Annotated in this window: 65 protein-coding genes and 4 pseudogenes (1 of these 69 cut by a window edge); 35 read left to right on the forward strand and 34 right to left on the reverse strand. The window is 40.0% G+C overall.

Translation table 11 applies throughout. From position 1 onward, the window contains the following. Positions 1 to 424 precede the first annotated feature (424 nt). Positions 425 to 994: a Uma2 family endonuclease gene (locus V7K32_RS06805; protein WP_334991502.1), complete on the forward strand. Its 570-nt coding sequence runs from the start codon at positions 425 to 427 to the stop codon at positions 992 to 994. 52 nt (positions 995 to 1046) lie between these two features. Here the strand turns inward: V7K32_RS06805 and V7K32_RS06810 are convergent, their stop codons facing one another. From V7K32_RS06810 to V7K32_RS06840, 8 genes and pseudogenes are all read right to left on the reverse strand, one after another. Then, positions 1047 to 1463, reverse strand: a complete 417-nt coding sequence (locus V7K32_RS06810; RefSeq protein WP_334991504.1) for a retroviral-like aspartic protease — start codon at positions 1461 to 1463, stop codon at positions 1047 to 1049. Between the two features lie 7 nt (positions 1464 to 1470). Further along, positions 1471 to 1671 (reverse strand): hypothetical protein, encoded by a 201-nt coding sequence (locus V7K32_RS06815; protein WP_094327414.1) that lies wholly within the window; start codon positions 1669 to 1671, stop codon positions 1471 to 1473. 162 nt (positions 1672 to 1833) lie between these two features. Then, positions 1834 to 2490 (reverse strand): hypothetical protein, encoded by a 657-nt coding sequence (locus tag V7K32_RS06820; protein ID WP_334991506.1) that lies wholly within the window; start codon positions 2488 to 2490, stop codon positions 1834 to 1836. A gap of 155 nt (positions 2491 to 2645) precedes the next feature. Further along, positions 2646 to 2735: pseudogene (locus V7K32_RS28670) on the reverse strand (type II toxin-antitoxin system VapC family toxin); the annotation flags it as partial. 102 nt (positions 2736 to 2837) lie between these two features. Beyond that, entirely contained in the window at positions 2838 to 3026 is a 189-nt protein-coding gene (locus V7K32_RS06825) for a hypothetical protein (RefSeq protein WP_334991508.1), read from the reverse strand. A 27-nt stretch (positions 3027 to 3053) separates the two neighbouring features. Continuing rightward, positions 3054 to 3302: a type II toxin-antitoxin system VapC family toxin gene (locus V7K32_RS06830; protein ID WP_334991510.1), complete on the reverse strand. Its 249-nt coding sequence runs from the start codon at positions 3300 to 3302 to the stop codon at positions 3054 to 3056. Next, entirely contained in the window at positions 3303 to 3566 is a 264-nt protein-coding gene (locus V7K32_RS06835; protein WP_334991512.1) for a hypothetical protein, read from the reverse strand. An 83-nt stretch (positions 3567 to 3649) separates the two neighbouring features. Next, positions 3650 to 4982: pseudogene (locus V7K32_RS06840) on the reverse strand (site-specific integrase); the annotation flags it as partial. Positions 4983 to 5041: 59 nt separating this feature from the next. On the opposite strand from V7K32_RS06840, the gene V7K32_RS06845 reads away from it, so the two are divergent. The 14 genes and pseudogenes from V7K32_RS06845 to V7K32_RS06905 all read left to right on the forward strand — a co-directional run bounded on the left by V7K32_RS06845 (position 5042) and on the right by V7K32_RS06905 (position 14794). Further along, positions 5042 to 5317: a hypothetical protein gene (locus tag V7K32_RS06845; protein ID WP_334991514.1), complete on the forward strand. Its 276-nt coding sequence runs from the start codon at positions 5042 to 5044 to the stop codon at positions 5315 to 5317. Positions 5318 to 5448: 131 nt separating this feature from the next. After that, positions 5449 to 5616 (forward strand): annotated as a pseudogene (locus tag V7K32_RS28675) (nitrogenase molybdenum-iron protein alpha chain); the annotation flags it as partial. A 197-nt stretch (positions 5617 to 5813) separates the two neighbouring features. Further along, on the forward strand, positions 5814 to 7349 hold the full coding sequence (gene nifK, locus V7K32_RS06850; protein ID WP_334991516.1) for a nitrogenase molybdenum-iron protein subunit beta: 1536 nt from the start codon (positions 5814 to 5816) through the stop codon (positions 7347 to 7349). Between the two features lie 193 nt (positions 7350 to 7542). Continuing rightward, a complete protein-coding gene (locus V7K32_RS06855) occupies positions 7543 to 7890 on the forward strand; it encodes a Mo-dependent nitrogenase C-terminal domain-containing protein (protein ID WP_334991518.1) in 348 nt (115 codons plus the stop codon). 92 nt (positions 7891 to 7982) lie between these two features. Beyond that, complete coding sequence (nifE, locus tag V7K32_RS06860) at positions 7983 to 9365, forward strand: nitrogenase iron-molybdenum cofactor biosynthesis protein NifE (protein ID WP_334991520.1); 1383 nt, start codon at positions 7983 to 7985, stop codon at positions 9363 to 9365. Between the two features lie 148 nt (positions 9366 to 9513). Continuing rightward, positions 9514 to 10851, forward strand: a complete 1338-nt coding sequence (nifN, locus tag V7K32_RS06865; RefSeq protein WP_334991522.1) for a nitrogenase iron-molybdenum cofactor biosynthesis protein NifN — start codon at positions 9514 to 9516, stop codon at positions 10849 to 10851. 201 nt (positions 10852 to 11052) lie between these two features. Continuing rightward, the gene (gene nifX, locus V7K32_RS06870; RefSeq protein ID WP_334991524.1) at positions 11053 to 11466 is read left to right on the forward strand and encodes a nitrogen fixation protein NifX; all 414 of its coding nucleotides are present in this window, start codon (positions 11053 to 11055) and stop codon (positions 11464 to 11466) included. After that, positions 11463 to 11939, forward strand: a complete 477-nt coding sequence (locus tag V7K32_RS06875; RefSeq protein WP_334991527.1) for a NifX-associated nitrogen fixation protein — start codon at positions 11463 to 11465, stop codon at positions 11937 to 11939. The genes nifX and V7K32_RS06875 overlap by 4 nt, the downstream gene beginning before the upstream one ends. A 146-nt stretch (positions 11940 to 12085) precedes the next feature. After that, a complete protein-coding gene (locus tag V7K32_RS06880) occupies positions 12086 to 12286 on the forward strand; it encodes a CCE_0567 family metalloprotein (protein WP_185580868.1) in 201 nt (66 codons plus the stop codon). Continuing rightward, positions 12283 to 12600, forward strand: coding sequence for a nitrogenase-stabilizing/protective protein NifW (gene nifW / locus V7K32_RS06885; protein WP_334991528.1), 318 nt, complete (start codon positions 12283 to 12285; stop codon positions 12598 to 12600). The genes V7K32_RS06880 and nifW overlap by 4 nt, the downstream gene beginning before the upstream one ends. Positions 12601 to 12610: 10 nt before the next feature. Beyond that, the gene (locus V7K32_RS06890; RefSeq protein ID WP_334991530.1) at positions 12611 to 13414 is read left to right on the forward strand and encodes a HesA/MoeB/ThiF family protein; all 804 of its coding nucleotides are present in this window, start codon (positions 12611 to 12613) and stop codon (positions 13412 to 13414) included. Positions 13415 to 13535: 121 nt separating this feature from the next. Continuing rightward, on the forward strand, positions 13536 to 13907 hold the full coding sequence (locus tag V7K32_RS06895; RefSeq protein ID WP_190890070.1) for a HesB/IscA family protein: 372 nt from the start codon (positions 13536 to 13538) through the stop codon (positions 13905 to 13907). A 231-nt stretch (positions 13908 to 14138) separates the two neighbouring features. Beyond that, positions 14139 to 14438: a 2Fe-2S iron-sulfur cluster-binding protein gene (locus V7K32_RS06900; protein WP_069069799.1), complete on the forward strand. Its 300-nt coding sequence runs from the start codon at positions 14139 to 14141 to the stop codon at positions 14436 to 14438. A gap of 104 nt (positions 14439 to 14542) precedes the next feature. Next, entirely contained in the window at positions 14543 to 14794 is a 252-nt protein-coding gene (locus tag V7K32_RS06905; RefSeq protein ID WP_334991534.1) for a ferrous iron transport protein A, read from the forward strand. Between the two features lie 352 nt (positions 14795 to 15146). Here V7K32_RS06905 and V7K32_RS06910 read toward each other — a convergent pair whose 3' ends face one another. Further along, complete coding sequence (locus V7K32_RS06910) at positions 15147 to 15356, reverse strand: TOBE domain-containing protein (protein ID WP_334991536.1); 210 nt, start codon at positions 15354 to 15356, stop codon at positions 15147 to 15149. Between the two features lie 199 nt (positions 15357 to 15555). Here V7K32_RS06910 and V7K32_RS06915 point away from each other — a divergent pair. The 3 genes and pseudogenes from V7K32_RS06915 to V7K32_RS06925 form a co-directional block, all read left to right on the forward strand. Beyond that, positions 15556 to 15886 (forward strand): annotated as a pseudogene (locus V7K32_RS06915) (ankyrin repeat domain-containing protein); the annotation flags it as partial. Continuing rightward, positions 15873 to 17159 carry a nitroreductase family protein gene (locus V7K32_RS06920; RefSeq protein WP_334991538.1) on the forward strand — a complete coding sequence of 429 codons (1287 nt, stop codon included), beginning with the start codon at positions 15873 to 15875 and terminating at the stop codon, positions 17157 to 17159. The pseudogene V7K32_RS06915 and the gene V7K32_RS06920, both read left to right, overlap by 14 nt. 18 nt (positions 17160 to 17177) lie before the next feature. Next, on the forward strand, positions 17178 to 17552 hold the full coding sequence (locus V7K32_RS06925; protein WP_334991540.1) for a hypothetical protein: 375 nt from the start codon (positions 17178 to 17180) through the stop codon (positions 17550 to 17552). A gap of 39 nt (positions 17553 to 17591) precedes the next feature. Here the strand turns inward: V7K32_RS06925 and V7K32_RS06930 are convergent, their stop codons facing one another. The 4 genes from V7K32_RS06930 to V7K32_RS06945 all read right to left on the reverse strand — a co-directional run bounded on the left by V7K32_RS06930 (position 17592) and on the right by V7K32_RS06945 (position 19902). Then, the gene (locus V7K32_RS06930; RefSeq protein WP_334991652.1) at positions 17592 to 18062 is read right to left on the reverse strand and encodes a hydrogenase maturation protease; all 471 of its coding nucleotides are present in this window, start codon (positions 18060 to 18062) and stop codon (positions 17592 to 17594) included. A gap of 584 nt (positions 18063 to 18646) precedes the next feature. Continuing rightward, positions 18647 to 19069, reverse strand: a complete 423-nt coding sequence (locus V7K32_RS06935; RefSeq protein WP_334991542.1) for a hypothetical protein — start codon at positions 19067 to 19069, stop codon at positions 18647 to 18649. 175 nt (positions 19070 to 19244) lie between these two features. Continuing rightward, positions 19245 to 19559, reverse strand: a complete 315-nt coding sequence (locus tag V7K32_RS06940) for a helix-turn-helix domain-containing protein (RefSeq protein WP_334991544.1) — start codon at positions 19557 to 19559, stop codon at positions 19245 to 19247. Between the two features lies 1 nt (position 19560). Then, positions 19561 to 19902 (reverse strand): type II toxin-antitoxin system RelE/ParE family toxin, encoded by a 342-nt coding sequence (locus V7K32_RS06945; protein WP_334991546.1) that lies wholly within the window; start codon positions 19900 to 19902, stop codon positions 19561 to 19563. A 220-nt stretch (positions 19903 to 20122) separates the two neighbouring features. Here V7K32_RS06945 and V7K32_RS06950 point away from each other — a divergent pair, with 220 nt between their 5' ends. After that, complete coding sequence (locus tag V7K32_RS06950; protein WP_334991548.1) at positions 20123 to 20392, forward strand: SMEK domain-containing protein; 270 nt, start codon at positions 20123 to 20125, stop codon at positions 20390 to 20392. Then, on the forward strand, positions 20349 to 21314 hold the full coding sequence (locus V7K32_RS06955) for a hypothetical protein (RefSeq protein WP_334991550.1): 966 nt from the start codon (positions 20349 to 20351) through the stop codon (positions 21312 to 21314). The genes V7K32_RS06950 and V7K32_RS06955 overlap by 44 nt, the downstream gene beginning before the upstream one ends. 109 nt (positions 21315 to 21423) lie before the next feature. Here V7K32_RS06955 and V7K32_RS06960 read toward each other — a convergent pair whose 3' ends face one another. The 4 genes from V7K32_RS06960 to V7K32_RS06975 form a co-directional block, all read right to left on the reverse strand. After that, positions 21424 to 23019, reverse strand: a complete 1596-nt coding sequence (locus V7K32_RS06960) for a nickel-dependent hydrogenase large subunit (protein ID WP_334991552.1) — start codon at positions 23017 to 23019, stop codon at positions 21424 to 21426. A gap of 203 nt (positions 23020 to 23222) precedes the next feature. Beyond that, positions 23223 to 24185, reverse strand: a complete 963-nt coding sequence (locus V7K32_RS06965; protein ID WP_334991554.1) for a hydrogenase small subunit — start codon at positions 24183 to 24185, stop codon at positions 23223 to 23225. A 414-nt stretch (positions 24186 to 24599) separates the two neighbouring features. Beyond that, on the reverse strand, positions 24600 to 24797 hold the full coding sequence (locus tag V7K32_RS06970; RefSeq protein WP_334991556.1) for a hypothetical protein: 198 nt from the start codon (positions 24795 to 24797) through the stop codon (positions 24600 to 24602). Between the two features lie 20 nt (positions 24798 to 24817). Next, positions 24818 to 25645: an Rpn family recombination-promoting nuclease/putative transposase gene (locus V7K32_RS06975; protein WP_334991654.1), complete on the reverse strand. Its 828-nt coding sequence runs from the start codon at positions 25643 to 25645 to the stop codon at positions 24818 to 24820. A 423-nt stretch (positions 25646 to 26068) separates the two neighbouring features. On the opposite strand from V7K32_RS06975, the gene V7K32_RS06980 reads away from it, so the two are divergent. The 11 genes from V7K32_RS06980 to hypB all read left to right on the forward strand — a co-directional run bounded on the left by V7K32_RS06980 (position 26069) and on the right by hypB (position 36812). After that, a complete protein-coding gene (locus V7K32_RS06980) occupies positions 26069 to 27043 on the forward strand; it encodes a hypothetical protein (RefSeq protein WP_334991656.1) in 975 nt (324 codons plus the stop codon). Positions 27044 to 27107: 64 nt separating this feature from the next. After that, positions 27108 to 27374 carry a hypothetical protein gene (locus V7K32_RS06985; RefSeq protein WP_334991558.1) on the forward strand — a complete coding sequence of 89 codons (267 nt, stop codon included), beginning with the start codon at positions 27108 to 27110 and terminating at the stop codon, positions 27372 to 27374. An 8-nt stretch (positions 27375 to 27382) separates the two neighbouring features. Continuing rightward, positions 27383 to 27607: a hypothetical protein gene (locus tag V7K32_RS06990; RefSeq protein WP_334991560.1), complete on the forward strand. Its 225-nt coding sequence runs from the start codon at positions 27383 to 27385 to the stop codon at positions 27605 to 27607. Between the two features lie 56 nt (positions 27608 to 27663). Then, positions 27664 to 28509, forward strand: coding sequence for a NifU family protein (locus V7K32_RS06995; protein WP_334991562.1), 846 nt, complete (start codon positions 27664 to 27666; stop codon positions 28507 to 28509). 562 nt (positions 28510 to 29071) lie between these two features. Next, the gene (locus tag V7K32_RS07000; protein WP_334991564.1) at positions 29072 to 30286 is read left to right on the forward strand and encodes a hypothetical protein; all 1215 of its coding nucleotides are present in this window, start codon (positions 29072 to 29074) and stop codon (positions 30284 to 30286) included. 152 nt (positions 30287 to 30438) lie between these two features. Beyond that, on the forward strand, positions 30439 to 32784 hold the full coding sequence (hypF, locus tag V7K32_RS07005) for a carbamoyltransferase HypF (RefSeq protein ID WP_334991566.1): 2346 nt from the start codon (positions 30439 to 30441) through the stop codon (positions 32782 to 32784). A gap of 82 nt (positions 32785 to 32866) precedes the next feature. After that, a complete protein-coding gene (locus V7K32_RS07010; RefSeq protein ID WP_190940095.1) occupies positions 32867 to 33127 on the forward strand; it encodes a HypC/HybG/HupF family hydrogenase formation chaperone in 261 nt (86 codons plus the stop codon). A 171-nt stretch (positions 33128 to 33298) separates the two neighbouring features. Continuing rightward, positions 33299 to 34477, forward strand: coding sequence for a hydrogenase formation protein HypD (hypD, locus tag V7K32_RS07015; protein ID WP_334991568.1), 1179 nt, complete (start codon positions 33299 to 33301; stop codon positions 34475 to 34477). Between the two features lie 70 nt (positions 34478 to 34547). After that, positions 34548 to 35651: a hydrogenase expression/formation protein HypE gene (gene hypE, locus V7K32_RS07020; protein WP_334991570.1), complete on the forward strand. Its 1104-nt coding sequence runs from the start codon at positions 34548 to 34550 to the stop codon at positions 35649 to 35651. 13 nt (positions 35652 to 35664) lie between these two features. Then, positions 35665 to 36006, forward strand: coding sequence for a hydrogenase maturation nickel metallochaperone HypA (hypA, locus tag V7K32_RS07025; RefSeq protein ID WP_334991571.1), 342 nt, complete (start codon positions 35665 to 35667; stop codon positions 36004 to 36006). After that, on the forward strand, positions 35997 to 36812 hold the full coding sequence (gene hypB / locus V7K32_RS07030) for a hydrogenase nickel incorporation protein HypB (protein ID WP_334991572.1): 816 nt from the start codon (positions 35997 to 35999) through the stop codon (positions 36810 to 36812). Before hypA ends, hypB begins: the two co-directional genes overlap by 10 nt. 223 nt (positions 36813 to 37035) lie before the next feature. Here the strand turns inward: hypB and V7K32_RS07035 are convergent, their stop codons facing one another. The 6 genes from V7K32_RS07035 to V7K32_RS07060 form a co-directional block, all read right to left on the reverse strand. Then, on the reverse strand, positions 37036 to 37410 hold the full coding sequence (locus V7K32_RS07035) for a hypothetical protein (RefSeq protein ID WP_334991574.1): 375 nt from the start codon (positions 37408 to 37410) through the stop codon (positions 37036 to 37038). Beyond that, positions 37400 to 38407, reverse strand: a complete 1008-nt coding sequence (locus V7K32_RS07040) for an LLM class flavin-dependent oxidoreductase (protein WP_334991576.1) — start codon at positions 38405 to 38407, stop codon at positions 37400 to 37402. Before V7K32_RS07040 ends, V7K32_RS07035 begins: the two co-directional genes overlap by 11 nt. 135 nt (positions 38408 to 38542) lie before the next feature. After that, positions 38543 to 38905, reverse strand: a complete 363-nt coding sequence (locus V7K32_RS07045; protein ID WP_334991578.1) for a hypothetical protein — start codon at positions 38903 to 38905, stop codon at positions 38543 to 38545. Between the two features lie 614 nt (positions 38906 to 39519). Then, positions 39520 to 39831 (reverse strand): hypothetical protein, encoded by a 312-nt coding sequence (locus tag V7K32_RS07050; RefSeq protein ID WP_334991580.1) that lies wholly within the window; start codon positions 39829 to 39831, stop codon positions 39520 to 39522. 2 nt (positions 39832 to 39833) lie between these two features. Further along, a complete protein-coding gene (locus V7K32_RS07055; RefSeq protein ID WP_334991582.1) occupies positions 39834 to 40115 on the reverse strand; it encodes a hypothetical protein in 282 nt (93 codons plus the stop codon). A 35-nt stretch (positions 40116 to 40150) separates the two neighbouring features. Next, a complete protein-coding gene (locus V7K32_RS07060) occupies positions 40151 to 40573 on the reverse strand; it encodes a hypothetical protein (protein ID WP_334991584.1) in 423 nt (140 codons plus the stop codon). Between the two features lie 1014 nt (positions 40574 to 41587). Between V7K32_RS07060 and cysK the strand changes: the two genes are divergently transcribed. After that, entirely contained in the window at positions 41588 to 42547 is a 960-nt protein-coding gene (cysK, locus tag V7K32_RS07065) for a cysteine synthase A (protein WP_334991585.1), read from the forward strand. Positions 42548 to 42872: 325 nt separating this feature from the next. On the opposite strand, the gene V7K32_RS07070 is transcribed toward cysK, so the two are convergent. The 9 genes from V7K32_RS07070 to fdxB all read right to left on the reverse strand — a co-directional run bounded on the left by V7K32_RS07070 (position 42873) and on the right by fdxB (position 50036). Then, the gene (locus V7K32_RS07070; RefSeq protein ID WP_334991587.1) at positions 42873 to 43013 is read right to left on the reverse strand and encodes a hypothetical protein; all 141 of its coding nucleotides are present in this window, start codon (positions 43011 to 43013) and stop codon (positions 42873 to 42875) included. Between the two features lie 175 nt (positions 43014 to 43188). Continuing rightward, positions 43189 to 43527, reverse strand: a complete 339-nt coding sequence (locus V7K32_RS07075; RefSeq protein WP_334991589.1) for a hypothetical protein — start codon at positions 43525 to 43527, stop codon at positions 43189 to 43191. Positions 43528 to 43604: 77 nt separating this feature from the next. Further along, entirely contained in the window at positions 43605 to 44099 is a 495-nt protein-coding gene (locus V7K32_RS07080) for an ArsC/Spx/MgsR family protein (RefSeq protein WP_334991590.1), read from the reverse strand. A gap of 69 nt (positions 44100 to 44168) precedes the next feature. Continuing rightward, positions 44169 to 44780, reverse strand: a complete 612-nt coding sequence (locus tag V7K32_RS07085) for a cupin (RefSeq protein ID WP_334991592.1) — start codon at positions 44778 to 44780, stop codon at positions 44169 to 44171. Between the two features lie 209 nt (positions 44781 to 44989). After that, the gene (locus V7K32_RS07090; RefSeq protein WP_334991594.1) at positions 44990 to 45475 is read right to left on the reverse strand and encodes a hypothetical protein; all 486 of its coding nucleotides are present in this window, start codon (positions 45473 to 45475) and stop codon (positions 44990 to 44992) included. A 121-nt stretch (positions 45476 to 45596) separates the two neighbouring features. After that, positions 45597 to 46196, reverse strand: a complete 600-nt coding sequence (locus V7K32_RS07095) for a cytochrome c oxidase subunit 3 (protein WP_334991596.1) — start codon at positions 46194 to 46196, stop codon at positions 45597 to 45599. A 239-nt stretch (positions 46197 to 46435) separates the two neighbouring features. After that, on the reverse strand, positions 46436 to 48124 hold the full coding sequence (ctaD, locus tag V7K32_RS07100) for a cytochrome c oxidase subunit I (protein ID WP_334991598.1): 1689 nt from the start codon (positions 48122 to 48124) through the stop codon (positions 46436 to 46438). A 161-nt stretch (positions 48125 to 48285) separates the two neighbouring features. Continuing rightward, complete coding sequence (locus tag V7K32_RS07105; RefSeq protein ID WP_334991600.1) at positions 48286 to 49272, reverse strand: cytochrome c oxidase subunit II; 987 nt, start codon at positions 49270 to 49272, stop codon at positions 48286 to 48288. A gap of 470 nt (positions 49273 to 49742) precedes the next feature. After that, on the reverse strand, positions 49743 to 50036 hold the full coding sequence (gene fdxB, locus V7K32_RS07110) for a ferredoxin III, nif-specific (RefSeq protein ID WP_334991602.1): 294 nt from the start codon (positions 50034 to 50036) through the stop codon (positions 49743 to 49745). 1041 nt (positions 50037 to 51077) lie between these two features. Between fdxB and V7K32_RS07115 the strand changes: the two genes are divergently transcribed. After that, the gene (locus V7K32_RS07115; RefSeq protein WP_334991604.1) at positions 51078 to 52667 is read left to right on the forward strand and encodes a helix-turn-helix domain-containing protein; all 1590 of its coding nucleotides are present in this window, start codon (positions 51078 to 51080) and stop codon (positions 52665 to 52667) included. A gap of 159 nt (positions 52668 to 52826) precedes the next feature. Here V7K32_RS07115 and V7K32_RS07120 read toward each other — a convergent pair whose 3' ends face one another. Then, entirely contained in the window at positions 52827 to 53804 is a 978-nt protein-coding gene (locus V7K32_RS07120) for a sucrase ferredoxin (RefSeq protein ID WP_334991606.1), read from the reverse strand. A 1111-nt stretch (positions 53805 to 54915) separates the two neighbouring features. On the opposite strand from V7K32_RS07120, the gene V7K32_RS07125 reads away from it, so the two are divergent. Then, positions 54916 to 55686, forward strand: a complete 771-nt coding sequence (locus V7K32_RS07125) for a Mut7-C RNAse domain-containing protein (protein ID WP_334991658.1) — start codon at positions 54916 to 54918, stop codon at positions 55684 to 55686. A gap of 17 nt (positions 55687 to 55703) precedes the next feature. On the opposite strand, the gene V7K32_RS07130 is transcribed toward V7K32_RS07125, so the two are convergent. Continuing rightward, on the reverse strand, positions 55704 to 55925 hold the full coding sequence (locus V7K32_RS07130) for a hypothetical protein (protein ID WP_334879728.1): 222 nt from the start codon (positions 55923 to 55925) through the stop codon (positions 55704 to 55706). Positions 55926 to 56024: 99 nt separating this feature from the next. Here V7K32_RS07130 and V7K32_RS07135 point away from each other — a divergent pair, with 99 nt between their 5' ends. Next, a protein-coding gene (locus V7K32_RS07135) for an ROK family protein (RefSeq protein WP_334991608.1) crosses the window boundary here: on the forward strand, positions 56025 to 56386 show its beginning. The gene runs 616 nt beyond the window's last position; 362 of the gene's 978 nt are visible here — the first part of the coding sequence; the start codon lies at positions 56025 to 56027; its stop codon lies beyond the right edge, outside the window.

The following is a 56386-nucleotide window of genomic DNA, read 5'->3' on the forward strand; positions in this document are numbered from 1 at the left end:
AGCTAATGCGACTGCCAAGGTTAATCTTTGTTTTATTCGGTTGATGGTTAAGAGGCTTGCTGCACCTTCTTAGATGTCAAATGGGTTCTATATAATAGACATCTCCGGAAATTAAATATCTGCAAAATGAAACCCTTGTAGAGACGCGAAATTTCGGGTCTCTACATTCTTTTTCGGAGATGTCTAATGGCGATTCCTAAAGCTAGAGGATAGTATTGTTACCATCGATTTGACGGATTATCCCCTCCCACCTGTGGAACAAATTCTCGGATTTTTAGTTTGGATGGTTCAAAATAGTTGATAGATGGGTAGACATTGGCGTAGCCCACAGGAGGCATCGCATTGCAGCATGATATCCCCTCACAAGCAAATCTGTGACAAAATAATATTGTTGTCTTATAGCTAATGCGATCGCTTACGACCTATGATTTCTACCATCTCGCGCCGCTACACCTTGGATGAATATCGCGCGATCGAAGAAAAAGCCGAAGGACGCAGCGAATATCGAGATGGAGAAATTGTACCTATGCCTGGAGGAACGCTCAAACACAGCCGCATCGGTGGCAATATTTTTGCCTATTTCAAGTTTCTGCTGCGCGATACTCAATTTGAGCCAATTAACAGCGATTTAAGGCTGTGGATTCCTGAGCATCGACGCGGAGTATATCCAGATGTGATGATTTTTGACGGCGAACCACAACTAAATGCTGAACGTTTAGATGAAGTCTTAAATCACACGCTGATTGTTGAAGTTTTATCTGCTTCCACCGCAGATTACGACGGGCAAAATAAATTTCGCATGTATCGCTCAATTGCGAGTTTTAGCGAATATTTATTAGTCGAGCAGGATGAACCGTTTGTTGAACGCTATAGTAAGCAAGCTCAAGGTTGGTTGCTTAGTGAATTTAGCGGCTTAGAGCTATTTATTCCTTTGAATTCAGTTAGTATTGATTTGCCGATGGCGGAAATTTATCGCGGCGTTGTTTTTGAGTAAAATAGCTCTGGCTTTTTTCGACAATGCACCCTATATTAGGGATGCGATCGCATTACGACTGTGGACACACATCAAATACCAGTTGTGAACGATAGAAACACACATCAAACTCCAAAAAGAAGTTCATACGTCCTAGCAACAAAGGTACATCATTAGATAAACTCCACGCAAAAACTAACCGAACAGGCTCAAACGATCCAATCTGAGCAGATACAAGCAAACCTCTTGCTTCAACGGGAGCCAAATTACCAGCCAAAATTACAGAAATCGTCTGTTCTTCCCAAATTGCGCCTAGTTGAATACCAATACTATATGGCAGAACGCTGACGCTTGCTCCAGTATCTAACAAGCCTGAAACGTCTACTGATGAGTTACGATAGGTTAATATTAATGGTAGCTTTGGCAGCGCATCAGGAACACCAAATGTATCGTATCCGTCTGTAAAGGAGAATCTTTGAGGATTAACCATTGTGCATTTACTCGTCTGACTCTAGCAGTTGAGCAAGTTGATGTGCAGCTGCGTGGGAATTAAGTGGCGACCAAATAGGGTAAGTTGCTCCTTGCTCTAATGATGGTTCCTCATCCCTAGATAATTCTGAAACTAGAAACTGCATAACTTTCAGTTTGTCTGCACGAGTTAAATTTCGCAGGGTAGGAAATAGCTCTACGGCGTTCATAATTATCATGTTGGAGATGAATCAACATTTCTATCTTTTCACAAATTTTATCAGGCTGCGGTATCAGCTTTGTAAATTTGAGATCATGCTGCGTTGTGTTTTGCAACAATAAATCTTATGGGAGGGATGCGATCGCACTATAACGCGATTATTAAATGACAGTTAATCGTTTAATCCGAAATCCTGACATAACCTCTCTATTGTAAAATTATGCCTCATTTTACATGCTGTGTGCGGGTTTCTAAAAAGGCCTTCTTCCCAGTCTGCCTGACTTTTAGGGACTGTTTTTATCCATTCAACACGGACAAGGTACTCGGATTTATCCAGGTCATCAGCATATTCGCCCATACTGGGAGCAACAATTGGTGCATCTAGGATTGGTACTTGTTGCCCATTGAACAATACCTTGAAGTCTTTTACACGTACAGCAGGATGTGTTACTAGACCAACGCCGACATAACCAGTTTTCGGTATGTAGACGAATACACGCGACCCAGGAAACAGCAAGTTTATTAAAGGTCGGCTATAGTTTTTCTCACTACCAGCAGAGATAAAACCATATTTTTGGCAGTCCTCCCAGTTTCTATGTTTGCCTTCGCCAAGATTGACATAAAAATCACGACCATTCCAAGCCTCATCAGATTCTTTGGCATTTGATTTACTAGCTTTTTTTTTCAGATTTTTAGGCTCAGTGATAATTTTTGATTTAATAATTGGAGCATCTGAATTTAAATAACTATCTTGTTCTTCAATCCGAGGTGTTATTGTAGTATTTCTCTTAATATAGTCTTTGTTAATACATAATATAACGGTTCCCATTCAGATGCGGTACAACATTATATCGCCAGGTGTAGGGGCATGGCAGTGCCATGCCCCTACCGATGTACCTCACATAAACGAGAACCGCTATACGAGTAATTCTAGATATATTCGTATGAGAACCTCAGATAATGTATAGACTCTTTCATACGCAGCTATTCCCAATCCTCGTACTTCAAGCCATCAATACGGCTGAATTCGCGGGTGTTGTGGGTGACAAGAGTGAGATCATTTGCTAAGGCGATGCCTACGGCTGGCTACGCCTACGCAGCAATTAATAAATCATTTGCTCCAATTGGAGTTCCCAAAGCATTAAGACGTAATTTCTACACTAGCGTAAGTCGGCATTATGAGTGACTATTAGGGTTTTCAATTATTAATCCCTCACTTCCAACTGTTGCATTCAATTCATTATCTGCGGAGACAAAGGTAATAGGAGGTAATCCATTAGCAATACAAATAGTGTTGACTGCACGACCTACTGCTAGTTGGATAGCATCATAACCTCGTAAACCATAAGTTTCAGATAATACCATTCCAGAATTAATAATATTTTCTGTGATTTAAACGATTTGATAGTCTTTCTGTAAATCACTTTTGAACTGATTGCGTGTTATTGTCGCATCTGTAATGCTAATACTTCCACCACGCGATTGCCTGGTAATTGCCGCTATAATTTCGACAGCAGTTATTGCAGCAATAAATACCTCATTTTTGAGAGTCGGATCAAATAGCTGCAAAACCCAACTCGATCCAGTTTCACTAATATAACGCTTGACCAATGCGCTACTATCTATAAAGTAGATTGCCATCTAACGACGTTCCTCAATTATAGTTTCAGAAATAGGCTTTCCCTCAATCTGAATTAGTCGTCGCTCAGTTATTGGTTCATAAGCAGGATGTTTTATCTGCTTTATTAAGCCAGAATCGATTAGAGCTTGGTGAAATGCTGCTTGCTTGACTGTTTCTTCTTTATCAGCAAGATACTTTTGAATAGTCTGATTAAGCTGCCGAAGTTCTTCTATTTCAAGTGTTTCAAGCTGCTTAATTATTTGATTTAGGGTTGCTAGCGCCATAATTTTATATTTGCTTCGCTATCAATAAGTTTTACCCATAGATTATACCAAATTCTATAAAGATGGTATATTTATTAGCTAATTTAACTACTTTTATAAATTATTTCCATTCTCAACTTCTCAATCTCCAATCTCAACTTTTCATTCTCCATTTTTAACTTAGCATTTTCCTCCCTAATCAACTCAACTTCATTCCTTTTACTCAAAGCCTGATTAATCGCCAACTTCCGCATATCGAGCGAAAACCAACGCTGATAAGTTTGGGTATGAACTTGCACACTATGCCCCAAATTATCCGCAGCCGCTTTAATTGGGATTCCTAAAATATGCGCTCGAATTGCCCAAGCGTGGCGTAAATCATAGGGTTTAAAATCTAATCCTATCTTGCGAAACCACCAACTAACTCGCTGTGTTAACGCGGTTATCTCCGCATGATTGGTGTTATCTTTTTTAGCGATCGCACCCCTCAACATCTCTAAATATTTCGGATTTCTCAAATCAAAATCCTCAATCCATTGCCTATATAATGGCAAGGCTTGTCTCTCACCAGTCTTACAATCTTTATCAACTTTCCATGTTAAATCTGTATTTTCTTGACTCAACCACCAATGAATATCAGGATTAATAAAAAGTTCTCGTGGACGTAAACCAAAAACTGCTAACATTCCATACGTCCAGCGCCAAAGTTGCCAGCTATCTTGAACATTTTGATTAACTTGATTACCTCTATTATGTTGGTAATCTTCAAACTTGAGAATTCCCTCCGATATTTCTGCATCAGTCGGTATATTGCGGGAATTATTCTCAGGCATTTTGGAATATTTAGATAAATCAATTTCGATATTGAATGTCACACAAAATGCTGCGATCGCTCTAGCTGCATTATATTTAGCCCATTCCTTATCGATTTGCTCAATTGAACTGAGCAGATTTGGCGCGATCGCTAACTCTTTAGGATTCGTAAATCGCTTAGTTCTGGAAAAGTAATAAAAAAAAGTATGTTCGCTTTTGGTTGTGCGTTTATGAGTTTTAAAATACTCAGTTTCAAATTCTTCGAGTAATTCTCCTATGGTTTTAAAATCTTTTTTAATAGCCTCATTACCTAAATATTTATCATTCCATTCAAAGGTTTTTCGAGCGATTAACTTCCCTAATTCATAGGCTTCTTCCTCAGCCGTCTTGAGTCCATCCAAGTTAGCGGGAATATTCAAACTGAGATTATATTGCTTTCTCCCAGTTCCATTACTATCTTTGTCTCCCGGTTTAATTGGTAACGTTGCCCGTAATTGCAGACTTCCATTCGATTCTCTAATTGTCACCTTTGCCTTTGCAGACTTCAAACGCAGATTAACCTTCTCTAATTCTAGTACTACTTTCGTTCTCATCATGCGCTCTTTGTTGCTGTGATTGCAGAGATAAACACAAACACTGGGCGGTGTTGCATATTTGCAAGATAATTTTGCTGGTTTTGTGGGATGGGACGGAAAGCCATTGGTGTCAACTTAACGAATAAGTCAGGTAAGAGAAAGCGTTCCAGAGTTGCCCTCACCCCCAGCCCCTCTCCCATTTTTGGGAGAGGGGCTGGGGGTGAGGGCAAAACTCATACAGTCAGAAGATTTCAGCAAAACGTTGACACGAATGGCATCTTGCCCGTCCCTTGTATTTGCAGACGGGCAAAATGCCCACCATACAAAAATCATCCCTTGATTCAGCAACGCCCTGGCTCAGGACAACATTTAGATGATGCCTGAGTCCTGAACTTGATTATGCATCGCTGTGTTTTTAGCCTATATTTAGCCTAAAAATAAATGTGTTCTCAGCGAACAATGCTTATTGCTGACACTGTTTACTGCAAACATTAGGCTGTTGAAAAAAATTAAACCACAAAAAGGATTACTCCGGTCCTTATCACGGTTATGACGGCTTCGCCATCTTCGCACGCGACATGGACTTGGCACTCAACAGCCCAACCTGGGGATTAATTGGCGCTCCTTGGAATGAAAAAGCTAACGCTAAGAAGGCTGAAGCTAAGGCTAAGGCTGCCGTTTAGGGAAATGGGAGAGAGAGATAAGTAAGGATAACCTGGGGTTTTAGCCCCAGGGGGGAGTTGAGAATACAAAATTCAAAATTGAAAGATTAAAAATTTATTTTGATTTTTGCATTTTGAATTTTGAATCATATTCCCACTCCCTATCCCCCACTCCCACCTCAATTACTAAAGAATTCAGTAACCTTGGAGATCCACAAATGCCTCAGAATCCTGAAAAAATTCAAGATCACGTCGAGTTATTCCACCAACCAGAGTACCAAGAGCTATTTGAGAACAAAAAGCAGTTTGAAAATGGCCACGATCCCGAAGAAGTAAAACGGGTTTCGGAGTGGACAAAGGGTTGGGATTATCGGGAAAAGAACTTCGCTCGTGAAGCTTTAACTGTTAACCCTGCTAAAGGTTGTCAACCATTGGGAGCAATCTTTGCTGCTGTTGGTTTTGAAGGTACTCTACCTTTCGTTCAAGGTTCTCAAGGTTGCGTTGCTTACTTCCGCAGCCACTTAACCCGTCACTACAAAGAGCCATTCTCTGGTGTATCTTCTTCCATGACTGAAGATGCAGCCGTGTTTGGTGGTCTGCAAAACATGATTGACGGCTTGGCGAACTCTTACCAACTCTACAAGCCCAAGATGATTGCTGTCTGCACCACCTGTATGGCAGAAGTAATTGGTGATGACTTACAGTCTTTCATCAACAACGCTAAGGAAGCTGGTTCAGTTCCTCAAACTTTCCCAGTCCCCTACGCTCACACCCCTAGCTTTGTCGGTTCCCACATCACTGGTTACGACAACATGATGAAGGGAATTCTTTCTAACCTGACCGCAGGTCATAAGAAAGAAACCAGCAATGGTAAAATCAACTTCATCCCAGGTTTTGACACCTACGTAGGTAACAACCGCGAAATCAAGCGGATTGCTTCTTTGTTCGGCTTTGACTACACAATTCTTGCCGACAACAGCGATTACCTCGATTCACCAAACACAGGTGAGTTCAATATGTACCCAGGTGGTACAAAGCTAGAAGATGCAGAAGATTCAATCAATGCGAAAGCTACGATCGCTCTGCAAGCACACTCCACCCTCAAAACCCGCGAGTACATCGAAAAAGAGTGGAAGCAACCAACCTCAGTTATCCGTCCTTGGGGTATTAAGGGTACTGATGAGTTATTGATGAAACTCAGCGAATTGAGTGGTATCCCCATTCCTGAACAATTGGAAATTGAACGCGGTCAGGCAGTTGATGCCATGACTGACTCCCACTCATGGATTCACGGCAAGCGCTTCGCTATCTACGGCGAACCAGATTTAGTATACAGCGTTGTTGGCTTTATGCTAGAAATGGGTGCTGAACCTGTGCATATCTTGGTTAACAACAGCAACGAAGTATTTGAAGCAGAAATGAAAGAACTGCTTACTTCTAGCCCCTTTGGTAAGAATGCAACTGTTTGGGGTGGTAAAGACTTGTGGCACATGCGATCGCTGTTGTTCACCGAACCAGTAGACTTCCTGGTTGGTAACACCTATGGTAAGTATCTGTGGCGTGACACCAAGATTCCTCTTGTGAGAATCGGCTACCCCATCATGGATCGCCACCACTTACACCGCTACGCCACCATTGGTTACCAAGGTGTGATCAACCTCCTCAACTGGACTGTAAACACCCTGTTTGAAGAAATCGATCGCAACACCAACATTCCTTCTAAGACAGATATTTCTTACGACTTGATTCGTTAGAAATTGCGTAGAAACATAACGTGTTAATTAAAGGGCGGGGAATAATTCGTAATTCGTAATTCGTAATTCGTAATTATGGATTATTCCCTCCTTTTTCTTTCTAGCATTGTCCTAATGTATCTATAATTCGTAATTCGTAATTATGAATTATTTTCCTCTTTTTGTTTTTAGCATTTACCCAAGGTATATATAGATGGAAACCATCAATCACACTCACGAACACACTCACACTCATTCTCATCCTAATTACCATCCACCTAATCAGATAAAACGAGGGTGGTTCAACAATCTTCTTAATCCGTTGCGCCGTGTAGTGGATGGAATTGAGGTTAAAAATAATCGCATCGCTCATCTAATTTGTCAAACAATTCCTTGCTGTTGTCCCTTTGAACGGCAATTTAAATTATTTGGGCGGTCTATTGATATTCCACCACTGTGTAAACTCAATCCTTTATATGACGAATTTGTGGGATTGCGTTTCCGCGCTCTATCTTACCTCGCTGATGTATGTGCAGAGGATGTCACGAAATATATTTGTTAGTCATTAGTCATTGGTCATTGGTCATTGGTCATTAGTTGTTAGTTATTCAAAGGACAAATGACAAATGACAATTAACAATTAAGAGAAGAGAGATGAAAAGCACCCAAGGCAAAATCAACGAACTGCTGACTGAGACAGGATGCGAGCATAATCAGCACAAACAAACAGAAAAGAAAAACAAGTCTTGCGCCCAACAGGCACAACCTGGCGCGGCTCAAGGGGGCTGCGCCTTTGATGGTGCAATGATTGCTCTAGTACCGATCGCAGATGCTGCTCATTTAGTCCACGGGCCTATAGCCTGTGCTGGTAATTCCTGGGGCAGTCGTGGTAGTCTGTCGTCTGGTCCGCAACTCTACAAAATGGGCTTTACCACTGACTTGGGTGAAAATGATGTCATCTTCGGTGGCGAAAAGAAGCTTTACAAAGCAATTCTGGAACTCAAAGAGCGCTACCAACCAGCAGCAGTATTCGTCTACGCCACTTGCGTTACAGCCCTAATTGGTGATGATATGGATGCTGTCTGCAAAGCTGCGGCTGAAAAGATTGGTATTCCTGTTGTTCCCGTAATTGCCCCAGGATTCATCGGCAGTAAAAATCTCGGCAACCGTTTTGGTGGTGAAGCTTTATTAGAATATGTTGTCGGCACAGCAGAACCGGAACATACAACGCCCTATGATATTAACTTAATCGGTGAATACAACATCGCCGGGGAAATGTGGGGAGTAACACCACTGTTAGAAAAGTTAGGCATCCGTATTTTGTCTAAAATTACGGGCGATGCTCGCTACAATGAAATTCGCTACGCCCACCGCGCCAAGCTCAACGTCATGATCTGCTCACGAGCCTTGGTAAACATGGCGAGAAAGATGGAGGAACGTTACAACATCCCTTACATTGAAGAGTCTTTCTACGGCATCGATGATATGAATCGCTGTCTGCGAAATATCGCTGCTAAATTAGGCGACGCTGATTTACAGGAGCGGACAGAAAAGCTAATTGCCGAAGAAACGGCTGCTTTAGATTTGGCACTGGCTCCTTATCGCGCTCGACTCAAAGGTAAGCGGGTTGTGTTGTATACAGGTGGTGTCAAGAGTTGGTCGATTATCTCGGCTGCTAGAGACTTAGGCATTGAAGTTGTTGCTACCAGTACTCGAAAGAGTACTGAGGAAGATAAAGCCAAAATTAAAAAGTTGATTGGCAACGATGGCATCATGCTGGAGAAAGGGAACGCTCAAGAATTGCTACAACTGGTTAAAGATACTCGCGCAGATATGCTGATTGCTGGTGGACGCAACCAATATACAGCTTTAAAAGCTAGAATTCCTTTCCTTGATATCAACCAAGAACGCCACCATCCTTATGCAGGTTATGTGGGAATGATTGAAATGGCGCGGGAACTGTACGAAGCTCTCTATAGCCCGATTTGGGAACAAATACGCAAACCCGCTCCTTGGGAAGAAGAGGAGGCAGTTTAATGGCGATCGCAACTGTTTTGACAAGACCAAATTCTCATCTTTTCCTCTCTGTGTACTCTGCGTCCTCTGTGGTTAAAAAAAATTATTTTTCAACCGTAGAGGCAAAAGAGACGCAGAGTCAAGAGCTTGCAAATGAGGAGGCAGTTTAATGGCGATCGTTACCACTTCTAACAAAGCACTGACGGTTAATCCCCTCAAACAAAGTCAAGCTTTGGGTGCAACCTTAGCCTTTTTGGGATTGAAAGGGACGATGCCCTTATTCCACGGTTCTCAAGGTTGTACTGCTTTCGCTAAAGTTGTCCTAGTGCGGCATTTCCGGGAAGCGATTCCCCTAGCTACTACAGCGATGACAGAAGTCACTACTATCTTGGGTGGTGAAGAGAATGTGGAGCAAGCAATTCTGACTCTGGTAGAAAAGGCTAACCCGGAAATTATTGGTTTATGTAGTACTGGGTTAACGGAAACTAGAGGAGATGACATCGAGGGTTTTCTTAAGGAAATCCGCGATCGCCATCCCGAATTAAATGATTTAGCGATCGTTTTTGCACCTACCCCAGATTTTAAAGGTGCCCTGCAAGATGGCTTTGCTGTCGCTGTCGAAAGCATAGTTAAGGAAATTCCTCGCGCAGGTGGAATCAGAACTGAACAAGTCACGATTTTGGCGGGTTCTGCCTTCACACCTGGGGATGTACAGGAAATCAAAGAGATGGTCACGGACTTTGGACTAGTACCCATCTTTATACCTGACCTTGGCGCTTCTCTAGATGGTCATTTAGAGGATGCTTATAGTGCAGTTACAGTCAGTGGGACTACCTTAAAACAGCTACGAGAAGTAGGTAGTTCTGCTTTTACCCTGGCATTGGGTGAAAGTATGCGGGGGGCTGCCAAGATTCTGGAAGAACGCTTTGGTACACCTTACGAGGTGTTTGGCGAACTGACTGGATTAGAACCAGTAGATGAGTTTATCCAAGCATTGGCGATTCTGAGTGGTAACAGCGTACCCGAAAAATACCGCCGCCAACGTCGTCAGTTGCAAGATGCGATGTTGGACACTCACTTCTACTTCGGCGCAAAACGAGTTTCCTTAGCCTTGGAACCTGATTTGTTGTGGTCAACAGTGCATTTTTTGCAATCGATGGGAGCGCAGATTCATGCTGTGGTGACAACCACGCGATCGCACCTTTTGGAAAAACTCCCGGTAAAAAGCATCACCATCGGCGATTTGGAAGACTTTGAGAGCTTATGCCCTGGCTCTGATTTACTCATTGGTAACTCGAATGTCGGTGCGATCGCCAAACGCCTCTCAATTCCTCTTTATCGTCTCGGATTGCCCATTTATGACCGTTTAGGTAATGGTCAATTTACCAAAGTTGGCTACCGAGGCACAATGGAGCTTTTATTTGGCATTGGAAATCTGTTTTTAGAGGCAGAAGAAGCGAGAGTTAAACAGTTCCAAGAGTTCGGAATTGTGAGCGCTGAGTTTTGAATTCACACTTGAAATTCAAACCAGTTCAGTTAAGAGTCAATCCTCCCTAACCCTCCTTTTTAAGGAGGAAATTCAGCAAGCCTTGCCCCTTAAAAATAAGAGAATTTAGCCCCCCAATTTATCGGGGGCTTGGGGGGTTCCGAGTATTACTAACTGAACCGTATTGCTTCAAAATTCAGAACTTTAGAGAGGAGAATTACAATGAAAATTGCCTTCACGACGAGTGACCGAGTTCATATTAACGCCCACTTCGGATGGGCAAAAATGATTGATGTTTACGAAATTTCCGATGAGGGATATCACTTCCTAGAAACCCTCAATTTTGAAGGCGAACTCAAAGAAGATGGGAATGAAGATAAAATCAACCCAAAACTTGAGGCGATAGGCGACTGTACGATTGTTTACGTCACAGCAATTGGTGGTAGCGCCGCCGCTCGGTTAATTAAGAAAGGTGTCACCCCAGTGAAGGCGCGATCGGAAGAAGAAGAAATTAGTGAAGTGCTAAACAAGCTAGTCAAAACCCTCAAAGGTAATCCTCCACCTTGGTTGCGTAAAGCTTTACAGCCAAAAGCTAGAAACTTTGCTGATGAAATTGAAGACGAAGCAACAGTATGACCGCAAATAATAGTGTTAACGGAACCGCGACAACTGAAGTCTTGAACTCACCTTTTCTTAAGGTATTAATCAAACAAATCCGTGGTCAAGACAGTTATGGGGTTTATCGTACTTGGTCGGATGAGTTGATTCTTAAACCCTTTATTGTCACCAAACAAAAGAAACGGGAAATCTCCGTTGAGGGCGAAGTTGATCCGGTAACTCAAGCCCGAATTATGGCCTTTTTTCGAGCTGTAGCTGCTGGGATTGAACAAGAAACAGGTTTAATATCCCAGGTTGTGGTTGATTTAAGCCATGAAGGATTTGGCTGGGCGCTAGTTTTTTCTGGTCGTCTCTTGCTAGCCGTAAAAACCTTGCGAGATGCTCAACGCTTTGGCTTTGACTCGCTAGATAAATTAGCAGAAGAGGGAGAAAACTACGTCAAAAAAGGTCTTGATTTGGCGAAACGCTTTCCTGAAGTTGGCAAAATTTAATTAGTCATTAGTCATTGGTCATTGGTCATTAGTAAAAGACAAATGGCTAATGACAAAAGACAAAGCGCAAAGTCTGAGCGGACGTTTCCTCCGTTGGCGCAGCCCGCCGTAGGCATCAGAACTTTGTAAGAGAGGACAAAGGACAAATGACAATTGAGGAACTACAAGGACAAATCAGACGGCTTAACAGCAAAGCAGGTCAAATGAAAATGGATCTGCATGATTTAGCTGAAGGTCTGCCAACAGATTATACACAACTTATGGATGTTGCCGCTGCAACTTATGAAATCTATCGCCAGTTAGATGAACTTAAGCAACATCTGAAACAATTGGAGAATGCTAAATGACTAAAACTATTGATGAATTCAAGAAGCTCGTAGATGCAGAAGAATTTTTTCAATTCTTTAACATGTCCTACGATTTAGAAGTTGTAAATGTAAATCGTCTACATATTCTGAAAAAATTCTCTCAATTCATCCAGGAAATTGATAATAATTCTCCTGACTTGAGTCAAGAAGAGAGACTAAATCAATATTCTTTGGCTTTGCAAAAAGCTTATCAGGTATTTATCGAATCAACACCCCACGAACAAAAGCTGTTCAAGGTGTTTAACGACAAACCGAAAAATGTAGTCACACTGACAGAAATCACTTCTGATTAGGAGGTATAAATTGGTTAACCTAACGCCTACCGAATTAGAACGCTATCGTCGCCAAATGATGCTTCCGAATTTTGGCGAAACAGCACAGAAACGCTTGAAGTCAGCGACGGTTCTGGTGACAGGTGTGGGGGGATTAGGCGGTACGGCGGCGCTTTACTTAGCAGTAGCGGGCGTTGGGCGGCTAATTCTAGTCCGGGGTGGTGACTTGCGGCTGGATGATATGAATCGTCAGGTTCTTATGACTGATGATTGGGTAGGTAAGCCAAGGGTATTCAAAGCTAAAGAAACTCTGGACGCGATTAATCCTGATGTCCAAGTGGAAACTGTTCATGATTACATCACCCCAGAAAATGTAGATTCGTTAGTGCAATCCGCCGATATGGCTCTTGATTGCGCCCACAACTTTACAGAGCGCAATTTGTTAAATGAAGCCTGTGTGCGATCGCGTAAGCCAATGGTGGAAGCCGCAATGAATGGGATGGAGGCTTACCTGACAACGATTATTCCTGGTGTGACTCCTTGTTTGTCTTGTCTGTTTCCAGAAAAGCCTGATTGGGATCAGCGCGGCTTTTCAGTTATCGGCGCTGTTTCTGGGACACTAGCTTGTCTAACGGCGTTGGAGGCGATCAAGCTGATCACCGGGTTTAGTCAGCCTCTATTGTCGCAATTGCTGACAATCGACCTAAATCGAATGGAATTTGCTAAACGCCGTTCTCACCGCGATCGCTCTTGTCCAGTATGCGGCAATAGTGCGCCTTGGAGACACGCGCAATCCAATTCGATGGAACCCACGGGTATTGCACAAAATAGTTAATTTTCGTCATTAGTCATAGGTCATTGGTCATTAGTGAATAACAAAGGACAACTGACAAATTGGACTTTGGACAACCCCACCTGAAATCAGAACAACTAATCGCTACAAATCAGGAGACTTAATGGCAGTTATTTTATCAGAAAAAGCAGAATTTCATCTGCGGGCATTCCTCAAAGGTTCCGCACCCGATGCTGATGGCGCAACTAAAGGTGTCCGCATCTCGGTAAAAGATGGTGGTTGCAGTGGCTATGAATATGCAATCGATATCACCAGCAAGCCCCAACCAGATGATTTGGTAAGTCAGCAAGGCAAAGTGCTAGTTTACGTTGATGCCAAAAGTGCGCCCTTATTAGATGGAGTTATCGTTGACTTCGTTGAAGGAGTGATGGAAAGCGGTTTTAAGTTCATCAACCCCAATGCAACTGATACCTGCGGTTGTGGAAAGTCCTTCAAAACAGACGACGGTACACCTACTGGTGTACCTTGCAGCTAACATCATTCCGTTAGCGCTAAGTCAATTTTAGAGGCTTCTCATAGATGCACTCCGCATTATCAATGCCCTTGAGGTAGCTTCTAGTTTGTGTTGCATCCCTTACCTTAAACCTATAGAGAAGCTAATTAAACTTAGCATCTCTGTAAGAAGAAGGGAAGCAAAAAGTAGGATAGGTTGCTCAAAAAATTCGGAAATTAGACCAACTGTATAACGTTTGAGGAGAATCGGAAAATGGCTTCCTACCAAGTTAGATTAATCAACAAAAAAGAAGACATCGACACCACAATTGAAGTTGACGAAGAGACTACCATCTTGGAAGCGGCAGAAGAAAATGGTATTGAGTTGCCCTTTTCTTGTCACGCAGGTTCTTGCTCTAGCTGTGTTGGCAAGGTTGTCGAAGGTGAAGTTAATCAAGACGATCAAAACTTTTTAGATGACGATCAGGTTTCTAAAGGATACGCTCTACTTTGTGTAACTTATCCTCGTTCTAATTGCACAATTAAGACTCATCAAGAAGCGTATCTCGTCTAAAGTATTACTTTGGCTGCTAAAGGTAGCAACCAAATAAAAAATGAAGGATGAAGGATGAAAATATACTTCCTTCTTCCTTTCACAATTCCTAATTTATAATTCAAATGTTTTCCCCCTTTAGTGTGACTGGCTGTTCATTAGAATTATTAAGAACGGGAGAGCGAGGAATCGTTATTTTCTCTAAAAGTCAAGATGAAACAATATTAAAAAAACTGAGATTAATGGGGGTAACACCAGGAACTACTATCACCTTAGAACAAAAGTTTCCCTCACCAATTATTAAAATAGTAAATACATCTTTAGCACTAGATATAGCAAGTACTTACGCAATTTATGTCCGCGTTATTGATAATTGAATTATTTATTTAACAGCTACATAATCTATTTTTAACCAATAATTAAGTAAGTGGGCGCAAATAATCATCTTTGGCTCGTAGTTGCGCCCTCTTGCGCTTTAGCGCAACTACGAGCCAAATATAGAGATTTTACTTTTCGTTACATAGTTTGGTTTTATCTTGCGTACCTACTTATTAAATTAATTCGTAACTCATAGGGTACAAACCAACTACGAATTACGAATGACAAATTACATTGACCTCACTCTTTTCCTAATTAATTCCAGGAGTCAGGTCACTTAATTTATAGATATGAATGCAATTTGGTCTTAGAGATAGAACCGCTTACAAGAAGAGGTAAGGTGCCTATTTTTTAATCAACAGCAACTATCACATCTGATGATTTAATTACGGCATAAGCCTGCTTCCCTTCTACAAGTCCCAGCTTTTCTGCTGATGATTTTGTGATTATTGACACTAACTCTACTCCTGGTGCAACTTCTATAGTTACCTCTGTATTAACTGTACCAGCTACAACTTTCTTTACAGTACCTTTGAGAGAATTCCGAGCGCTAATTTCCATTTTTTGTCTGTGTTTTACTTGTTTTTACTTAAATAAACTAGCAAATTTTGGTTGGAAAAGGAAAAGATTTGAGATTTCTTAATAAGTGCCAGGGATATAAAGCAAATCTAAACATAAGTATCTCTATTTTATTAAACACAAAATTTAATGAAAACGTCAACATAGTTCAGTTAGTCGAAAAAAATAAATTTTAAAATAACTAATTGATGCAGGTGCGGATATCAATGCTAGAAATAGCGATGCCTCCGGCGGGCTACCCCTACGCAACAATGCTTTGTGGTTTGCTTGTTTTGGTAATCACTACGATTTAATTTATTACTGGCTGTCAACATTAACATTGATAACCAAAATGATAACGGAGCAACTGTTTTAATGTAATGTATGCAGCTTCAGCCGCAAAAACGGAAGTAGTCAAGTTACTTTTACAGCATCATCCTAACTTATATTTGAAAAACTTAGACGATTATAAAGCAATAGATTTTGCTAGAAATGTAGAAATTTTAAGGATACTCAAAAATGTCACAAAGTAATATATCAGGAAAAGCTTATCATGACGCTACCAAGCATTCTTACTTATCGGTACAACTCGATCCAAATTATGTAGATGCTTCAACACAGCCATCTTTATTTAAAGTTTATCCAAAGTTTTATCGGAGAGGGAAATTAAATCTCAATAATCCTGTTCATTATTTTATCTACTTAACCAGTGCGATAACACTAGAAAAAGTATATAAAAATGGCCCATTAAAACTGCGGATGAATCCATCAGCAGGCGCTTTATATCCTACGGAAGTTTACGTACAGGTTCGCGGCATTGAGGGAATGGTAGATGGTATATATCATCTAGAAGTTGAGAATAATTGTCTAACTCTCATCTATGAATTAATTGATGATGGGTTAGAGAATTATATTATACCGGGAAAAAGTATCAACGGATTCATCTTTTTAATTAGTTGTGTTTATTATAGGTCTAGCTGGAAATATCAAAATAGAAGCATGAGATATTGCTTCTTAGATAGCGGACACCATTTAGGTGCAGTTGCAGCTTCAGCTTTTCTCCACAACCGAGATATACAACTAGTTTTTGACTTTGATAAACTTGCGCTCAATTCAGATTTGGGTTTTGAGAATAAGGAGTTTATTACTGGTTGTGCGGTGTCAGGAGAACTACAAGACAAAGAAATTAGACGTTTAAGGCTGAAAGTTCCTTTTGTCTGTGGTACTGATTATTTTGAATCCAATCAATTTATTGAAGATGCCTATCAAGCAACTGCTCTACAAAAGAGTCGTCAGCAGAAATTAGAGTATCCTCAATTTGATTTTGCTCGTGATAAATTTTATCAAGTTGTTTGGGCTAGACGTTCTATTAGACGTTTCCGGAAAGAGTCTATTTCTCAAGAAGATTATTTATATATAGTGCAACAACTTCAGCAGTCAATACCGACAGAAAACTATGAGGAGATAGAAATTTACTCAGTGGTGCATCGAGTTGAGGGAATGACACCTGGGTTATATAAAGGTACGTATCTGGTTAAGACAGGTAATTTTAGTGAAAAGACGGGTTACTTATGTATTAATCAGGCTATTGCTAGAGATAGCGCTGTAACTTTATTTTTTGTGTCAGATTATTTAAACTATCAAACTGCTATGCAAATAGCTGGTTTTGTTGGACAGAGACTTTATTTAACTAGTAATTATTTGGGAATTCAGTGTAGTGGAATTGGTGCTTATTATGATGACGAAACCCAAGAATTCTTAGAAACAAATAAAGATGTACTTTATGGAATGGTAATTGGAATATAAGCAGGAAGCTAAAGAGAGATGCCTAGAAAGATGTATTACTTCAATGGGGATGACTCACATCCTATACAACCGACATCGGCAGATATTATACTGCGGCAGCAACTAGAGTATTCTATTAGTAGATACTTTTATGATGCTTGCGATCGCACCATTCAAAATCTTCTATCTAATTGTCGGTGGTATGTCACAACCCATGCTAATGCTCTAACATTGGTAATTGAATGTCCCGATCAAGTTACTAATTGGCGTATTTTACAAAAAATCGTGCCAATGGGGACATTATTATATGGAATTATCAGCAGTGCTAAAATCCGTGTTTGTCCCCCAGAGAGTCAAGTCGTACCTTTTGAAATGAGGGTAGATGAACTTTCTGTTTATCGAGATTGGGCTTAAGAAGAGAGTTAGGAGTTAGGAGTTAGGAGTTTAAAATTTCTACTCATTATTTTGGCTGATGAGTGCAGCTACCTCTTCAAAAACTAAATCGGCAGAATGTTTGACAATAGGACTTAACTCTAGTCCAAAACCAAGATTTGCCGCTTCAATTAAATAAACTGTCACCTGATCGGGAAAGTCTTTTTTAAAGATTTTCCGTCCGGCGGCTAAAGCATTATCCCAACGAAAATCATGCAAGTTATAACTAGGTTCGGGCAAAGCTTCGAGTTCTTTTCCTGGAACTTTAAACACAGCACCAGGTTCAGAACCTGTTGAACTTGCATCAATAATTATTAATTCATTACTACCTCTAGCTTTAAACATTACTTCCATCCCTGCTGTGCCACAGTCATAAACTTGCACATGAGGATGAGGGTTTTCAGCTAGATATTTTTGTAAGCGTTGAGCAATGATTACGCCTACTGCATCGTCACTGCGATTGAGATTTCCGCAACCAATAATAGTTAGCATGGGATGAGATTTAATCACTTTGGTGAGTTGCAAAAGCACTGTCATCGATAAATAGATGAGGTAAAGCACAATTTCAGGTGCTATTAGACTACCAAGAGCAGTATTCAAAATTTTGATATGTTACACTGCTGAGTGCGCTTTAACATCCCAGACAGAAGTGTTTATCTGCTCTTTAGTGCCGGATAACACTATAGGCAGCCTGTTAAACCGTATAGGAGTAGTTAAATAAATAGTTAGGCGTGCTACCTACACTTAAAATTCGATGGTCAAAATTCTTAATCCCGTAGCTTTAGTTCTCGGCTTCATAGGTGCCTTTCTCGCTTTTCTTGATAGTTGGCGCACTGGCTCACGGTTTAGCGAGAGAGGTGTCAAACTTGGGTATGAACCAACTTTGAACACGTGGTTTTGGAAATCGTGTGGAAGTATTGGCTTCGCGCTGATTACGATCAGTTTTGCTCTCCAATTGTTCGCCGCCTGTATTGCTATTGAATAGGTTGTAGTTCAGGCAATCAGCACTACTAAAACAGAGGCTCTGGCTAATAATCTAGACAAAGCCTCTAAAAAACTAAATTATCAGCAGGAAACTAGAACTCTACACCATGTTTCTTGGCGATTTCATTCAGTTTATCATACTGATCTTGTGATACTTTAGTTAATATCTCTTCAGCCTGTTCTCTAGTACTTCCTTCTTTAGGAATTAAGTACTTGATATAAAGAGAGACAAAATCGGCTGCGATCGCTAAACCGGATAAAGCGTGTTTGTCTGCTTCTTTGCCTGCGATCGCAGCTACCAAACCGGCTTTAATTGGGTCTGGTTTAACTTTCATGAACTGCTCGACAAGTTTAGGAACGTAGTCTTCTGGTGGCAAATTATCTAACTTACTTCTATCAGGAGTAAAGTTACATTCTGCGGCTTTTGCCTGTTCTAAAACACACCATTCGATGAACTCTTGCAATGCTGCATCGGGAACGCGAGGGAGATATTCGTGTAGCGCTAAATCAGACACAAGCTTACCGTGTAATTTTCTGTTTTATGCAAATGCATTAAGGCAAGCCTAGCGCACTCTTTCTATAAGTTTTAGTGTGTTACGCTACGAGTTTTGAAGAAAGGGCATTGGGCATTGTAAATTGGGCATTATGACACTTGCGTAAGTCCTAATTTTTCCTGAGCAAGTGGATTTTTTACCCTGTTTGGGCAATTACTTGTCCTATTTCTTGAGGTGTTGCACCTATTGCTAGCATTGCACGTATTAAGAGTTCAATAGAAACTGAAGCATCACCATTCTCAGCTTTGGCAACACGGGGTTGGCTAGACTGAATTTTCTCTGCTAACTCTACTTGCGTCATCAATTTTTGTCGCCGTTCTTTGAGGTTGCGGCTAAGGGCTAATTTAATCTCAATTAGGGTGGTTTCTTGTGGTGTGAGTTCTAAAAATTCGGAAACTGTGCCAACTTTCCAGCCCTTTGCTTCTAGATGTTCTCTTTTAGCTTTCTCCATATTAGTCCTCTCTGTCTAGATCATACTTATTCAGTCGTTTTTTGCAGCTTTTAATCACATTAGCTGGTGTCGTTTTAGTTGTTTTGTTAAAGATTTCAAGAATCAAAATTGCATCGTCATCAATTCGGTAAATAATTCGCCAGTTTTTATCTGTGTCCTTAACTCGTAGTTCATGACAGTGTATTCCGATACTTGGCATGGGTCTTGAATGAGGCATCCCAAGATTTTCACCTTGCTGCAAACATCTGAGCAGTACACCTACTTCTATGCGTGCTTCCAGGCTAAATGGCGGAGTTTTAACCTCACCATGCAACCAAACTAAAGGTTTATCGTTTTCATCCATGCCGTTATTTATATCATATCTGATATATTTGTAGTTATAACAGATATTGGTGGAGCGATCGCTTCTTTGGTGGTATAGACAGTAACTATCATTTTTGGGTAGAGTAATTTTACAGTCATTGATTATTTATGTAACTTATGCAAAGTATTACCGATAATCAGATAATAAAACAAGTAATGAAATAGTTGTAAAAGTATTAAAAGTTTTGAGCAAAAAAGATATGGTTTTAACAAGAGAATATTATTTCAAGCAAATTAGTAACAATTTAGCAGTCCTGGAAAATTCTATTGATTTCCGAACAAAATCCAACCTTCATGATTTAGGCATCATTGCAGAAGATTTTATTAGAGATTTGCTAAATATGATTTTTGGGTTGAAGCTTAAGAACCTTAACTCAATCACCTCTAACCAAGCTGGTATTGACTTAGGAGATTCAATCAACAAGATTGCGATCCAGATTACATCAACAACTAGTCGTAAAAAAAATTAAGACAACTATTCATAAATTCATATCCCATCAGCTTTATCAGGAATACTCAGAACTGTATATCTTTCTCCTGAAGAAAAAGCAACAAAGGTACAAAAAATTTGATGCACAAGGTTATTTTTTATTTGAAGAGACTAAAAATATTATTGATTTCAATGATTTGTTAACTCGAAATATAAAGCACTTAGAGACTAAAGAACTCAAAAAAGTATATAATTTTATATTAAGCGAAATCGATACTAATAACACTGAAATAAAAGCATTTAATAAAATCAAAGATATGCAGCCTATACATAACCAAATTCAGATTTGGCAGTATAGACCCTTTCTTTTCCACTATTTAAATATTCATAGGCTACTAAGCATAGCAGCTATTAGTGGATTACGACCTAGTTACATACCTGTTAAAGGTATAGATGAATTTGGTAATATACGTACTTTGCCATTTGATGATTACCACAGATTAATAGCTTTTGCAGAAGATTTACTTGAAAATTGGCATCCTATTGTTTTGAATTTACAACAGTATGATAATTTAACAAAATCTCATATTGGATGTATCTTTGAATTTTTTCAAACAGATTTTGTTTCAAAAAATATTAAATTTTGGGATGTTTCTGCTAAAAAGCCTCAGATGTACGGAATTTATAAGAAAGATCCTCATCTATATTTTGAGGTTGAAAATATGAAGATATATTTGCCAATTAATTTAGCTTGGATGGCTACAGATACCTCTTTTCATAACTTTGGAGTTGATAATGGAAAAGTAGAGTGTTTATCAGGAATTTGCATCCTCAAAAGTATATCTAGTAATAAAGAAGCTCTTTTTACTCCTTTATTAATTGGTGTTTATGATTATTTTGCAGAGATGCAACAGGCAGTTATACAGGGCAAAAGAGATTTAGAAATAAGAACATCATGGTAAAAAATCTCTAGCAGGAGTGGTAGATAAAAGAGTATTAATTATTTTGGATAAAATATTGATGAGCTAATAACTAACTAGATAATAATTAGCTATTAGCCATTAATATCTTTTAAGCAGTCCGAAAACGCGCTAACTCTTCGCCTGTCTTAGCATCATGGGCGTGGACTGTACACACCAAACAAGAATCAAACGATCGCGCCACATGCCCAACTTCCACCGGATCGCTAGAATCATAAATGGGTGTCCCGATTAAAGCTTCTTCAATCGGGCCGCGAATACCTTCACCATCACGAGGGCCAATATTCCAAGTACCGGGGGCAATAACTTGGTAATTCTTAATTTTACCGCCCTCCACTTCTACCCAGTGAGATAATGAACCGCGTGCGGCTTCCGTTGCACCCCAGCCGCGTCCATCTTTTTCTGTGGGTTTGATATACCAAGGGTCGTTTAATTTGAATTCGCGCAAACAGTGTTCAGCTTGGCGATATAACTTGACAAGTTCGTGAACTCGTGCTAGCTGGCGCACATGAATACTAGCACCACCCATGTTTTTGAAGACATCTAGGATAAAGGGGTCGTAATGTTGCCAAGATTCGCCATGTTTTCCACCGGCGACTAATTGACGCGCTAAGGGGCCAGTTTCCAAACGTCCGAAGTCTTTGTGAAGGACTGCACTCGACCAAGAGTAGGCGTTATCGAAGTCTTTGGTATTGATTGCAGTGGGTTTGGTGGTGCGATCGCTAGGGTGAATATCTGCTGTCCCTTCATCGTACCAAGAACGAGTTGTATTCTCGCGGATAAATGACTGATCCATTAAAACGTGAGTGTCTGCAAAGCTGTCATACACTCCACTTTTCATAATCATTGCCGCGTTTCGTCCTTCAATAGTCGGCTTTTGGTATTTATCTTCATGGGCTAAATATCCCCAAGTGACATATTTACCAACACCAGCGCCATATCTATCTAGACCGATATCTAAACCCATGCGCCAATAAAAACCTAAGTCAGAATCTCGATGCTTTCGGTCTTCATCTAACCAGTTTCTAAAGTCATCATAACTTTGGATTTGTTCGTAACGTTCTAAAGAACAACCTAGCCATACTGGTTCTAACCAATTGGTGCGGAAATATTCGAGAAGCGCCCAAGCGCGGGTAATGTCTGTAAGGGTTGGGGCGCACATCACGCCACCAGGCACCATATAACTGCTGTGGGGCCATTGTCCGCCCAATAGTGCATAAATTTCTACAGGTTTAGCAGAAATTGTGATGCCTAGTTCGTAAGATTTCCCTGTGAAAGCAGCAAAGCGTCTTACGGCTTCCTCATAAAAGCGACTATGGCGGTATTTTTTATTAGTTAAATCAATGGCAAACAATCCATAAAAATAGCGGGGGATGCTTTGAATTGTTTCGACAATTTGACCAAGATTTCTCGCCAAAATTGCATTGCGAGGAACTTCTGTTTCCCAAGCTGTATCTAATGCCCAAGATGCACAAGTTAGGTGAGAACCGCCACAAATTCCGCAAATCCGAGGCGTGACAATTAATCCGGCTTGGGGGTCTTTACCGCGTAGGATAACTTCAAATCCGCGAAATAATTCGGCGTGTGTCCAAGCGTTGACTACCCGCCCATTTTCAATATCAACTCGAACGTCTAAATCGCCTTCAACTCTACCAACTGGCGATATATCTAATGATTGAATTGTCATTTTTTATTTGTCCTTTGTCATTGGTCATTGGTCATTGGTCATTAGTCATTGGTCATTAGTCATTTTTTATTGGTTAAATAGACATCTTTAGAAATTAAATATGCGTTATCCATAACCCTTGTAGAGACGTAGCACTGCTACGTCTCTACATTCATATTTCGGAAATGTCTAATCACAAATGATAAAGGACTAATGACTAATGACTAAACAGTAAAAAAGTCTTCTTCTGCCCAAGGTGGTGCTGCATCTTTGGCGACCATTGTCAGTAAGGCGTAGTCTTTTTTGTTCACACCCGGCGGTAATTCTTTGGGAACTCCCATGACTGTTTGGGTTTTAAATACGGTTCCTGGTTTGAGGTCAAAGAAGGGAAATTCTGGTTCTGTGCAACCTAAACAAGGCATTCCGGCGCGGGTTTTGGATGAGACGCGGTTCCATAAGATGCGGTTGCAGGAAGAATGAGTCATGGGGCCGCGACAACCCAAGTCATAAAATAGGCATCCTTTACGCTGTCCAAATTCGGCGGTTGAGGCTTTGTAGGCAAAGTGGACGTTGCGCGTACAACCTGTTTGGGTGTAGGTGTTGAAGAAGGTTTGGGGACGATTTAGTTCATCGAAAGCAATGTCTGCTATGCGTCCAGTAGCGATCGCTACTAATATCTGCGTTATCCAATCAGGATGGGCGGGACATCCAGGTATATTAATTACAGGTAATCCCGCTTGTGATACGAAATCTTTCCCTAAAAAACCGCCTTCTTGACGCTTGAGAAATTGCAAACCTTCCGATTCGCTGGGGTTGGGTGACATGGCGGGGATTCCTCCCCATGTGGCACAATCTCCCACGGCGACGATAAATTTAGCAACTTTGGCAAGGTCTTTTAACCAATCTTTCATGGCGCGATCGGCAAACCGATTCCATTCGCCGGTGCCATTGGGGGCGTTAACAACACTGCCTTCAAATACCAAGATATCTAGGGGAATTGTGCCAGAAATACAATCTAGCAGCAGTGTTTGTAAGTTGTTCCCTAGTTCCACTCCCAAGGATGGATGCCAAAGTAACTTGATGCCAAAGTCGGCAATTAAATCGCAGACTGTCGGTTCTTCGGCGTTGAGAAATGACATGGTGTTGCCTGAACAAGCACCACCTTGCAGCCATAGTACATTAGTCATCAGCTATGCGTTTTTCTATTGTTTCCCATCCATGATGTAGGTGATAATGCTTGTAAAGTCTCACCTGTTTATCAATATTTATTTTTTAATCTTAAGATATTTTTTTATTTAATTTCCTTTCATTAAAAAAGAATTAATCATTAACAATAACAGAGTTGCCATCAAGATTATTTTAAATGATTATGTCTGTTATTTTTGTAACAAACTTAAATATTTAATTAATAAAAAATATTAAAATTAAAATCCTGGAATTATTAATAACAATTACTACCAACTTTTAATCCGTGCAAGAATATCTGACTTTTCACAGTATCTGCAAGCCTCACTTTCATTCCTCTCCCTTTCTAGGGCAGAGGCTTAGAATTCTCCCCCTTCCCTAGTAGGGAAGGGGGCAGGGGGGTTAGGTTTGGCTTTTTAGGATTTTGGTTGTCCAGCTTGCCTAACAACTTGTTCGTCCAAGCCTAAGCCTTGAGCTATCTGCTGAATATTTAAACCCAATTCTAATAATTGGGGTATCACTTCTAACTTAGCTTCTTGTATCCCTTCTTGTTTACCTTCTGCAAAAACATCTTGGTAAAATCTAGTTTGCTTTAACTCATTTGATCCAAACATTGTTCCCATCTCCCCCTGTTTTAGGATTTTGGTTGTGCAGCTTGCCTAACAAGTTGTTCGTCCAAACCTAACACTTGAGCTATCTGCTCAATACTTAAACCCAACCCTAATAACTGGGGTATCGTTTCTAACTTAGCTTCCTGTCTGCCTTCTTGTTTACCTTCTTGTTTACCTTCTTGTTTACCTTCTTGTTTACCTTCTGCAAAAACATCTTGGTAAAATCTAGTTTGCTTTAACTCATTTGCTCCAAACATTTTCCCTATCTCCTCCTGACTCAATCGCGGCAACTTGTAGATTAATATCGTCTCTATCAATTGTATAATTTCCCTAATAGTAGCGACATCTGGAATTTGCTGTCGGGCAATATTTACTATCTCTATAGCTTTTGTTGTCGCAGTTGATTCGGGTTCGATGATCAGTTTAACTGTCTCTATGCCGATTGATGATGCCCCAATTGAGCTTAATTCGTCAAGATAGACGCGAGTTACTCGTTGTGAGTTGAGTAATTCTGTATATCTTTCGGTATCTCCAGTATCAACGCTGCGGTTGGGGAAGATGACAACACCACGCCAATTGTTGGTTAATTCGGTTTTGTCAAGATAGTTAAAGATTTCGGTAAATAAACGTGAGTATAATTTTTTGTCTGGTTGAAATTGGACTTCAGCAAAATAAATAGGTAATTCTGGTGCATTTGGGAGGAACACACCATCGATTCTAAACGCTAGTTGTTTGACTTCGACTGAAGAAAATTGGTAAGCACTAGCTAGCTGGGGCGGTTGGTTAATCAGTTCAAAGAAAGTGCTAGGGATACTCTGAAAGATGCGATAAAAGATACTGTCTGTTTTCAAGGGTGCTTGTTTTACCGTTAATGAACGTATTTTACACTTCAGCGATCGCGTGGCGACTATTTGGAATACACTAAATATTATGTATGTCAACAATTCAATAAAGAATATTTAGATTGTGTCAAGTGATGATACAAAAAGTATTTTAAAAATATTAGGTGTTTAAAGCTGACATTAATATTAGCAATTTCCCCCTAGAATTTTAGAAATAGGGTGTTTTATATTTTAGGGATTGGGGACTAGGGATTGGGTACTGGGAAAACTCTTCCTTAACCCCTAGTCTCAGACAAAAAAGGGGAATTCCGCCTAAAGGACTCGAAGCCTGCGTAAATCAGTATGGCCCGTGATTAGACACATCAAGCGTGTCTTAATCATTCATGGGTGTTGACAGACTCAATTCCCAATAGGCTAGAGTACGGCAGAGTTATGATCCCCAGCATTACAGATTCAGCAGTGAAGGCTGCTTTAGCAGCTGTTGCATCGGAGTCAGCCACAGCAGAGGAAAAAATCCAAATGCTGCTCGATATAGCACAGGGTTTTCAAAAAAAGCCCAAAACTGCCCAAGACTTGCGAAATGCAGTTGGGTTATATTACCGGGCTTATGAAATATGTGGTGAGGAGTACCCCCTACTGAAAGCTAGGGCCCAAGTGGGCATGGCGGGGACGTTACAGGCAATACCGGATGCTGATTACCAACTGTTGTTGCAAGCGAAAGTCGGTTATGAAGAGGCGTTACCGATTTTACAACAATTAGCAACGCCTGAGGAAGTTGCAGAGACGCAGATGAATTTTGGGCTGGTGTTGCAGTCGTTAGTACCGTTCAATTTGGCGCGGATAACCGACAGCATCCAGGCTTATCATGAGGCGTTGCGGGTGTTTACTTGGGAAGATTACCCCCAAGAATACGCGATTTTGTATAACAATATTGCGATCGCTTACCTTTCTATGCCCTTAGCATCAGAACGGGAATACTTGCGTCAAGGTTTAGCTGTGCAATCATTTGAGGTAGCATTAAAGCATATTAATTTGATTGAACATCCTAGAGAATATGCGATGTTGCAAAATAATTTGGGTAACGCTTTGCAATATTTAGTCAGTTCCCATCCTGTAGAGAATAACTTAAGAGCGATCGCAGCTTATGACGAAGCGTTAAAAATGCGTAACGCCAAAGATACACCCCTAGAGTACGCTAACACAATTTCTAACAAAGCCAACGCCTTATTCAACTTACCAGACAACCAGGAAAAACCAGAAGCTGGTAATCCCAACAATCTATTGCAAGCGCGGATCTACTATCAAGACGCTTTAGAAATATTTACGAAATATCAACAAATTGCCCAAGCAGAGGTAGTCGCCCAAGCCCTACAAGATGTAGAAGCAGAAATAGGGAATAGGCAATAGGTTAGTTATTCTTTCTCCCTCATCTCCCCACTCCCCTAATTCCTAACAATCAGGACAAAACAGCATGAGAGATATTTTTACCTACTCAAACGTTATAGATTTTATCACAAGTTTAGCAGATGGCGACTTGAACATAGCAACAGAATTTGTGTGGCTAATTATAGCAGCAGTTTTGTCTATGCTCGGCGGTGCAATTGGCGGAATGCTGTTAGCTGGTAAAGATATAGGTTATCAGTTTTCAGCAATGCTTGGTGCATTATTTGCCCCTGCGGGTGTAATTCCTGCCATCATCTTAGGGCTTGCTGCTTTAAATTTATTGGCAAATTATTAGGAGACAACATGTTAGAGATAGGATGGTTTTCAGCCAAGTTATTTTTTAAAGGAAAGCTACTACGCGATCCAGTATATTTTGTCAAGCAAACTAGTATTGGTATTGCTATGGGTTTCTTACTGCTAGTATTACTCGCACAAGCCCCAATTCCCTTCTACTTACCAATAATATTATCTAGCTTAATAACAGGCATGATTATGCCATTTCTCCTCAAAGACTTCAAAATGAAGTGATTTGTCATTGATGAATAACCAATGACTAATGACTAATAACTAATGCCTAATGACTAATGACAAACCTTGAAGAATTAGTTCAGGAAATTAACCGCTTTGAGGCGATTATATCCGAGTGGGATGAAAGCCAACGGTGTGTAGCAGTAGGTCTGAAAAGGGCAATTGAGGCTTTGCATAAAGCTGCATTGACTAATTTGATTAAAAGCCTAAAACAAGAATCAATGTCAGCTTTGCGTCATGCTGTTGCTGATGAAGTAGTGTATGCAGTGCTGCTTTATCACGAACTAGTTAAACCACCAAAACCACCATTAGCACAGCGCATTCAGACAGCCATTGAAGAAGTTCGCCCAGTTTTAAAAAGCCATAATGGGGATGTAGAACTAGTAGCAATTAAGCCACCAGATACAGTAGAAGTCAGATTAATCGGAACTTGCAGCAGTTGTCCAGCTTCTACTTTGACTTTATCTCAAGGAGTAGAACAGGCAATCAAAAACCATTGTCCAGAAATTACCAAAATAGTTGCAGTCACTAACAACCTTACTGTTAACAACGCAAATTCTGGTTTAATCAGCCCATTCTCTTCTAAAATAACTTCTACTTGGATCAAAGTAGCAACTATTGATCAACTTCCTGAATTTAATGTATTGGTAGTACAATTTGCTGGTACTTCACTAATTTTATATCGTCAAGGTGTTACGGTAACATGTTACCGTAATGCTTGCAGTCATCTAGGATCTCCCTTAGAAAAAGGTAAAGTTGAAAATGGTATTATTACCTGTCCTTCCCACGGATTTCAATACAGTTTAGAGACAGGTAAATGTTTAACAGCACCTGATATTTCGCTTCAGTCGTATTTAGTCAAGATTAAAGACGAGAGGGTTTTTGTGAAACTGCAAAAATGAGCATGGAAAAATAACATCTCAGCAAATATACTCGGCGATTAGGAAATCAGGGCTATTTTGCTTTTTTATTTAAGTAGTTCGCGCATTGATTTTAGTGTTTTGTCCAAGCAAAAAGGCAGATTGCTTTATCAATAGACCTAAATTACTTCTCATTTGTGTAATTTAGTTGTTCATTTTAGTGTTTTGAGAAAGCAAAATAACTGATTGCTTTGTCAAAATGGCATATTGCTTTCTAATTTGGGTGTTTTCCGCAAGCAAAAAGGGATATTGCTTTCTTTTTTCAGTATATCGCGTATTTCTTTTGGTGTTTTCCGCAAGTAAAAAGGCATATCGCTTTCTCAAAATGTTTGATTGCTTTCTCATTTCAGTATATCGCGCACTCATTACAAATATCGTTATGTAGCACAAGTAACTGAATGTTTTCCAGGAATTTTTAAGATTGATTAATAGGGAAGTTTTTTAAAGGTTTTATGGAAAAAAACATAATGTCAAATTGTGACTGTTGTTACATGCTAATTAACATTAATGATTTTAAATAATTATCAGCGTCTATCTGCGCTTCATGGATATCCCAATCAAAATTAATCCAACATCACAATTACCGCTAGAAGCAACAGAAATTTCTCAAGATTTGCCTCTATCACCTCAAGGTGTAGAGGTAATTTTAGGTAATATTATTGAACCACAGCAATTAGTAATACCTGTAGTACCCAGTCCCACAACAATGTTCGGGCCTCGTGCTGCTTGTTTCTTATCAGAAACAGGCCCTTTATGGGTATCAGATACAGGACATCATCGATTATTAGGATGGCAGAATTTACCCACCAGAGATAGTCAACCTGCTGATTGGGTAATTGGACAACCTGACTTTTATCATGAAGGACAAAATGCTAAAAGTACACCGGGAAGGGCAACTTTAAGTGTACCAACAGGGATTTGTGGTTGCGGCGAAGGATTAGCTGTAGCAGATGCTTGGAATCATCGGGTTTTGATTTGGAAAAAATTACCAGAAGATAACAATGTTCCAGCCGATTTGGTGTTAGGACAAGTTAATTTTACCGATAATGAACCAAATCGACGAAATCAAGCAGCATCTGCTAGTACAATGCACTGGCCTTATGGTGTTTTTTATCATCAAGGACGGCTATTTATTTCTGATACTGGTAATCGAAGAGTATTAATTTGGCATCAATTACCAACAGAAAATGGTCAAGCCGCTGATTTAGTTTTGGGACAACCGGATATGATATCTCGCAATGAAAACGGCGGTGGTTCTGCAACCGCAGCGAGTATGCGTTGGTGTCACGATATCACTTTTTGGGGAGACAATTTGGTTGTCAGCGATGCAGGTAATCACCGGGTAATGATTTGGCAGGGAATACCCACAGAAAATAATACTCCTTGTGCAGTAGTCTTAGGACAAAAAAGCTTTGATTTTGTGGAAATGAATCAAGGAGTTTATTATCCTAGTGCTAGTAGTTTGAGTATGCCTTATGGTGTGGGGGTGGCTGACGATTGGTTAGTAGTTGCAGATACTGCTAATTCTCGTTTGTTAGGATGGAGAAAGTCAGAATCAATTTTATCACTGCAAGGTGCGGCGGCAGATGGGTTAGCAGGACAAATAAATTTTCAAAGTAAAGGTGAAAATCGTAATTTTGGACTGCCAAAACGAGATAGCTTAAATTGGTGTTACGGCATAAAAATTTGTGGCAAAACAGCAGTCATTGCTGATTCTGGAAATAACCGAATATTGCTGTGGCAATTTAATAATTCGTAATTTTGAAAGTTATACAATTTATGTATGAAGATGCGCTAAACCATATTAGGACTGAAGTATAAGAAATAAAAACGAACCGCAAAGGGCGCAAAGGACCCAAAGAAAGAAAGAAAGTTTGGCGCAGCCTCACAAACAAATGGTATTAGATTTGTATGGCGACTGAAGAAATTAGAGTTAGCGGTACTGTTCAGGGAGTAGGATTTCGCCCTACTGTCTATCGTCTTGCTAAAGCCTGCGGTTTGCGTGGAGATGTTTGTAATGATGGTGAAGGTGTATTAATTCTGGTATCTGGTAGTGAGGAAGCATTAACAGAATTTGTTGCCAGATTGCAAACAGAATGTCCACCGTTGGCAAAAATTAATCAATTAATTAGAACTCCTTATAAAGGTGAATTTAAATTTGATAATTTTGTGATTTCTACTAGTGTTAGTAATGCCATTAAAACAGAAATTACCCCTGACGCAGCCATTTGTTTGCAATGTCAACAAGAAATATTCGACCCTTTTAGCCGCTTTTATCGCTATCCCTTTACTAACTGTACTAATTGCGGCCCCCGCTTAAGTATTATTCGTGGGATTCCTTATGACAGATGCAATACCAGTATGTCTGCGTTTGCTATGTGTCCAGAATGTGCAAAGGAATACCACGATGTCGAAAACCGCCGTTTTCACGCCCAACCTGTAGCTTGTCATGCTTGCGGACCTTCAGCTTGGTTAGAACGCGCTGATGGGAAATCGGTTACTGCTTCTATGTTCTCCATGTTGGATGATGTCGATGCTGTTTGTACTTTGTTGCAAAAGGGTGAGATTGTCGCAATTAAGGGCTTAGGTGGTATTCATCTCGCTTGCGATGCAACTCAGGAAACTGCTGTACAAAAACTGCGTCAGCGCAAAAAGCGCTATCAGAAACCCTTTGCTTTAATGGCGCGAGATATTGAGATAATTGAACAATATTGCAGTGTCAACGCCAAAGAAAAAGAATTATTGACAAGTTCTGCTGCACCAATTGTTTTACTACAAGCGACAGGTAAAAAAGTAGCACCATCGATAGCATCGGGGCAAAATACACTTGGTTTCATGCTACCTTATACGCCCTTACATCATTTAATTTTGCGGCGGATGAATCGCCCAATTGTTTTAACAAGTGGCAATATTGCCGATGAACCACAATGTATTGATAATGACGAAGCAAGAGAAAAATTAGGGACAATTACTGATTATTTTCTTTTTCACAATCGAGAGATTATTAATCGGGTAGATGATTCGGTAGTAAGAGTTATCGGCGATAAAGTCCAAACAATTCGCCGTGCCAGAGGATATGCACCCACACCAATTAGTTTACCATCAGGATTTGACAATGTACCGCAAATTTTAGCAATGGGTAGTGAGTTAAAAAATACCTTTTGCTTATTGCGTGAAGGAGAAGCCATTATCTCTCAACATCTGGGAGATTTAGAAAATGTTGCGGCTTTCAATGCTTACGAAGAAACTTTAAATTTATACTTAAATTTATTTCAGCATAAACCAGAAGTAATCGCCATTGATAAACATCCTGAGTATCTATCAAGCAAACTTGGTAAACAACTTGCAAATACAAATCAAATCAAAATTCATCAAATCCAACATCATCACGCCCATATCGCCGCTTGCATGGCAGAAAATGGGATTCCTTTAGATTCGCCTCCGGTATTAGGTATCGCTTTAGATGGTTTAGGTTACGGTGATGATGGTACACTCTGGGGCGGAGAATTTCTTTTAGCAGATTATCGGAAATTTCAGCGATTAGCAACATTTAAACCAGTAGCAATGATTGGTGGGGAACAAGCAATTTATCAGCCTTGGCGTAATAGCTACGCCCAATTAATAGCTGCTAACCTTTGGAATGATTGCCAAGAACAGTATGCTAATTTAGAAATTGTAAAATTTTTAGATAACAAGCCACTTAAACTACTCAATCAACTTATTGAGAAAAGAATTAACTCTCCTCCAGCATCTTCCGTGGGGCGGTTGTTCGATGCAGTGGCTGCGGCTATCGGTATTTATAGAGATGAATGTAGCTATGAAGGACAAGCTGCGATCGCAATGGAAGCTATAGTAGATGTTAGCAGCTTAAATAATCATGAAGAAACGCTAATCTATCCTTTTAGTTTTAGCTTTTCAGATAGGATTTATTATATAGATACGCTTCCAATGTGGCAAGCCTTGCTTGATGACTTACAGCAGCAGATTTCTCAACCAGTTATGGCTGCCAAATTTCACAAAGGTTTAGCGAATGCAATTGTGCAAATGGTTAAACATCTTTCTCAAAAAAATCTGATTTCTCAGGTAGCCCTAACAGGAGGAGTATTTCAAAATCGTATATTGTTAGAGCAAGTTACCAAAGGATTACAAACATTGGAAATAAAAGTACTTACTCACAGCTTAGTTCCAGCGAATGACGGCGGATTATCTTTAGGACAAGCAGTTATTGCAGCCGCACAATTAATACATGAGTCTTGATATTTGACAAACTTTCTCTCACAACTAATTTTCTCTGTGTTCTCCGTGCCTCTGCGGTTAGTTTATCTTAAAAAATAAAAAAATGTGTTTAGGAATCCCCGGACAAATTATAGAAATTACCAACGTTAACCATAAATTAGCCCTAGTTAATATTGGTGGTGTTAAGCGTGAAGTAAATATTGCTTGTATCGTAGATGAACAACATCCCCCCGAAGCTTGTATTGGCGATTGGGTGTTAGTCCATGTTGGCTTTGCTATGAATCGAATTAACGAACAAGAAGCAGCAGAAACATTACAACTATTCCAAGAATTAGCAGCAGCGCAAGCAGGGATTAGTACTTAACGAACCGCAGAGGCGCAGAGGGCGCAGAGAAAGAGTTTAAAACTCACGCCTTCCTTTCTTTCTTCCTTTCTTCCTTCCTTTGCGTCCTTCTCTAACGAGACGCTGCGCGATTGCGGTTCGTTAAAAAAAACTCCTTACCACAAAAGCGAAATTAACTATTCCCCAATCCTTATGAAATATGTTGACGAATTCCGCGAACCAGAAAAAGCAGAAGCCATCCGCCGTGAAATCGCCAAATTATGCCGCCAGCTAGAAAAACCCATCAAAATCATGGAAGTATGCGGCGGACATACCCATTCCATATTTAAATACGGAATCGAAGAAATTTTACCCCAAACCATTGAACTAATTCATGGGCCTGGTTGTCCAGTATGCGTTATGCCAAAAGGGAGATTAGATGATGCGATCGCAATCTCTCAAAATCATAACGTCATTTTTGCCACCTTTGGCGATGCCATGCGAGTTCCCGGTTCCAAAACCACCTTACTGCAAGCCAGGGCGCAAGGTGCAGACATCCGTATGGTGTACTCTCCTCTAGATAGTCTGCAAATTGCCAAAGATAACCCCGACAAAGAAGTAGTCTTCTTCGCATTAGGCTTTGAAACCACAGCCCCCAGCACCGCCTTCACCATTCTCCAAGCAGCAGCCGAAAGAATTCCTAACTTTAGTATGTTTTCCAATCACGTCCTCGTGATTCCTGCCCTCAAAGCCCTATTAGATAATCCCGACTTACAACTCGATGGATTTGTTGGCCCTGGTCATGTCAGTATGGTAATTGGCACAGACCCATATCAATTTATTTCCCAACAATATAATAAGCCAATTGTCGTCTCAGGATTTGAACCCTTAGATATTCTCCAATCAATTTGGATGCTATTGCAACAGTTAGTAGAAAATCGTTGTCAAGTTGAAAATCAATATAACCGAATTGTAGAAAAAAGCGGAAATACAGTAGCCCTGCAAGCCATAAATAAAGTTTTCGCAGTACGAGATAGTTTTGATTGGCGCGGCTTAGGTGACATCCCCTATTCAGGATTAAAAATTCAACCTGAATATGCCCAATTTGATGCCGAACTTAAATTTACCATTCCTAATCTCAAAATAGCCGACCATAAAGCTTGTAAATGTGGAGAAATTCTCAAAGGAGTCTTAAAACCTTGGGAGTGCAAAGTATTCGGTACAGCTTGCACACCAGAAACACCAATCGGTACTTGCATGGTATCTTCCGAAGGCGCTTGTGCAGCCTATTACAAATATGGACGACTCTCCACCATTGCCAAAAGAACAATCACCCAAAAACCAAAAATAACTCAAGAACCTCTCCCCGCCTGCGGCTTCTCCTCAGACTAATACATCTCATAAATACTCTGCGTACCTTTGCGCTTCCCTCTGCGTTCCTTTGCGTTTAAAAAAAATTAATATGAATACTTCCCCTCAAAACTCAATACAAAATCCCCTATTTAAAAAAATTGAACAAATCCACCGTCGCCAAAATAAAGTGCAAGACACTCATATAACTCTCGCACATGGTAGCGGTGGTAAAGCCATGCGTGATTTAATAAACGATATCTTTCTCAGCAATTTTGATAACCCAATTCTCTCACAACTAGAAGACCAAGCCAGCTTCAACCTAACCCCTCTCCTTCAACAAGGAGACAGACTCGCATTTACAACAGATTCTTATGTTGTAGACCCGTTATTTTTCCCCGGAAGTGATATAGGAGAATTAGCTATAAACGGCACAGTTAATGATTTAGCTGTCAGTGGTGCTAAACCTTTATATTTAACTTGTAGCGTTATTTTAGAAGAAGGATTACCTGTCGAAACCTTGCGGCGAGTCGCAGCCAGCATGAAAACAGCCGCAAAAAAAGCTGGTGTTCAAATTGTGACTGGTGACACAAAAGTTGTACATCGCGGTGCTGCGGATAAACTCTTTATTAATACTGCCGGTATTGGTATTATCCCGCGAGGAATTAGTATTTCTGCCCAGAACATTCAACCGGGAGATGTCGTAATAATTAATGGTGAAATAGGCAATCATGGGGCAGCAATTTTAATTGCCCGTGGGGAATTAGCCTTAGACACTAATATTGAAAGTGATTGTCAGGCATTGTATAGTTTAGTAGAAACTATTCTCCATGTATGTCCCCAAGTTCATGCCATGCGAGATGCTACACGCGGTGGTTTAGCGACAGTATTAAATGAATTTGCTCTCAGTTCAAATGTGGGAATTCGTCTCTTTGAAGAATCTATTCCAGTGCGGGAAGAAGTCAATGGAGTTTGCGAAATTCTTGGTTTAGACCCGTTGTATTTAGCTAATGAAGGTAAGTTAGTTGTATTAGTAGCAGCTAAATATGCAGAAACTGTTTTATCAGCTATGAAGTTACACCCAGCAGGCAAAGATGCTTGTATTATTGGCGAAGTTATACATTCACCCCCAGGTATCGTATTATTAAAAACAGTTTTTGGTGCTGAAAGGATTGTTGATATGTTGGTAGGCGACCAATTACCGCGAATTTGTTAATAAATTTTATAGTATGCACGAACTTGGAATAACCCAAAATATTGTGGCAATTGTGACTGAACACGCCAAAGGCGCAAAAGTCCAGAGAGTTTTATTAGAAATTGGCAAACTTTCAGCCATTATGCCCGATGCAATCCGATTTTGTTTTGATATTTGCACTCAAGGTACAGTTTTAGAAGGGGCGACATTAGAAATTTTAGAAATCCCTGGATTAGGGCGATGTCGCCAATGCGGTGCAGAAATTTATTTAGATAAACCATTTGGTATCTGTAACTGCGGTAGCGGGCAATTAGATTTAATTACTGGTGAAGAACTGAAAATTAAAGAAATAGAAATAGAGGAATTATGTGTGTAATCTGCGGTTGTTCTGATGATAGCGAAGCCAAAATTACCAATCTAGAAATAGGCGAAGCTGAATCTAACCATCATCATACTTTACCTAATGGTACGGTCATCACTCATTCTCACAGTCATGATACTCATATAGAAGCATTTCAAATTCATGCCAAAATACATAATACAACGATATCTTTAGAACAAAATATATTAGCAAAAAATAACTTAATAGCTGCCCAAAATCGGGGATGGTTTAAAGGTCGAAATATTCTCGCCTTAAATTTAATGAGTTCTCCCGGTGCTGGTAAAACAACTCTTTTAACGCGAACGATTAATGATTTAAAACATCAATTATCTATTAGCGTAATTGAAGGCGACCAAGAAACTGCTAACGATGCCAAAAAAATTAAAGAGACAGGTTCTAAAGTCATCCAAATCAACACCGGAACAGGCTGTCATTTAGATGCCTCAATGATAGACAGGGGTTTACAACAACTGAATCCGCCCCTGAATTCAGTTGTGATGATTGAAAACGTCGGAAATTTGGTTTGTCCAGCCTTATTTGATTTAGGAGAAAATTCAAAAGTAGTGATTCTCTCCGTCACAGAAGGAGAAGATAAGCCGATAAAATACCCGCATATATTCCGTGCTAGTGATGTAATGATTCTCACGAAAATCGATTTGTTACCTTATATAGATTTTGATCTGCAAAAGTGCATAGAATATGCTAGTAAAGTAAATCCGAAAATTCAGATTTTTCAGGTTTCTGCAACTACTGGTGCTGGCTTAGAAAATTGGTATGCGTGGCTAACAATATTGTTATAACAAAAACTCAGCGCCCCTCTGCGCTTTCCCTTGCGTACCTCTGCGTTTAAATTCAAACCTATCATCACAAAATTAAGCCACCGATTTACAAAATCCCTCTCTAGGTTAATAAAAACTGGAACTAGGTTTATTGAAGAAGAAATAAAAATTGCAACACCCTGCACTTTAGGGGTACAGGGTGGAAGACAGCTATATTTCGTGTGATTCCCAGTTTCTATTTACCTCAAAGCCAATCTCGATAAGCAGATATTTCATTTACGCTGATTTCAAACGGCATCCCCTTGCCAAATGGCGGATAAACGCGGATTTTACCATTGCTAGCAAACCGTTCTAACTTATTACCCAACTGGGTAATATTGCTGACTATATGCCAGTAAGCTACTAAGTCAGGGCAGTCAATAATTAATGTTAGAATAGTAGCATTTGTTGTGACATACCACTGACAATTAGACAACAAGACTCGCGTAATGCGATCGCAAGCTTGATAAAAGCATCTAGCTGTAGACTGTTCTAGCTCCATTTGCAGCATTCCATCCTGTTTCGTTACCTCAGTGGGAGGTAAATCATCGGGAGGAAGCAGGTATAGTTTAGAAGACATAATTTCGCACCTCTTGGTTGTAGCGCGTCAAACTCTCCAAGTTTTTTTGCATATCCGAAGATGAGGGTTTGAGTGCTAACGTACCTAAATTTAATTCGTCCTGAAATTTCTTGATTTTGTCTCGACAAGTCTCCACATCACCGATAATTGAGTTTTCAATCAAATAATCTTCGTCGAAACAAATGTTTGTGCGATCGAATGGTTTTTGGTTGGGATTCGCACTATTCTGCAATAATTGGGCGGAATTAGCTTTCATTTTCTGGCTAAATTGGCGAACGAAAGGTAACGCTTCACTCACAGCCTCATCAAATGTTTTGCCAACATAAAAAAAGCGTGCCAACACGAAGTTTTCCGCACCACTAGAATTTAAGGCTCGATATTTAGCAACAGTATCCTTCAATCTTTGTAGGGAGAATGGCGGCCCACCCATCAAGCTAAAGGAATGTTTCGCAGCAAACTCGATACCATCATCACCGCCAGTGGCAACATACACTGGTATTTGACTCTGCAATGGTTTTGGGTAAATTGTTAAGCGATCGCATTGAAAATACTCGCCATTAAATGATACATCAGTTTCATATAACAGCTTATGAATCAGTGCGATCGCCTCTAGCATCTTGGGACGGGATTCACTTGGGAGTGTCGCAAAATGCTTGTTTTGTTGAGGGAATGGACCGCCTTTGGCAATCCCAAATAATAATCGTCCATTGCACAGGTTATCCAGAGTGGCGATATCTTCCGCTACCCGAATCGGGTTATGGAATGGCAGTAACACCGCCGCAGTGCCTAATTGAATAGTTGAAGTCAGCCCTGCCAAGTGTGCCATTAACAGCAGCATGGAGGGGCTGAGATTGGATTCACTAAAATGATGCTCACTCACCCAGGCTGACTCAAAACCTAAACTTTCAGCCTGTTTTACTAGCGTGACTTGCTCAAAGATGGCACGATGAGCATCTTGGTGATGATTATCGTAATTGCAGAAAATTCCAGTTTTCATTACTTGCGTTAATACTTTGTGCTGGCTATTCTAGTACTTGATAGGTTCGTAGTAAGCACTAAATTGCTTAAATATTTGCGGACTAAAGTCCTCACTACAAACATATTTACTCCTCTCCATTAATCCGATCAAAGACTAATTTGCAACCCACTGCAACTCCAACCATAGACGTGGGTTATTGTGTTTGACCTTCGACATAGGATCGCGCAACAATCGCTTGGCATTCATGCAGACTACCTGCATTAAGCCCATGTTGTCTGCTACTTCTCTGAGTATTTCTTTGTGGGCTTGCACATAGGAAATCATTTCGTCAGAGCAATAAATTCCTATATATTGCAAGCGTCTAGCAGGTCGTCCCCAAAAACAGGTGATGACTTTCACATAACACCCGTCTAGTAATTCTCCAACTTTTGGATAGTAGTCGTTGAGGACTCTTGTGAATTCTTTGGCTAAGATATCTTCAGCAATCATTGTAACTGATGTTTCTGTAGCGCCCATCACGCTATTTAATATAACATAATTTTATCAATAAAATATGACAAAATAGCCTAACAGGCTTAAATAAAATATTAAATATTACAAAAAAAAGAGGCATACATTGTTTAGTATTACCTCAGATTTGCCTAAAGCATTTTTATATTTAAATATCAAACCGCAAGGCCAGAGTCATTAGTCTAAGAGAAACCACGCCCAGCCAAGGGCTTGCTCAGGGCATCGCAAGGGATGTGGTTTTAATTAGCCTGACATCATTAGTTTTTTTCGCCGATAAGGGACGAGGTATGTACCAAAAGCTCTTTATCAAAGTATTGATTTTAATACTCCTAGCCTTGACGAATATAATAAGACTGTTGGCGAATTAATAGAGAATCTAACTCATCAGTCCAAATCAATGTTAATTTATTTAAGTTTAGTGCGTTGAAACGCACTTTAGCTATTAGCCCGCAATTTATTGCAGGGCGGGAAAGCAACACCAAACAAAGATTTTATCGGCAGGGATATTTGCAAAGGTAAGATGCACCCAAAGACTCTAATATCAAAAATTATGAATTCAAATAAAATGTATTTCAATAGCACATTTTAATATTGAATTCTAAATTTTGGGTTTTTAATTATTATCGAGCATTGCGTTCGCAAACTAAGACTTCTGCTACAATATCCGGCACATTTCCAAAGTCCGTAAATCCTTCATAACCACGGATTGGCGATATAAATGTGTAGTTTGGATCGCACACTCCATTGTCATATACTTGAATAAACCATCTATCAGGAAATCCTTCGACACCTAATTCCACAGTGTACCAACTCTCGCCAATCAGGCGAGAGTTAAAGATTGTAAACCAGTCCCGATTCTCTTCTAAAATATTCCAATCTGCCATCAGCAGTTCTAAAGCTATTTGCCCTGCATCCGTTGAAGTCAACAGCATTTTTACTCCTTATTTGCGGCTTCAGGGTTGGCAACTTCAGGATTGGAAACTTCCGGGTATAAACCCAATTCTTTAGCTAGCTCACGCGCTACAAAAAATAAGAACTTAGCACCATCTTGATTGCCTTCATGGGCAAACATAGTTGCTACTTGTAACATTGTTTCTACAAACCCAGAATCAATCAATTCTGGTTTACTTTCCAAAAGTTCTGGTTCTTGACCATTAGGGCATTTCAGTAGTTCATCAATTAGGTTAAAATACTGTTGTTGGCGTTGTTCTGACATAGTAAGCTTCTTGATTTTAGTGAGTGGTGAATTAGTTACTGTTCCATACTGTGCTGCCACAGCCTTTCCAACATTTCAACTTGTTCTTTTAAAACAGCTGCACGATGAACAAGATATCTGTCGTAAAAAAGAATCCCTAACCCAACACAAATAGGGGTTAGCAAGAAGAACCATTGTAAGATCGTGGCAAATTTATATTGTTCAGCAACAGTCAGCATTTGATGAATCACATTACGAGCAGAGGATTGGATGCTAGTCTGAGGGGAATGTGTACCCTCTGTCCGGGGAGCCAAGATAGGAGCATCTCTACTAGTCTTGTTGACTTCGCAGGCTAAATTCTGGGATTTTACTAACTCCAAATGTCGCTCCCAAACTATGCCAAATACTACTACTCCTGGAGAAAGCACTACTAAGGTAACTACGCAAACTGTGAGAAGATTTAAAAGTTTGGCTTTCATCTTGGCTCTCCCTTGCTAGGTAGTATGCACTCAGCAAGAAAATATCTTTTGCTGTTTATTTTAAGTAGCTATATATTTCTACTTTTCAAACAGGTTTGATATTAAAATACGTGTAATCGATAATTTTTTCAATCATTAGTTGTCAGCTATTTATAATTACCACTGGCTACTGAACACTGAAAAGTTACCAAATTTGTCACAAAACGTAGGATTAATCAGCCAGAAATAACGCCCTCAGATTCAAAGAATGTGATTTCATCTTCCACTCAAAAGAGAGATTAAGAAGTCCCCCCTAGTTCACTAAGCTTTCGCTCAGGAATGTTGGGGGGTAGAGGGGAATCTCTGCGTAAATCCTATACGATTTATATCAGTCGCTCTCCACAAAACAGTTTACCCTAGCCCCGTTAAGATTATTAAATTCATTAGAATAGTACTCAAAGCTTGTAATTCATACCTGATAAGCTTTACAAAATTTTATTGGGGTATGGGTGCTAGTGTTTTTGGGACGGGGTTCTAGTGCTTACGAGCTGGGGTTCTGGTATTTCTGTACTCAAGCTAAAAGCAGTGTAGGCAATGATTAAGGACTCTTTTTGATGCAAATTTGTGCAGACAAAAATTGCACTCAAAAGAGAATATCAATGTCTTTTGATAAAGATAGACTAATAAATTAGGAAAAACAATTAAATATTTGGAAAGTAAATTATCTTTTTATAACAAATAGAAGATATTGAAAAAAATGCTAAAGATTATGCATATATACAGAATTCTGCCTAAGAAGCAATAGTCAGCAATTCAAAATGGTAAAATACAAGTGTGGCAAGCTAGCCCTCTGCTAAAGTAGAGAATCAATGGCAACATCTGATAAAGGTTCTTCCTAAACTTTCATATTTTGTGGTTGAGTTAGAATACATAGTATATGCACTCATTAAGACGAAACTGCAAATTAAATACACAAAAGCTTATTGTTATAAGTAAATACTCTGTACTAAGATTTAGAATTTTAGGAGTTAAATAATGCGGATTGCTCAAGACATAACAGAACTGATTGGACGAACTCCTTTAGTTCAACTGAACAAGATTCCTCAAGCTGAGGGAGTAGTAGCAAGGATAGTTGTCAAATTAGAAGGGATGAACCCGGCGGCTTCGGTGAAAGACCGGATTGGGTTAAGTATGGTACTCTCAGCAGAAGCTGCTGGTTCGATTTCCCCTGGAAAGACGATTTTAGTTGAGCCTACCTCTGGTAATACAGGAATTGCTCTAGCGATGGTAGCAGCCGCGCGTGGCTACCGTTTGATTTTGACAATGCCAGAGACGATGAGCCAAGAACGACGGGCTATGCTCAGGGCTTATGGTGCTTCTTTGGAGTTGACACCAGGGGCTGAAGGAATGCGGGGAGCAATTCGCAAAGCCGAAGAAATTGTGGCTAATACAAACGATGCTTTTATGCTGCAACAGTTCCGCAACCTAGCCAATCCTAAAGTTCACCAAGAAACTACCGCCGAAGAAATTTGGGCAGATACAGACGGAGAAGTGGATATCGTCATTGCTGGGGTAGGTACTGGTGGGACGATTACTGGGATTGCAGAAGTACTCAAACAGCGCAAGCCGACTTTTAAAGCGATCGCAGTTGAACCCAGCAACAGCCCAGTTCTCTCAGGTGGTGAAGCTGGTCCACACAAAATTCAAGGGATTGGGGCGGGATTTATCCCCGATGTTCTCCGTCTAGAATTGGTTGATGAAGTAATTAGAGTCAGCGATGAACAAGCTATAGCTTATGGGCGGCGTTTGGCAAAAGAAGAAGGCTTATTATCTGGGATATCCTCTGGTGCAGCTTTGTGTGCTGCAATCCAAGTAGGTAAACGTCCAGAAAATGCCGGACGTTTAATCGTGATGATTCAGCCTTCCTTTGGCGAACGTTACCTCAGCACACCGATGTTTCAAGATTTATCTTTAGAAACTGCTGGCGTCCGTTAAAGAGACAAGAGGGACAACGCAGTAATAAACCTCCTGTCCCTCTCATTTAGCTCTAGCGTTTCATTCGGTGCTTGTCCTTGTTAGCTTTGCCAATAGCGCAGGTACTTACGAAAGATTATTAATCTTGTCCCCATCAAGGAACAGACAGTGATGCAATTAATTAGGCGATCGCTTTTGGCTTGGCTACCCGAAGAGACCCGATAAAATTGATAGTAAGCTGTTCTACATAAAAATTGCATGGGCGGGCGAGACGCCCACCCCACAATAAATGTACAATTTCAGATTATGCAAACTAGATGTGGTTTAGCTTATTACCATGCAAAACTCAGCCTACCGGCATCGTGGTAAAATCGTTAGCCCAGTACCGCACAGGACTCAATGCTACGGGTAATAGACCACCTAGCCCCTGTAAATCCTCCAGTGAAATCAGGAGCCAGCCCAACCGTGCCGTTAGCTGTCCTACCATCTAAATAGTCGGCACCGGGTATAGTGCCAAGGGATCGTATTGTGTAGTTGGTTTATATCGTGCCTACCTACTTATCCTAAGCCATACTATCTAAACCGATGGATGATAATAGGTTATTGGTTTACATTGATGTATCTGTTAACAAATAAAATAATACACTTATATAAAAAATCATCTATTGAAGTAAATAAATTAAAATATTAACTATAAAGTTAAATTTTTTTAAGTAAAATAACTTAGAAAATCTTTGAAAAATTATGAGGGAGTAAATTTTATGCCAATCCCCTTTTTCCCTTCTTGGTAAAAAAAGGGTGTGTTGATTTTTGCAAGCCGAAACGATCGCATTGTCAGTCAAAACAATGGCATTGTCAGTCAAAACAATGGCATTGTCAGTTAAAACAATGGCATTGTCAGTCAAAACAATGGCATTGTCAGTCAAAACAATGGCATTGTCAGTCAAAACAATGGCATTGTCAGTCAAAACAATGGCATTGTCAGTCGAAACCCCACCCACCAAAGCTACGCTTTATCTCCCCTCCCGAAAAGCTCTTAGGGTTTGGGGGTGGGGTATTAGGGATTTTTGCAAGAAATCTAATGACTACACTTGCCTTGCTTTTGATGCTGTTCACCCTGCTGATTATGGTGATGATGCCCATGATCGCTACCGTGGGAACAGTTTTGCAAATCCTCGTGCATCAGATTATCGCTGATTTGTTGCAAGGATTCATCCACAGCTTGTAAGCCAATCCAAGCATCGATCTTTTGGACATCAAATCCTACCTCGCGGCGATCGCCTACTTCTAATAAAGGACGGCGAATCAACAACGGTTCTTTCAGCATCAGCGCCAAAGCGGTTTGTTCATCCACTTTTTCAGGAACTACTTCACCAGATTTTAGCTTGGGGGCGGAAAGATTAAACCATTCGGCTACAGGGCGATCGCCAAAAAATGAACGCAACCGCTCAACTGTCCAAGCTTCTGTTAACAGATTGCATGGTATCACCTCATGACCGGCAGCTGTTAGCAAAACTTTTTGCTTAGTACCACCTTTACAGCCTGGTTTGCTATAGAATATTACTCTTGCCATTTAACTACCTCGCTGTAGAATACTATTCGTTTTTAGGAGCGCCCAAATGTGCGCCCCTACCGCGTAATGCTAAAAGTTTTTAGCACTACACTTAACTGGGTCAAACTCAAATCTTTCACTCGGATCAGTTTCGCCGTAGATGTTAAAAGTCACAGTTGGTTCATCACCCATTGCTTCTACACTGTGAATTGCATCGGGAGTGAAGCTAATAATATCCCCTGGAAATAGAGTTATCTCTCCCGTCGATTCAATTTTGTCCTGAAAATCTGGGCTAGGAGTGCGTCGCCAAAAAGTATTTTTTTCTTGACCTTTTAACACCGCCACTATTCCCCACGTCCCATGATTATGAATGGTTGATCGGGTTCCCGGTGCAAATGTTACTACTTGCACTGTCAACGGAAAACCCAATTCATCATATAGGAGTAAAACAGAGGTTCCCGTTTTGGGCGAAGGCTCTAAATATTGACTTCGCACCCAGTAGGAATTTACTATCAAGCGCCTTACAAGCATTCGGATTTCTGGTAGACGACTAGTTTCATCATCCACACTATTGAGAACATCTTCGACTTCAGTTAAAAACCGATAAAGGCGGTAATTTTCTCTCAATAAATCCCATGATCTCACAGCTTGACAGGCTTGATACTGACCGTCTCCCGTTAGCAGCCAATCCCTACCTTTCATAAGTTTTAAATTGATAGCTGAGAAGATTGGATGATAATGATCGGAGAGACATTAGGAATATTACCTACACTAAATTTAGTAGGTATAGTGACAGCAGGAAAGATAGAGTTCCTATCAGTACCCGCTCCTAATAGTGAGTAGGAAGAATATGATGTAGTAGATAACCAATTGTTCATGATTGTTCACCTTGATGGTTGATTGTTGACTAATTAATCATCTTCTTCTGCCGGACGCGTCAAAATATCCAGGAGAATTCCGGCACCAAAATCATTCTTTTCGTCTATCTGTTTGACTCTGGTGCTGATTTCTTTTGCTTGCTCAATTGCTCCCAAGTTTGCTAGTACCAATCCAGAAGCAGCATAAGCATTTAAGTACAATCGAATTTGTGGGTCTTCTTTGCGATTGACTAATATCGGCTTAAGTTGCTCCCAGTCATCAGGTAAGTTTTCTATTTCTTTAATTTTATCTAATAATTTGACTGTTGTTTGTAATGCAAGAGAATAATTATTTTTATAATAGAAAAATCTATACGCTGCTACCAAGACATCTGTATTATCACCAGTTTTGGCTAAAGCTTGGTGAATATATTTTTCTGATTCTGATGTGTTATCCCAGGTTTGTGCAGCTAAAATTAATAGATTTTTGATGTCCTCTGGAACCTGAAACCATGAAAAGTTATTTGTATTGGTTTGCATAATGAATTCCTCAATAGTTAGGAGTTAGGGGTTAGGAGTTATGAGTTAGGGGTTAGGAGTTATGAGTTAGAAGTTATAAATTCTTAATTCCTCACTTCTCACTGCTCACTCCTAACTTTTGTTAAAACAAAGTAAGAACGTACACCAAGGTGAATAAAACAATCCAAATAATGTCTACGAAGTGCCAGTAAATTTCTGTCATTTCGATGAATGTATGATTGGTTGCAGAATATTCACCGGGAAGACGCGATCGCCACAATGCACGTAATATCAATAACAGTCCTATAAAAACGTGCAAACCGTGGAATCCTGTCATGATATAAAAGCAGTTGGCGAAGACGTTGGTAGTCAGTCCATACCCTAATGTTGAATACTCATAAACCTGACCACCCAAGAAAATTGCACCCATGATTGCGGTAATTGCGTACCACAGTTGCATTCCCTTGACGTTATTCTTTTTAATCGCTGTATCACCGAAGTGAATCACAAAACTACTAGACACTAGGATAATGGTGTTAATCGTCGGTACGAGTAGTTCTACTTCGCTTCCTTCTGGAGGCCAAACTGCTGTAGTACTTCGGAAAAACAAATAAGTGGCAAAAAATCCGCCAAACATCAGGGATTCAGAAGCGAGGAACGTCAACAATCCCCAAACTCTTAAATCTGGATGTTCTTCGTGTCCTGCACTGTGATTTTCGCTTGTGGTTGTAGCTATAGTCATAGATTTTTTGACAATATTATGCGCTGCGTCTGTTGTGGAAGCTTGAATGAAGAATGAAGTCTGAAGCGGTAAAATTTTCATTCTTCATCCAAAGTCCTTGTTTAACCGATCTTTAATCTCTTAATGTCTTCTCGGCGCCTAATAAGGTTAAATAAATTACTTTTGAACCGCAGAGGCGCAGAGAGCGCTGAGAGAAAAAAGAGATTTTACTAGTCACCTTGAAAGGGCTACTCTACTAACTAAGCACTAGCTGACGGCGTTGCAGATGGCTGTATTTGATTACTATGACCATGACCGTAGTCATAAGGGCCATGAGTAACAACCGGCAATACTTCCCAGTTTTCAATTGCGGGTGGTGAGCTAGTTGTCCATTCTAAGGTCAAAGCTTGCCAAGGATTATCACCAGCCAAGGGTCCTTTGAGCCAACTGTAGATCATGTTGATGGTGAAAGGAATTACCGATATCGCCAAAACAAATGAACCAAAGGTACAAATTTGATTGAGGTCGATAAATTGGGGGTCATACATTGCCACTCTTCGGGGCATTCCTTTTAAACCCAACTCGTGCATAGGTAAAAAGGTCAGATTGGTACCGATGAAGGTAAGGGCAAAGTGAATGCGTGCCAAGCTTTCATTCAGCATTCGTCCGGTCATTTTGGGGAACCAGTGATAAATGCCGGCGTAAATGCCAAACACGGAACCGCCAAACAGAACGTAATGGAAATGTCCTACTACATAATATGTGTCGTGGACGTGAACATCAAAGGGGGCTGTTCCCATCGTCACACCACTTAAGCCGCCCATGACAAACATAGACAACAAGCCAATAGCGAAAAGCATCGCACCTGTGAAGCGGATTTTACCACCCCAGAGGGTAGCAACCCAGGCAAAAATCTTTACGCCAGTGGGAACTGCAACTATAAGAGTAGAGATAGTGAAGAACATCCGCATCCAACCGGGTGTGCCACTGGTAAACATGTGGTGTACCCAGACGAACAAACCGACAACGCAGATGGCTACACTAGAATAAGCGATCGCTTTATAACCAAAAATTGGCTTACGGGCGTGAACTGGAATTACCTCCGACATGATGCCGAAGATCGGCAGAATCATTAAATATACTGCCGGGTGGGAATAAAACCAGAATAAGTGTTGATAAATTACAACGTTACCACCTGCATCTGGTTTAAAGAAGGAGGTGCCAAAGTTGAGGTCAAACAACAGCAGAATTAAACCGGCTGCTAATACAGGTGTGGAGAGAAGCGCCAGCAGGGAGGTTGCTAAGATTGCCCAGCAAAATAGGGGAACTTGATCCCATTTCATGCTAGGAACCTTCATCATCAAAATGGTAATCACAAAGTTCAGTGAACCCAAAATTGAAGAAGTTCCCACCAAGACGATCGCAAGTATCCACATAGTTTGAGCAATTGGTGCTGTTACCAAACTCAACGGTGGGTAAGCTGTCCAACCAGATTGCGAACCGCCAAAAATGAAACTACCTAAAATGAGCGCACCTGCTGGTGGATTTAACCAAAAAGCGATCGCGTTCAGCTTCGGGAAAGCCATATCCCTAGCACCGACCATCAACGGCACTAAATAGTTACCAAATCCCCCAATGGCGCTAGGAACAATCCACAGGAAGATCATAATCGTCCCGTGATTGGTCATGAAAGCGTTATACAGATTGGGGTCGAGTACGTCTGATTCTGGTGTTGCTAATTCGACACGGAGAGCAACAGCCATCAGTCCGCCGATGAGATAGAACACAAACGCCGTTACTAGGTATTGGATACCAATAACCTTGTGGTCAACATTAAATGTAAAATAGTCCTGCCATTTCCACGCCTTCGAGTGGGAGGTATGGGCAGCCACCATTTCCGGTTTCTTTTCTTCTGGTGGAGTATTCCGAGGAAATTCTACCTGTGTCATATTTTTGTCCTTTGTCTTTTGTCCTTTGTCATTTGTCCTTTGTCTTTTGTCTTTTGTCCTTTGTCCGTTGTCATTTGTCCGTTGCCATTTGTCAGTTACCAATAACTAATGACCAATGACTAATGACCAATGACCAATGACCAATGACCAATGACCAATAACTAATGACTAATGACCAATGACTCTAGAGTTGCTGCACTAATTCCCATATCATGGGTGTGGGGTGCAAGAAACTCTGATGTTGATAAGTCGGCTGGATTAACCGCAACAACTTGATTTAGGTTGTGCTGTTGAGCAATCTGGTTTTCTGTCCGCCAGCTATTATATTCTTCTGGTGTGTGGACAATTACCTGTGTCCGCATTGAACCGTGATAACCACCGCACAATTCAGCACAAACTACGGGATATGTACCTGGTTTGGTGGCGACAAATCGTAGTTCGGTAGGGATACCAGGAAGTGCATCTTGTTTCAAGCGGAAGTTTGGCACCCAGAATGAGTGAATTACATCTTGTGCTGAAAGGTTGAGTTGTACATCAGCACCGACGGGTATGTGCAATTCCCCAGAGGTAATGCCACTATCAGGGTAGTTAAATATCCAGGCGTACTGTATACCTTTGACATCAACAACTAAGTCGGCTGGTTTGTTTAGAGTTTGAGGAGACGCACCAATGCCAATTGTCGGGGCAATTGTTGGGGCAGTTGCTGCTTCAGTATTGCTTAATGTAGCTGCAATAGCACTCCCCGGTATATGAGCAATATGAGCTGCTGAATGAGGATGACCCGCAGGTTCAAAGCCTCCCATTCGGTTAAAAACATCTACACTGTAGATGCCCAAAAGCAGGACAATCACTGTTGGGATTGCTGTCCAAAAGACTTCTAAGGGCAAGTTACCTTCTATTGGCACCCCATCGGTATCGTCACCGCGACGGCGACGAAACTGAATCAAAAAAACTACAATTGTTCCTTCTACCACTAAGAAGAGTGCGATCGCAATGGTAAACATGACGCTGAAAAACCCGTCTACCAAAGGCGCTTGTAACGATGCTTGCACCGGCATCAGAGTGTGATTCTGACCAATCCAAATGCTGATTGCTGTAACTACTATCCCAGCAACCAGAGTCCATAGTGAAACAGGAACTTGTTGCATACATGCTACCTGTGTAAACAGTCTTTAAAGGTGTGATTTTCTGGTATTAGGTATTTAGGCGCTGGGCATTCTTATCTATTCCCCATTCTCCATTCCCTTTTCACTTATTAACTTTCTAACGTGCAGCCATAAAAAATGGGGGAAACTTCCAGATTTTTTCCATATCTTTCCCCCATAAACTTACAAATTATATTTCAACTCCTATGAAAAAGGTAGCCCCCTGCTCCCAGAAAAGCTAGTTGTTCCAAGAGCACACTGTTAGACCTAATATTGATTAGGCTATATTAGCAGCAAGTTTAATTTTGTTAATATCTGACATTTAGCGATTTACGGATTTGTTTACTGTGAACTTTTTATTAGTTCCAGTAAATATTTAGTATTCCCCTCAAGTTACCTTGCCTAGCGCCCTTGCGGTTTATACAAACAGTGCTTCCTTGAATGAACAACAATTTTTACTAACTTCAAAAACCTTAGTTGTTTAATGCAACATGCGTGTAGCAATTCTTGGGGCAAATCCGTGAACAAGCTTCACAACCAATACAGTTCTCTGGAGAAGTAACTGCCATTACTTTCCGTTCAATTTCTTCATCATCTTCATCTTCTACAAATTCGCCTTCTTCATTGAGCGCCTTTAAACCTAGCACATTATAACCGCATACTTTAACGCATCTGCCACAGCCGATACATTTATCTTTGTCAATTTCTTGAGCGAATTTTGGTGTCCAAGCCTTACCGCCAAATGTCAAACCGGTTAGTTGTGTCATGAATAATCCTTCGGCAATTTTGCCTGCAAATCTGTTTATGCCTTAATCATCATATTATCCTAATCTTTTATTGTTTTATATTCAAAAATTACTTTTCAGTCATCAAATTTCGATGACTTTGAACACAAAATTAGATTATTTTAGATTTCAAAAATATAGACTAACTTATTGATAATAATTGTCTAGTCATAAGAGGAAAAAGTAGCCAGTTCCTAGTGTGTGTTGGTGAAAAAAAGGATAATTATTATTTACAGCAGATACAACTAAGTAAGTGGGTCAAATTAAATATAAAACCTCACCCTGCCTCCGGCTTCGCTCTCCTTATTAAGGAGAGGGATTGAGGGTGAGGTTTGATCTTATATTTAATTACGCCTATTTACTTATCTCCATAAGAGTGATGATATTAGTTTTCAAATATTTTTATGATTAGGCAGACAAATGTATGCAAATAGTATTGATTTATACAAAAATAAATGTTCACGACTTACATTTTTATATATGCAATATGTATTTTAAAAGCCAACAATTTCTGAGTTTTCTTTAATTAATATATTTAGATAAGTGTTGACAAAATAGATTATTGTTTTATCTCAATAAAGTAAAGCTAATTATGAAGGAACTGTAAACTTAATAGCAGAATATTGTAGTGTATTAAATATTAAAATCATTAATAAATCAGATGAAATCCAATTAAAACAGGTGTCAATGTTTTCTAAAAATACTTTATGGTCAAAGTAAAAATGCTCATTAAATTATATTTTAAATAAGCATTAAGATTTTTTTTAAGCTCAACACGAACAAATTAATCATTATTTTTATGAAATGTATAGTTAATAAATAAGTTTTATCCGGCTCGGTATTAAAGCCTTAAATAGCTTCCAATTGGATGCGAACTAAAAATATGGATGAGGGGAATGAGTGTGGTGAGAAAAGATTATTCTCGCCAGAAAGATAATGTGCTAGCGAGTCATGAATAAACAGGACTCATCCAGGGGAGACCTGAGCCAGACATCTCAACGATTAGAGTGGGAAAAGAGCCAAATGCCTTATACAATTCCTAACAACAGTTGCGTTGGATGTGACAACTGCCGCCCCCAATGTCCTACGGGTGCAATCAGAATAGAGGACAATGAATACTGGATTGATCCTGGTCTTTGTAATAATTGTGAGGGCTATTATTCAGAACCGCAATGTGTAATAGCTTGTCCAACAAATTCTCCGATTCCTTGGCAGTCGAAAAAGGGGAGATGCAAAATAGAACCGAGAGATGCTAGCAGTTTAGACTTGTTTTCTAACGGCAAGAATAATCCATTTGCTTCAGCGATCGCTATTTGGGAAGCTTGTAATGTATTAGCACAACGCACATCGCTACATTGGGAAACGGATGAAGAGGGTTACATAAGTTACAGCCGACAAATCAATCAAGGCCGAGGTGCGATCGCTTTTCACATCCAAGATCCATTTAAAGTTAACGACAAGGCCACAGATTTAGCAGCAATTGAGGGGCTTGACATCAGAGCCGCTTGCATACATCTAATTTTTGCAGCTTATGCTACAGCTTTAGAGCAACCTTGGGAGCAAGAATTTGCGATCGATGAGCGACAAATTGAGAAATATTTAGGGATGGAGAAACGCAAAGATTTAAGTAAAGCTGCCAAACTAGCTTTAATCAAAAATCTTGTCCAGCAAGCTTGCTCTTTGATTATCTCCATTGAGTGGCCTCAACAAGGTAGAATTAACGGATTCTCTATTAGAAGCAGCCGCTTATGGCACTTAGTAGATATTCAGCACCACTTTCAAGAAGACAATCTCGGATGCAAATATCTTATTGGGCTAACTTTTAAAGTCAAAGCAGGTTTATGGGCGCAATATTTCTTAAACAAACAAGCCTGTAAAGAGCGAACCGCATTTTATCAATACGGCAGTCTCCCTAAAACGCTGCTAACTACAGTCATGAGTATTTGGCAGCAACATGAAGGCGCAGTCCGATTAATGCTGTGGTTGCTGTTTAAAACCAAAATGGGCAAGGAACAACGCATTACTATTCCTACCTTGCTGCGTATTGCTTACGGTGAAGAAAAAGTCGCCCTTGCATCCAGACAACGGGAAGAACGCAAACGTCTGCTGCGAACTTTTGAAAGCGACTTGGAAATTCTCAATCACTATGGAATGAAACCACTTTTCGATCCAGTTACCTACCCACCAGAAATTCAACCTTTATGGGCGAAATTAGTTGATCTTCCAGAAGATCCAGATGAAGCATTAGAATTTTGGACTAATGACGGTGGTGCCGAAACTCGCCTCACAGACACAGGCCCCCGTGGTAAATGGAATCTCTTAATGAATGCGCGGATTTTGGCTTTTGAACTCCCACCAGAATGGGAACAGCAAATCTCAGAATCGGAAAAAAAGAAAACAAGAACTGCTAAAGCCAAAAGGAAGCCTAAAGCTACAAACGATTTGCTGGGTGAACAGATTTTGCAAGCACGAAAAAATTTGAATCTCTCCCAAAGAGAATTGGCAAAGCTTACAGGTAAAAGCCAAAGCTGGATTCGAGATATTGAAAATGGCCGTTTAAAAGCCAAATTAGAAGACCAAGTACTTTTACGAAAAGTGCTAAATATGACTTAATCTTGATTCGGAATTCAAACGCAAAGGCACGCAGAGGGAAACGCAAAGGAACGCAGAGATTTTGTGACGAATTTGTGCAGCATTATACTAAATACAGTAAAACTTTGCGTACCTCTGCGCTTCCCTTTGCGTGCCTCTGCGTTTAAAAACTCTCCTCTTTTAAGTACTATAACTCATCACCTTACTAGAAGTAACCCAAAGACTACCGACAGCATATTTAGTAACTACCAACTCTCGTGTAGCATTGCATGAACTCTTCAATTGTTGAGTCTTAGTTTCATCTTTTACAAGTTTAGCCTGGTAAGTGTAGAGAGAACCAGAAGGTTGTTCAAAACTTAGCTCACCCAGAATAGTATTATTATCTAAACTTTGCTCTAAAATTTTGCCTGCAACTTTGTAATTAAACCAATCCCACCCATTGCAAAGCATTAGCTCTCTTTCCAAAACCTGAAGTGCAGCAGGCAGAATTCCCCAGCCTCGATACACTTTATTTAAGCATTGAATATCGCCAGTCCGAGCCAAAATCGATCTAAATGAATCTATATCTATACGACCGTAATATCTTCCTTGTGGCAAGTCTATAATTGTTGGTGCAAACCGATGCCCGCCAAAGTGCGATGATTTCCAAATTCGCACATTATCCAAGCACAAATCAGCGTTCCTTGCTGTAACATTGAAGTAAAAGGGAGCGCCATATCTGGCACAACATTTATCATGGCTACCGTGGGTACAAACTAAAATATCTCTAGTTGTACTAGTTTCTATCTCAGAATTAGAACTGATACCCCATAAGCATTTTTGGACAACTGCTGCTACTTGTTCAATATTTCTTAGCTTAAACTCTTTTTTATGGTATCCATTAGTTAGCCCCTCTTCTTTTTCATAAATCAGAAGTGTAGTGTGATTTACCTTGTGTGATACATCATTAGCAATTAAAAGAAATCTAATCGGTAGTTTAGCACGCTTTACTTCTTCTACCAAAATCCTCAAATTCTGGGGTACCCATTTGGAATTAAAGGCTTCTGATGTCCAAGGTAAAGGACACTCAACTAAAATATAAGTTTGATAATTGGTGGCGCTACCAATAACATCTTCTCCCGCTTGCTGTGAATCGTCAGAACAAAAAAAAGTATTCATCTCGCTGTACTCATTAGCGTATTCTATGGACAAAAGGTATAACAAAATACAATTGTGTTCTTAGCTACAATATCCTTGACTAAAGGAGATAAAAAAGAACAATATTCATTTCCCAGTTAAAACTAGGTATCCACTTTATAACATCATTACTGATCGAGGTCTTTCCGGTTAATAAAGTTTCCACAATAGAGATAAACAGCATCAAAATAGATTTTTCCGTATGCGCGGCGTTAATTTTGTATCTAGTTTTATTGTTATTTGGTATCTTGTAAATTTCCACTTGCTGAAGCTCGGCTTTTCTGAACTCGGTTTCTTTCCTAAAATCAAATATGTTTAATTTTGGGCGTAGATGCAAAGCAGCTTGTCGTCAGACATCACTTGGAGAGTAACAGGCAATCAACTTGCTTATAATATGTATGTAGCTGATATTACAATCAAAAATATTGCTAGCAGCAACATAATTATTTAAAGTTTTGCTGAAATTTTTTACATAGCTAGTTACAGTTGTTGTTTTTACACATAAAGATATAAATTTATGTTGTTTTTGTTTGAGCATATTCCTAAAAGTAGATGCGAGAATGCCTGATAAATAGGTAGTACTTTGGTAAGTCAATACTGGTTTAAAATTTTTTATTGTATTTATCGCTCATATCGCGAATAATTATCAATTAGCTGAGAAAAAATAAAGACAATTAAATCAGGGGTAAATGCTTTGTACCCCTTACTTCATGCGAGATAAGTTAACAATCAAAACTAGTGACTAATTATTAGTAGCGTCACTAAGATCAACATTAACAAATCTGATATATTTACCCTTTTACCTAATCTAACTTTTTGAAGCTCATGTCAGGCTTTGATTATATGCCTCTGCCTTGACTGTAACTGAACTCAATAATAAATGCAAGTATTTAAGAATCTTTCTAATTCTTTTACCGTTTGTCGCCTCTATAAGGTTGCTTAAATCAAGGTTAATGGTTATTTAAGAGTGGAGATAGCTGACTTGAGTAAGTATTGATTCATTCAATACAATAGATAAAGTTTTGCAATTGTGACAAATTGTTAGCAGTAACGGTACAGTTGTGTGCCTCTATTAATTCCAAGATTTTTGAGTATGGCGATCGCACATTTCTATTTTCATGGAGAATTGAATTATTTTTTACCACGGCATCATCAGCAAGTGAAAATCTCCCATTTTTTTGAGGAGAGAGCGTCAATTAAGGACATGATTGAATCTTTGGGTGTCCCTCATCCAGAAGTTGATTTTATAAATGTTAATGGTAACTATGTAAATTTTTCTTACATAGTTTTGGATGGAGATACTATCAATGTTTATCCAATTTCTGCTAGGTCTACTATTATACCAAGCGTTTCGGTTATGCCAGAAGCGCTCACTATTATCCGCTTTGTTTTAGATATCCATTTGGGGAAGCTTGCGACATCTCTACGGCTTTTAGGTTTTGATACTTTATACCGCAATGATTACGAGGATGCGAAATTAGCCGAAATATCCTACAGCCAAGGGCGGATTCTCTTGACTCGTGATAAGGGTTTATTAATGCGTAGTTTGGTAACGTATGGGTATTACGTTAGAAATATTAACCCTCAACAACAAATCATAGAAGTACTAGGACGCTACGACTTGTTTAAATTAATCTCACCATTTAAACGCTGTTTGCGCTGCAATGGATTATTAGAACCTGTAGATAAGCAATCTATCATTGACAAGCTACCAGAAACAGTGCGATCGCAGATTGATGAATTCCGGCGTTGCCAAGACTGCGTAGTTTACCGCCGTAGGCATCGCATTTATTGGAAAGGTTCACATTATGAACGATTGCAACATTTTATTGACAAAGTACTCAACTCAGAAAGAGATGAGTAAGTTAGTAATGGCAATATTCAACCAGCTGAAATATTACCACTAATTATTTGACTACCCCCGATTCTTGGATCTTCATCTCCGCTATTCAAATCATCAGGAGTGGGGTTTAGCTTACTCTCTCCAGTTACTTCTTCTGGTTCAATGGGATCTGCCTCTTGAGCTTTATCGAGATCAATAGAGCGAGGAGGTTCTTTGGCGTGAGAGAAATCGATAAGTGGATTAGATTGATCGGGAGTCATAAGTTGCTAAATTATACAGTCTTCTTTAGTGTTGAATTTATTTTGCTTGCAAACATCTTTCTTGAGAAATAAACTACTTATTATAAAAAATAAAAAACTATGACATTAATTTTAGCTCTCGATTTTGGCGGAACTAAATTGGCGGCAGCAACGGTAAATGTCGGTTCTAGAAAGTGGTTGCGTTATGAACGTCGTCTCTCGCCAGCCAATGCAAATGCTACCACTGACTTGGAAATTATGCGATCGCTTATTTACTCTCTGCTAGAAGACACAAAACCAGCTGCGATCGGTGTCAGTTTTGGCGGCCCTGTAGATGCTTCTACGGGGATGGTGCGACTATCTCATCATGTGGCTGGATGGGAAAATATTCCCCTCAAAGGGTTGTTGGAGGAGGAGTTTGGCGTGAGTGTTGGTGTAGATAATGATGCTAATGTTGCTGCTTTGGGTGAACATCGTTTTGG

Source organism: Nostoc sp., from assembly GCF_036917635.1.
GTDB lineage: Bacteria > Cyanobacteriota > Cyanobacteriia > Cyanobacteriales > Nostocaceae > Nostoc.

Coding starts and splice junctions, on each gene's coding strand:
- V7K32_RS06805 (WP_334991502.1), top strand. CDS start 425: ATGATTTCTACCATCTCGCGCCGCTACACCTTGGATGAATATCGCGCG.
- V7K32_RS06810 (WP_334991504.1), bottom strand. CDS start 1,463: ATGGTTAATCCTCAAAGATTCTCCTTTACAGACGGATACGATACATTT.
- V7K32_RS06815 (WP_094327414.1), bottom strand. CDS start 1,671: ATGAACGCCGTAGAGCTATTTCCTACCCTGCGAAATTTAACTCGTGCA.
- V7K32_RS06820 (WP_334991506.1), bottom strand. CDS start 2,490: ATGGGAACCGTTATATTATGTATTAACAAAGACTATATTAAGAGAAAT.
- V7K32_RS06825 (WP_334991508.1), bottom strand. CDS start 3,026: ATGGTATTATCTGAAACTTATGGTTTACGAGGTTATGATGCTATCCAA.
- V7K32_RS06830 (WP_334991510.1), bottom strand. CDS start 3,302: ATGGCAATCTACTTTATAGATAGTAGCGCATTGGTCAAGCGTTATATT.
- V7K32_RS06835 (WP_334991512.1), bottom strand. CDS start 3,566: ATGGCGCTAGCAACCCTAAATCAAATAATTAAGCAGCTTGAAACACTT.
- V7K32_RS06845 (WP_334991514.1), top strand. CDS start 5,042: ATGGGACGGAAAGCCATTGGTGTCAACTTAACGAATAAGTCAGGTAAG.
- nifK (WP_334991516.1), top strand. CDS start 5,814: ATGCCTCAGAATCCTGAAAAAATTCAAGATCACGTCGAGTTATTCCAC.
- V7K32_RS06855 (WP_334991518.1), top strand. CDS start 7,543: ATGGAAACCATCAATCACACTCACGAACACACTCACACTCATTCTCAT.
- nifE (WP_334991520.1), top strand. CDS start 7,983: ATGAAAAGCACCCAAGGCAAAATCAACGAACTGCTGACTGAGACAGGA.
- nifN (WP_334991522.1), top strand. CDS start 9,514: ATGGCGATCGTTACCACTTCTAACAAAGCACTGACGGTTAATCCCCTC.
- nifX (WP_334991524.1), top strand. CDS start 11,053: ATGAAAATTGCCTTCACGACGAGTGACCGAGTTCATATTAACGCCCAC.
- V7K32_RS06875 (WP_334991527.1), top strand. CDS start 11,463: ATGACCGCAAATAATAGTGTTAACGGAACCGCGACAACTGAAGTCTTG.
- V7K32_RS06880 (WP_185580868.1), top strand. CDS start 12,086: ATGACAATTGAGGAACTACAAGGACAAATCAGACGGCTTAACAGCAAA.
- nifW (WP_334991528.1), top strand. CDS start 12,283: ATGACTAAAACTATTGATGAATTCAAGAAGCTCGTAGATGCAGAAGAA.
- V7K32_RS06895 (WP_190890070.1), top strand. CDS start 13,536: ATGGCAGTTATTTTATCAGAAAAAGCAGAATTTCATCTGCGGGCATTC.
- V7K32_RS06900 (WP_069069799.1), top strand. CDS start 14,139: ATGGCTTCCTACCAAGTTAGATTAATCAACAAAAAAGAAGACATCGAC.
- V7K32_RS06905 (WP_334991534.1), top strand. CDS start 14,543: ATGTTTTCCCCCTTTAGTGTGACTGGCTGTTCATTAGAATTATTAAGA.
- V7K32_RS06910 (WP_334991536.1), bottom strand. CDS start 15,356: ATGGAAATTAGCGCTCGGAATTCTCTCAAAGGTACTGTAAAGAAAGTT.
- V7K32_RS06920 (WP_334991538.1), top strand. CDS start 15,873: ATGTCACAAAGTAATATATCAGGAAAAGCTTATCATGACGCTACCAAG.
- V7K32_RS06925 (WP_334991540.1), top strand. CDS start 17,178: ATGCCTAGAAAGATGTATTACTTCAATGGGGATGACTCACATCCTATA.
- V7K32_RS06930 (WP_334991652.1), bottom strand. CDS start 18,062: ATGCTAACTATTATTGGTTGCGGAAATCTCAATCGCAGTGACGATGCA.
- V7K32_RS06940 (WP_334991544.1), bottom strand. CDS start 19,559: ATGGAGAAAGCTAAAAGAGAACATCTAGAAGCAAAGGGCTGGAAAGTT.
- V7K32_RS06945 (WP_334991546.1), bottom strand. CDS start 19,902: ATGGATGAAAACGATAAACCTTTAGTTTGGTTGCATGGTGAGGTTAAA.
- V7K32_RS06950 (WP_334991548.1), top strand. CDS start 20,123: ATGGTTTTAACAAGAGAATATTATTTCAAGCAAATTAGTAACAATTTA.
- V7K32_RS06960 (WP_334991552.1), bottom strand. CDS start 23,019: ATGACAATTCAATCATTAGATATATCGCCAGTTGGTAGAGTTGAAGGC.
- V7K32_RS06965 (WP_334991554.1), bottom strand. CDS start 24,185: ATGACTAATGTACTATGGCTGCAAGGTGGTGCTTGTTCAGGCAACACC.
- V7K32_RS06970 (WP_334991556.1), bottom strand. CDS start 24,797: ATGTTTGGATCAAATGAGTTAAAGCAAACTAGATTTTACCAAGATGTT.
- V7K32_RS06980 (WP_334991656.1), top strand. CDS start 26,069: ATGATCCCCAGCATTACAGATTCAGCAGTGAAGGCTGCTTTAGCAGCT.
- V7K32_RS06985 (WP_334991558.1), top strand. CDS start 27,108: ATGAGAGATATTTTTACCTACTCAAACGTTATAGATTTTATCACAAGT.
- V7K32_RS06990 (WP_334991560.1), top strand. CDS start 27,383: ATGTTAGAGATAGGATGGTTTTCAGCCAAGTTATTTTTTAAAGGAAAG.
- V7K32_RS06995 (WP_334991562.1), top strand. CDS start 27,664: ATGACAAACCTTGAAGAATTAGTTCAGGAAATTAACCGCTTTGAGGCG.
- V7K32_RS07000 (WP_334991564.1), top strand. CDS start 29,072: ATGGATATCCCAATCAAAATTAATCCAACATCACAATTACCGCTAGAA.
- hypF (WP_334991566.1), top strand. CDS start 30,439: ATGGCGACTGAAGAAATTAGAGTTAGCGGTACTGTTCAGGGAGTAGGA.
- V7K32_RS07010 (WP_190940095.1), top strand. CDS start 32,867: ATGTGTTTAGGAATCCCCGGACAAATTATAGAAATTACCAACGTTAAC.
- hypD (WP_334991568.1), top strand. CDS start 33,299: ATGAAATATGTTGACGAATTCCGCGAACCAGAAAAAGCAGAAGCCATC.
- hypE (WP_334991570.1), top strand. CDS start 34,548: ATGAATACTTCCCCTCAAAACTCAATACAAAATCCCCTATTTAAAAAA.
- hypA (WP_334991571.1), top strand. CDS start 35,665: ATGCACGAACTTGGAATAACCCAAAATATTGTGGCAATTGTGACTGAA.
- hypB (WP_334991572.1), top strand. CDS start 35,997: ATGTGTGTAATCTGCGGTTGTTCTGATGATAGCGAAGCCAAAATTACC.
- V7K32_RS07035 (WP_334991574.1), bottom strand. CDS start 37,410: ATGTCTTCTAAACTATACCTGCTTCCTCCCGATGATTTACCTCCCACT.
- V7K32_RS07040 (WP_334991576.1), bottom strand. CDS start 38,407: ATGAAAACTGGAATTTTCTGCAATTACGATAATCATCACCAAGATGCT.
- V7K32_RS07045 (WP_334991578.1), bottom strand. CDS start 38,905: ATGGGCGCTACAGAAACATCAGTTACAATGATTGCTGAAGATATCTTA.
- V7K32_RS07050 (WP_334991580.1), bottom strand. CDS start 39,831: ATGCTGTTGACTTCAACGGATGCAGGGCAAATAGCTTTAGAACTGCTG.
- V7K32_RS07055 (WP_334991582.1), bottom strand. CDS start 40,115: ATGTCAGAACAACGCCAACAACAGTATTTTAACCTAATTGATGAACTA.
- V7K32_RS07060 (WP_334991584.1), bottom strand. CDS start 40,573: ATGAAAGCCAAACTTTTAAATCTTCTCACAGTTTGCGTAGTTACCTTA.
- cysK (WP_334991585.1), top strand. CDS start 41,588: ATGCGGATTGCTCAAGACATAACAGAACTGATTGGACGAACTCCTTTA.
- V7K32_RS07070 (WP_334991587.1), bottom strand. CDS start 43,013: ATGGTAGGACAGCTAACGGCACGGTTGGGCTGGCTCCTGATTTCACTG.
- V7K32_RS07080 (WP_334991590.1), bottom strand. CDS start 44,099: ATGGCAAGAGTAATATTCTATAGCAAACCAGGCTGTAAAGGTGGTACT.
- V7K32_RS07085 (WP_334991592.1), bottom strand. CDS start 44,780: ATGAAAGGTAGGGATTGGCTGCTAACGGGAGACGGTCAGTATCAAGCC.
- V7K32_RS07090 (WP_334991594.1), bottom strand. CDS start 45,475: ATGCAAACCAATACAAATAACTTTTCATGGTTTCAGGTTCCAGAGGAC.
- V7K32_RS07095 (WP_334991596.1), bottom strand. CDS start 46,196: ATGACTATAGCTACAACCACAAGCGAAAATCACAGTGCAGGACACGAA.
- ctaD (WP_334991598.1), bottom strand. CDS start 48,124: ATGACACAGGTAGAATTTCCTCGGAATACTCCACCAGAAGAAAAGAAA.
- V7K32_RS07105 (WP_334991600.1), bottom strand. CDS start 49,272: ATGCAACAAGTTCCTGTTTCACTATGGACTCTGGTTGCTGGGATAGTA.
- fdxB (WP_334991602.1), bottom strand. CDS start 50,036: ATGACACAACTAACCGGTTTGACATTTGGCGGTAAGGCTTGGACACCA.
- V7K32_RS07115 (WP_334991604.1), top strand. CDS start 51,078: ATGCCTTATACAATTCCTAACAACAGTTGCGTTGGATGTGACAACTGC.
- V7K32_RS07120 (WP_334991606.1), bottom strand. CDS start 53,804: ATGAATACTTTTTTTTGTTCTGACGATTCACAGCAAGCGGGAGAAGAT.
- V7K32_RS07125 (WP_334991658.1), top strand. CDS start 54,916: ATGGCGATCGCACATTTCTATTTTCATGGAGAATTGAATTATTTTTTA.
- V7K32_RS07130 (WP_334879728.1), bottom strand. CDS start 55,925: ATGACTCCCGATCAATCTAATCCACTTATCGATTTCTCTCACGCCAAA.